The organism is Halococcus morrhuae DSM 1307 (assembly GCF_000336695.1).
GTDB classification, from domain to species: Archaea; Halobacteriota; Halobacteria; order Halobacteriales; family Halococcaceae; genus Halococcus; species Halococcus morrhuae.
This window is the reverse complement of the sequence record NZ_AOMC01000134.1, coordinates 1-48,257: the sequence shown is the minus strand read 5'-3', so window position 1 is coordinate 48,257 and position 48,257 is coordinate 1. Positions and strand designations below refer to the sequence as shown.

Below are 48,257 nucleotides of genomic sequence, written 5' to 3'. Positions count from 1 at the left end.
CCGCCGCCGATGGCGTATAGTTCGGTCGTCGTCCACTGGAACCGGCTGCCGTAGCGCAGGATGCCCGCCGACACCAGCAGGGTGAGCCCGGAGCCGACGAGCGTCGTCACGAAGTCGAACCCGAAGCGTGCGCCGGGATCCGCCATACCATCCACCAGTCATGGATGGGTTTCGGCCTTCGGCCGGCGGCTGCAAGCGTGCGCCAGCCGCCGGCAGAAAAGCTACCCTTCAGACGTCGATGTGGTCGGTCAGGCGTCGGCGGATGATGGTGCCACAGTACAGACAGCGCACGCCGTCGTCGAGCACCTCGAAGCGGGTGGCGACCGGTTCGTCCGCGGTGGTGATGCAGTTGCGGTTCGGACACGAGAGCACGCCCTCGACGGTCGACGGCCGTTCGACGCGATTCTTCTCGATCACGTCGTACTCGCGGATGATGTTGATCGAGGCCGCGGGCGCGACCAACGAGATGACCTCGACTTCGTCCTGACTGAGTTCGCGCCCCTCGATCTTCACCACGTCCTTGTAGCCGAGCCTGTCCGAAGGAACGTTCATTCCGACGCTGACGACCTCGTCGGTGGCGCTGTCGATGCCGAGAATGGCGAGCACGTCCGGCGCGTGCCCGCCCGCGATGTGATCGATGACGGTGCCGTTGCGGATCTTGCTGATCCGGAGTTCGTGTGCCGACTCCTCGCTGCTCTCCCCGTCACCGGTATCCTCACTCTCGTCGCGCTCGTTCATCGGTCGTCCTCCGAGAGCAGCAGATCGAGCAACGCCATCCGTACGGGAACCGCGTTGTGCGCCTGCTCGAAGTAGTGTGCGTGCTGCGTCGCGTCGACGTCGGGGGCGATCTCGTCCACTCGGGGTAGGGGGTGCATCACCACGCACTCCTCGCGCGCGTCCTCAAGTGTTGCGGCGTCGATGCGGTACTCGCCGGCGATCTGTCGGTACTCGTTCTCGTCGGGGAAGCGCTCGCGCTGGATGCGAGTGACGTAGAGGACGTCGAGTTCCTCTATGACGGCGTCGAGATCGGTGTGTTCCTTGAGCCGCGCGCCCGACTCGTGGAGATCGTAGCGGACGCTCCGGGGGAGGCTGAGGCTCTCGGGACTGACGAAATGCTGGCGGGCGTCGAACTTCGTGAGCGCGTAGGCCAGCGAGTGGACGGTTCGCCCGTATTTCAGATCGCCCATGATGCCCACCGTCAGATCGGCGAGATCGCCGGCCGCCTCGCGCATCGTGTAGAGATCGAGCAGCGTCTGGGTCGGATGCTGGCCGGCCCCATCGCCCGCGTTGATCAACGGGATGTCGACGAACTCGCTCGCCATCTGCGCCGCGCCCTCGCTGGGGTGGCGCAGCACGAGCGCGTCGGCGTAGCCCTCGACGACGCGCACGGTGTCGGCGAGGCTCTCACCTTTGGTCGCGCTGGAGGACTCGACCGGCCCCATGTCGAGTGCATCCCCACCCAAGCGCTTGATCGCCGTCTCGAAACTCATGTGCGTGCGCGTGCTCGGCTCGAAAAAACAGAGCGCGAGCAGATCGTCGGCGTGGCGATCCCGGTCCGGCGGAGATCGATCGATCTCGGCCGCGCGATCGAGCACCGTCTCGATGTCCGCCCGTGAGAGGCTCTTGGCGCTGATGACGTGGTCGTGGGTCACTGCATACAGCCGGGCACCGACTCGTCTTGAATCCCCCGACACGCCCCGTCCGCCGGCAAGCTTTATCCAGCCTCATCAGAAAGATAATCCAATGTCAACGCGCCTGCCGACCGGCATCGACGTTCTCGACAACCGACTCGGGGGTGGGGTTCCAGCGGGGAGCATCGTCGCCCTTTCGGCCCCGCCGGCGAGCCAGGCCGAACTCCTGCTCGCCGAGTTCGTGGTGCCGCGCGAAACACTCTATCTCACGTTCGAGCGACCCGCAGCGGTCGTCTCGGCGAATATCGAACGAACGAACGTGGATACCGGCGAACCGACGATCCAGGCGGTCGATTCTGACGAGCCGATCGACGAAGCGCTCACCGTCCTCGACGACCTCCCCGAGCGTTCGACGGTCGTCGTCGACTCACACTCGGCGATCGAGCGCGCCGAGCGCCCGGCGTTTCTGGAGTTCATGGCCGGTCTGCGTCGACGCCTCAACAACACTGGAAGCCTCGCCGTGTTGCACTGCCTCGACGGGCGTGACGTCTCGCCCCTGCGCGACAGTACCGAACACTTGGCGGACGTAATCTTCCGGCTCACGACCGACACGACCGGCGCGACGGTCGAGAACCGCCTCGCGGTGCCGAAGTTCCGCGGCGGGCGTGCACTCACCGAGACGCTCAAACTCACCCTGACCGATCGGGTCGCCGTCGACACCAGTCGCGATATCGCGTAATGAGACGGCGGCTGTCTCCGGCGGAGCGTTTATGCGACGGCCGGCCGACAGCGCCCGCAATGGCAACCGCAGAGCCGGCGTTCGACCTCCGACGCCTCGCCGCCCAGATCGTGCTCGTCGGGCTGGTCGTCACGGTCGCGCTCAGCGACTTCGGCAACCCCGTCTTCGCCGTCGTCGGCTTTCTCAGCGGGCTGTTGCTCGTGCTGGCGGCGGTCGATACGATCCGCGAACATCCGCTCTACCCGGTCGCGTTCGGCGTCGTCATCGTTCTCGCGGGCATCGCGGGGACCGTCATCAATGGATTCGGTTTCGTCGTCGCGCTGCTCGTTCTCGGCGGACTCGTCTACCTCGGCGACTGGGGCTATCGGCAGTACGAGCGCGTTTAAGGTCCGGTGTGGGGTCGTTATTCCTCGTCGAGTTCGTCGGTGATGTCGTCGACGTCCACGTCGGCATCCTCGAGCTCTTCTTCGATGGCATCCAGGTCGGCCTCGCCACCGCCGCCACCCATACCGCCCATCATGCCACCCATGCCGCCCATCATCCCGCCAGTGCCGTCGATGACCTCCTCGACGACCACACGGTCGAGATCGAGCCGGTCGATGAGATCGCCCAGGATCTGCTGTTTGCCCATCATCCACTGCTGGTCAAACTGGAGCTGGGGCGACTGCTCGATGTAGAGCGTCTCCTTCTCGACGATTTCGGTCTCGAACTCGGGTTCGCTCTCCTCGTCGTCTTCGTCCTCGTCGGGCTCGACCATCTGCTCTTCTTCGACCTCGTCGGTCTCGATCCGCATGTCGAAGTCGGCGTCGAAGTACATGCCGAGCATCCCGTCGGCCTGTTCGAGGCGGTCGTCGACCGTGTCGAGCACCTCGTAGTCGTACTCGACGTCCTGGCCGGCGAGCGGGTGGTTGAAGTCCACGCGTGCGCGCCCGCCGATGATCGTCTCGACGTGGCCGTGCTCGCCGTCGATGTCGACGTGGCCGCCCGGATAGCGGTCGTCCTCGGGGATGCGGTCGGCGCTCACGGTCCGAACCTCGTCCTCGTCGTACTCGCCGAAGGCCTCGTCGGCAGGGACGGTCACGGTGCCCGAATCGCCGGCTTCACCGCCGGTGAAATCCTCCTCGACGGTGTCGAAGAGATGGCCCGCGCCGACCGCGATGACGCGCGGCTCGAAGCTCTGTTGCTGGTCGTCGACGCCCTCCTCCTCGGCGACCTCCTCGTCGGTCGTATCGACGAGCTGGTCGTTCTCGACCGACCGGGCAGTGTAGGCGAGACGGACGAAATCACCCTCCTGAATCCCGCTTGCGGCTTCCTCGTCGGCGTCCGATGCGGACTGTTCGCTTGCTTCGTCGCTCATACCTCCCCAACTCCCGTTCGACGTTTAAGAACGTTGCTTCACGTTCGCCTGCAGACGACGGATCGCGCTGCTCATGCCTTACAAGCGAGCGACGCCGTCGCCGTTCGTGCAGGGGACAGGTTTAGGAACCGGAACGTCCTCTGTCGAGTATGGCAGACACGACCGAAGCGAGTCAGTCCCTCTCGCGCGACGAGGCCGCCGAAGCGCTCGAATCGCTCGCGAACGAGCTGCGCGGGGACGCCGAGATGACGGTCCTCGCCGGCAACAAGTCGGTCGCACTCACGCCGCGCGACACCGTCGAGTACGAGATCGAGGTGAGTGAGCGGGAGCCGATGCTCGGTGACAAACGCGAGTCGATCAGCATCGACCTCCACTGGAAAGCCGAAGAGTAGTTTCCGTCCCGGACGAACGGCCCCCGTGTACGAAGTCGAGTGCAAGGTCGCCAGCCCCCACGAACCGGTCCGCGAGCGGCTATCGGCGCTCGATGCCGACGCCGTGGGCACCGTCAAGCAGGTCGATACGTACTACGACGCGCCACATCGGAGCTTTCCCGAGACCGACGAGGCGCTCAGGATTCGCCGCGAGGACGATGGAGCGCAACTCACCTACAAGGGGCCGCTCGTCGATGACCAATCGAAGACCCGTGCCGAACACGAGACGGCGATCGGAAGCGCCGAGGAGATGGCGAACGTCCTCGACGCGCTCGGGTTCACTCCCGCCGCGACCGTCGAGAAGACCCGCGAGAAATTTCGCTGTCGGGACTACACCGTCGCGCTCGATTCGGTGGCGGGGCTCGGCACGTTCGTCGAGGTCGAGGGTGAGGCCGAAACCGAAGACGAGATCGAACGCGTGCGCGATGGCGTGCGCGACCTCTTGGCGGCGCTCGACTGCGATCCGGGAGAGCAGATCCGGACCTCCTATCTCGAACTGCTGTCCGCGGCCGAAACGGACGACCGACCGCCGAACGAATAACTACTGGTTATCTCCGGGCGCGCGAAGGTTTCCGCAAGTTATAGGCCGGGCGGCGGCGAACCCACGGCATGACCGAACGCAACATCCGCGTGGCGGCGCTCGATCGGCCGGCCGCCGAGGACGAACCGGTCGAGATCGTCGAGCGAAAGGGGATCGGCCATCCCGACTCGCTGTGTGACGGCATCGCCGAGAGCGTCTCGCGGGCGCTCGCGGCGGCCTATCTCGATCGCGTCGGACGGATCCTCCACTACAACACCGACGAGACCCAGCTGGTCGCCGGCAGCGCAGCCCCCGCCTTCGGCGGCGGCGAGGTCGTCGAACCGATCTACCTGCTCATCGTCGGGCGCGCGACCAGCGAGTACGAAGGGACGACGATCCCCACCGAACCGATCGCGCTCCGGGCGGCCCGCCAGTATCTCGAAGCGCACGTCCCCGAACTCGACGTCGGCACCGACATCGTGATCGACGTCAAACTCGGCGAGGGCAGCGGCGACCTCCGTGACGTCTTCGGCGAGGGCGGCGTGGCGATGGCAAACGACACGAGCTATGGCGTGGGTCACGCGCCGCTCTCGGAAACCGAGGAGATCGTCCTGAACGCCGAACGACGACTCACCGGCGAGTACGCCGCCGAGCATCCCGAGCTCGGCCCCGACGTGAAGGTGATGGGCAAGCGCGAGGGCGACGCAATCGACATCACCGTGGCGGCCGCGATGGTAGATACGTATATCGGAGACGTCGAGGAGTACGCGGCGGCAGTCGAGGAAGTCCGCGAATACGTCGCCGAGCTCGCGGGCGAGTACACCGATCGGGCGGTCTCGATCGACGTGAACACCGCCGACGACTACGATGCGGGCTCGATCTATCTCACGACCACCGGCACCTCCGCCGAGCAGGGTGACGACGGCTCCGTCGGGCGGGGCAACCGCGCGAACGGGCTCATCACGCCGAACCGCTCGATGAGTATGGAGGCCACCTCGGGCAAGAACCCGGTCAACCACATCGGCAAGATCTACAACCTCCTCTCGACGGAGATCGCCGAGCGCGTCGTCGACGACGTGGCCGGCATCCGCGATCTCCGGGTCAGACTGCTGAGCCAGATCGGCCGCCCCGTCGACCAGCCACACGTCGCCGACATCCACGTGAGCACCGAGGCGGGCATCGCCGTCGGCGACGTCGATGACGAGATCCGCACGATCGTCGACCGCGAACTCGCCGACATCACCGGGCTGACCGAACGCGTCATCGAGGGCGACATCTCGACGTTCTGACGCCGCGTTTCACTCGCTGCGTTGCGGATTCCGAAAGCCGTATAACTGTTAGCTGTGTGTATCGACGTAGTATGAGTGCCGTCAGTAGGAGAATACACACAGGAGGGACGGACCTTCTCGATGGGCCGCAATCGACGAGCAGGCGGTCGCTGCGGAGGAGTGGTGAATGAACCGGGCCGCGCTCGCCGCCGTTCTCGTCGTTCTTCTCACGATCCAGGGTAGCGTCGTCGGCGTCCTCACGGGCGATGTCTTGCCGAACGAGAGCACGAACAACGGATCCAACACGACCGTCGAACAGCCGACGGAAGTCACAACCGTTGAATCGCCAGGGACGGGTTCGACCTCGGTGATGGCGGCCAACAACGAGGGCTCCCACGAGACGTCGGCAACCACGGCGAATTCTTCCGAAGAGTCGACCACGACGACTACCACGGAGAATACGACGACATCGACCAGTACCGAGACAGAAACGTCGACCGAAACGGACACGACAACCTCGGAAAACCCCGAGAGCACGAACGACAACGAAACTTCGGATACGACGGACGAATCGGGCGACTCGGGCGAGAAATCTCCCCCGAAACCCGAATCACCGACGCAGTCCCCAACTGATGAAGAAACTTCATCAGGGGATAACGGCGGCGAAGCGCCGAGTGAGGGCGAATCCCCGTCCAGCGGTGCTGGCGAGGGTGGCGCACCGCAGGGCGATGCCGGAAGCGCCACGCCGCCAGCCAGTGGATCCGGTGGTGCCGGCGGGCCGTCGAGAAGCGGTGGAGCGAGCGCCCCGCCGGCCGGTGCCGGACAGCCTTCCGGTGGTTCGGATGGGGCCGCGGGCCGTCCGGGTGGCGCAGCCGCCGGTGCAGCACCGCCCGGAGCGGGTGCAGCACCGTCCGGTAGCGCGCCGAACGGGGCCGCTGGCGGTGCGCCCCGTGCGGCGGCCGGCGGTGCGGGTGGTTCACCGAGCGGTGCAGCAGCCGGGGGTGCCCCAAGCGGGGCGGCCGGGGCAGCGGGTGCCCCGAGCGCAGCGGGCGCGAACGGTGCGCCAGGCGGTGCAGCGGCCGGCGGTGCTGCGGGCAGCGCCACGGGTGCCTCGCCGGACGCCGAGTTCAACGTCACCGGAGTCTCCGCCGACGTGTCGGTCGGCGGGACGGGCAACGTCTCGGTGACGATCGAGAACACCGGCGAGGATGCGACCGACGCGGTCGTCAGCCTCCAGTCGCAGTCGAGCGATCTGGTCTTCGGCCAGTCGGCGGAGACGAGTCGGTACGTCGGCGACTGGGACGAGGGCGAATCGCGAACGGTCGAGGTGACGGCGCGCGCGATGCAGGGAGCTGACACGGACGACTACCCCGTCCAGGCGACGGTCTCGTACGACGATGACGACGGCAATGCCTCGCAGTCCGCGCCGCTGACCTTCGGCGTCAGCCCCGCCAGCGAACAGGAGTTCACCCTGAGTAGCGTCGACGGCGATCTCGCGGCCGGATCGGAGGGCACGATCTCGGGAACGATCACCAACGATGGGCCCGAACAGGCCACCGACGCGGTGATCACGCTCTCGCCGAACGGGAGTCGCGCCATCATTCCCCGGCAGTCACAGTACGTCATCGGCGGGCTCGATCCCGACGAATCGGAGGCGTTCGAGTATCCGGTGCTCGTCAACAGTACCGCCGAACCCGGCGCGCGCCAGGTCTCGTTCGTCGTCCAGTATTACGACGCGGATGGAAACCCGCTCCAGAGCAAGCCGCTCAACGCACGGGTCGACATCGATGCCGAAAGCGATGACTTCGCGGTGGTCTCCTCCTCGTCCGACGTGCAGGTCGGCGACGAGGGACCCGTGAGCGTCACGCTCGAAAATCAGGGCGAGAACGTCTCCGAGGCGACCGTCTCGCTGCAGTCGCTGACCGGCGATATCCTGTTCGGGCGGACGGCCAACGCCACGCAGTTCATCGGCGAGTGGCCCGCGGGTGCCCAGCGCACGGTCACGGTCAACGCGACCGCGAGCAATCAATCCGAAACCCGAAGCTACCCGCTACAGACGTCGATATCGTACAAGGACAGCGACGGCGATCCGGGGCGGTCGGGACCGTTCACGGTCGGGATCACGCCACAGTCCGAGCAGTCGTTCGCCCTCGGAAACACGTCCAGCACGCTCAGCGTCGGCGACGAGGGCAACGTCACGGGCACCATCACGAACCGCGGCCCGCAGGACGCGGGGAACGCGGTCATCAAGTTGATCTCCCAGAGTCAGAACGTCAAACCGCAGTCGACGGAGGTCGCGCTCGGTAGCCTGCCGGCGAACGGATCGACGTCGTTCTCGGTCCCCGTCGAGGTGACCGATAGCGCTGAACCCGGCGGGCAGCAGTTCTCGTTCGTCGTCGAGTACGACAACCGGAACGGCGACACGCGCCGGAGCGGTACGCTCGACACGCAGGTCGACATCGGGGCACAGAGCGACGCGTTCATCGTCGAGCGGGCGAACGCGAGCCTCGATGTCGGTGGCTCCGACACGGTGACGCTCAACGTGACCAACAACCGTGAGAGCACGGTCAGCAACGTCAATGCGAAGGCGTTCGTCGACGACCCGCTGTCGATCGCGAGCGACGAGGCGTACATCTCTCGGCTGGAACCGAACGAGACCCAGCAGATCGCCTTCGAAGCGAGCGCTGGCGGCGACGCGAACGCCGGCGAATACCCGCTGTCGGTCGACTTCCAGTACGATTCGGGTGGCGAGTCGAAGCTCTCGAACACCTACGAAGTGCCGATCGAACTCGTCGAAGTCGAAGACGGCGGCATCCTCTCGTCGCTGTCGGTGATGTGGGCGCTCGGTGCGCTGCTCGTCGTGTTCGGCATCGGCTGGGTCTGGTCGCGACGGTCGTAGATGGTCGACTACCAGCGCTACATCGACCGAATCGACGAGTGGATCACCGAGCGGCCGCGGACGGTGGTGATCGCGTTCGTCCTGCTCACGATCGTCTTCGCCGGCGGATTGGCGAACATCTCGACGGACGCCGGGACGAGCCAGTTCACCGAGGACAGCCCCGCACAGGCCGCTCTCGACGATATCGATCAGGAGTTCTCGCCGTCCTTTTCAGAGGACAACGGGAGCACGCAGCTCATCCAGTCGGGATCGAACGTGCTCGCGAAGGACGAACTGCTGGCGATGCTCGAAGCCCAGCAGCGCCTCGAAGACCACGAGAGCCAGCGGGTGGTATCGGCGTCGAGCGCCGCGGGCATCGTCGCCCAGACGATCGATCCGAACGCGACGACCGTCGACGCACAGATCCGCACGCTCGAAGACGCGACGCAGTCGGAGATCGAGAGCGCGATCCGGACGGCCGCCGCCGGCCCCGGCTTCACGGGACTTGTGAGCAACGACTTCGACCGGCAGTCGATGTCGGCTTCGGCGACGATCGGCACCGTCCAGCACGACGTTCTGGGCGGGGTGTCGACGTCGTCGGCCGGCACTGGTGGATCGAGCCCGCTGCTCGATATCCAGACGCGTGGACAGGAGATCGTCGACTCCGTCGACAGCGACATCCGTGTGTTCGGGAGCGGTATCATCTCCGACGAGTTCACGAACATCATCTTCGACTCGCTCGTCATCGTCGTCCCTGCGGCGTCGCTGTTGATCCTCGTCTTCCTGGTCTTCGCCTATCGCGACCCGATCGATCTGCTGCTCGGCGTGCTCGCGCTCGTGATGGCGATCATCTGGACGTTCGGGTTCACCGGGCTCGTGGGACTGCCGTTCTCACAGCTACTCATTGCCGTGCCGCCGCTGTTGCTCGCGGTCGGTATCGACTTCGGCATCCACGCGATCAACCGCTATCGCGAGGAGCGCGTCCAGGACGTCGGCATCAGCCAGTCGATGCGGACCGCGACCGACCAGCTGCTGGTGGCCTTCTTCATCGTCACCGGCACGACGGTCGTGGGCTTTGCCGCCAACGGCATCAGCGGTCTCGGGCCGATCCGGCAGTTCGGCCTCATCGCCGCCGTCGGCATCGTCTTCACGTTCCTGATCTTCGGGATCTTCCTGCCGGCGGCGAAGGTCTGGGGCGACCAGCTCCGCATCGAGTACGGGATCCCGGAGTTCGGCCTCTCGCCGCTCGGCGAGGAGGGCTCGATCCTGGGGCGGATACTGATGGTCGGCGTCGGCGCGGCACGGCGTGCGCCCTACGTGATACTTGCACTGACGGTCGTTCTGACGGTCGTCTCGGGGGCGTACGCGACCGGTGTCGACACCTCGTTCTCACAGGACGACTTCCTGCCGCCCGAGGAGCTGCCGGGCTACGTCGAGGACCTGCCCGAACCGTTCGCGCCCGGTACCTACACCGTCACCGATACGACGAACTTCCTGGAGGATCGCTTCTCGACGACGCAGGGGAGTTCGGTGACGATCTACGTCGAGGGACCGTTACGTGACGACTACGCGCTCGAATCCATCCAGCGCGCGAACGACGACCCGCCGGACGCGTTCGTCGCGAGCAACCGGTCGGCCGACGCCGACAGCATCGTCGACGTCATCGGCGACTACGCCGCACAGTCGCCCGAGTTCGCCCAGCTGGTCGCGCGCAACGACGCCGACGACGACGGCGTGCCCGACGACAACCTCGGCGAGATCTACGACGCGCTGCTCGACTCGCCGTTCCGCGCGCAGGCGCTCCAGTACATCACCGAGGATTACCGCAGCGCTCAAGTGGTGTATTCGACCGAGAGCGACGCCTCGAACGACGAGATCACGCGCGATGCGCGGGCGCTCGCCGATCGGTATCGGTTCTCGGCGACCGCCACGGGCCAGACGCTCGTGCTCGAAGCCGTTTCGGGCACCATCCTGACCTCGGCGATCCGGAGTCTCGTCGCCGCGCTGGTCGTCACGGCGATCTTCCTCGTCGCGGTCTACTACGTCATCGAAGGCCGTCCGTCGTTGGGTCTGGTGAACCTCGCGCCGATCGTTGTCTCTGTCGCGCTGCTCGCGGGTTCGATGCGACTGCTCGGTATCCCGTTCAACGCGCTGACGGCGACGATCCTCTCGATCGCCATCGGCCTCGGCGTCGACTACTCGGCGCACTTCGTCCATCGGTTCATCGACGAATATCACGAACTCGACGAGGAGCTGTTCCCCGCACTCGAAGAGACGGTGCGGGGGACCGGTGGCGCGCTCACCGGGAGCATGCTCACGACCACCACGGGCATCGGCGTGCTCGCGCTCGCGATCACGCCGATCCTCGGCCAGTTCGGGCTGGTCGTCGCGCTCTCGATCTTCTTCGCCTATCTCACGGCGATGCTCGTCACGCCGTCGGTGTTCGTCGCATGGGAGGCGCTGACGTGAGCGATCACGACGAGGCGGTCGCGGCGCTCAAGCGGCTCGGACTGTCGAGCTACGAGGCACAGGTGTTCATCGCACTCCAGCGTCTCGACACCGCCACCGTCCGCGAGGTCGATCGGACGACCGAGGTGCCGCGTTCGCAGATCTACGGTGCGGCCGAGGACCTCGCCGAGCGCGGCCTGGTCGATATTCAACAGTCGAACCCGATCCAGTATCGCGCGGTCGATCTCGACGAGGCACGTACGCGCCTCCGCGAGCGCCTCGACAGGGAGGAGGATCGCGCGTTCGACTACCTCGAATCCGCCCGCCGCGAGCGCGCCGACGAGAGCGAGGCCCAAGAGGACATCTGGACGGTCCAGGGAACCGAGACGATCGACGATCGGGTCGTCACGCTCATCGGTGACGCCGACGAGCGCGTCGTCTTCGGCGCGCGCGAGGAAGGGACGTTCGACGACGCCGTCACCGACGCGCTGACGGCCGCAGGCGAGCGTGGCGTCGCGGTGACGGTCGTCGACGGCGACCGAGTACGCGAGCGCTTCGGCGACGACGTCTCGTTCCGTGCGACGACCGATGCGCCCAACGACGAGCGGAGCGGGCGCGTGCTCGTCGTCGATGCCGACACGGTGCTCATCAGCGTCACCGGCGGCGACGGACTGCCGGCCGTCGATCACGAGGCGGCCATCTGGAGCGCCCACACGGGCTTCGCGACGGTGCTCGTCGGCCTGCTCGATGTCTGGTTCGATCAGTATCTCGAAGACGCCTGATCCGAGTCCAGATCCGCACCGTGATCTTCGTCAGTTGGTCCATGCAGCCAGCCCGGCCAACCGCTCTGCGTACTCACCGATCATCGTCGGGCTGAGCGCTCCGTCCTCCGTGACAACGGTGATCACGTCGGCCGGCGTGCGGTCGAACGTCGGGTTCAATACTTCGATGTCGGCGTCACCGTCGTAGACGGCCTCGGGATCACTCGGCTCGAAGCGTGCGTCGCCGTCGGTAGCGATCTTGTCGCCCGCGGCGACGGCGTGGACGGGAACCTCTTCGCGGGCGGCGGCGATGGCGACCGCACGCGTGCCGACCTTGTTCATGACGCTCCCGTCCGGGAGGATCGTGTCGGCCCCGACGAGCACGCTATCGACGGCGTGCTCGGCGAGGACGTGCGCAGCGGCCGCATCCACCGCGAGCGTCACCCGAAAGCCATCGTCACTCGCGAGCGTTTCGGCGACGCCGACACCCTCGCGTGCGGGCCGCGACTCGGCGACGATCACTCGCTCGACGGTCGCCTCACGAAGCGCCTCCAGCACCGTCCCCGATCGCGAGAGCGTCAGGACGGTACCCGAGAGCCGAGCTGCCGCTTCGCTGGCGGCCCGCGAATCGGCATCGAGCGCCCACTGAATTCCCTGGCGCGCCGACTCTTCGACCGCTGTCGGCGTCCGTGCGTTTACCTCCGCCATCGCTCGATCGACGCGATTCTCGATGGCAGTCATGCTCGGCCGGGTCATCCGAAGATCGCGTGCGAGCGCCGCGAGGTCGTCCCAGCCGTCCGCCTCGTCTCCGTCTGTCGTTGCGAGTACGCTGGCGCGATCCCGGAGCACCGCCAGTGCGCGCACCGAGAGCCACGTCGAGCCGTGATCGCCGTCCTCACGTATCGTCTTGATCGTTGGCGCGACGTGATCGTAGGCTTTCCAGAGATCGGGGACTGTCTCGCGATGGTGGATTTCGGCCGGCGAGACCCACGCGAACTCGGCGGTGGTCTCGTCGTTCGTCTCGACAGCCCACGAATCACAGTCGAACAGATATGGATAGATCCGCCAACGTGTTTCCTGACCCACTTCGACGGTGAATGGCTTGCCAGCACGGACGAGCGAGATCGCATCGTCTACTGTCCGTTCACGAATCGCCGCGTGTGCGGCTTCGTCAGGATCGTCGTCAGCGTTGTTGATGAGGCTGCTCAACCGATCGATATTCGGGTCGATTCCGTCGCCATCCCTGATCAAGAGTATCTTGCCACGATCACGGAGGAAACAGGCGACACGAGGTTCGTCCATACCACCAGTAGCTACTCGTGGCGTTTCAAGATAGTGCGGAGAGGAGGAATCCGATTCGATCGCTCGCCAGTATTGGCACGACCCGAAGTACGGAAGTGGCTACCCGGCGATTGCCGTGTATGAACGTCTCACCCGTCACGGATCTCCCCGAAATCAGTGCCGGCGACGATCTCGCCGCGCTCGTCGCCGAGCGGGCCGACGGCGCTCCCGACGTGGTCTGCGTGGCGAGCACCGTCGTCTCGAAGGCCGAGGGCCGGGCGCGCGATCTCGCCGACTTCCCGGCCGGCCCGCGCGCACACGAGATCGCCGACCGACTGGCCGAGCTCTCCGGCGACGAGAAGGACCCACGGTTCGCACAGGCCGTCCTGGAGGAGAGCACCGAGCTCCTGATGGACGAACCGTTCTTGCTCACCGAGACGCGGTTCGGGCACGTCTCGGTGAACGCCGGCATCGACCGCTCGAACGTCCCCGACAACGATATCCTCCTCCTGCCGAAACGGCCGAGCGAGAGCGCGCGCCGGCTCAGCGATGAACTCGGCGTTCCGGTGATCGTCACCGACACCTGCGGGCGACCGTTCCGACACGGCCAACGCGGCGTGGCCATCGGCTGGGCTGGACTGCCGGCGAGTCGCGACTGGCGCGGCGAACACGACCGCGACGGCCGCGAACTCGGTGTCACGGTCGAGTCCGTGGTGGACGAACTCGCGGCGGCGGCGAACCTCGTGCTCGGCGAGGGTGCGGGCGGGAACCCCGTCGCCGTCGTGGACGGGTTCGACATGGACGGGTTCGACGGCAGCGACAACCTCTTTCGCGCCGTCGAGGGTGATTTCGTCCGCCAGGCGCTCCGGGGGTGGTCGTATGCAGGGCATTGAACTCACGCCCGAGCGACCCACGCGGCGCACCGTCGATCTCGGCGAGCGCGCCGCTCAAGCGGGATTCGACACGATCTTCGCGAGCCATCACTACAACAACCGCGATCCCTTCGCAGCGCTCTCGCTGCTCGCCGATCGCACCGACAACGTCCGGCTCGGCCCGGGCGTGACGAACCCCTACGAGACTCATCCGGTGACGCTCGCTTCGCGCGTGGCGACGCTCGACGAGCTCTCGGACGGCCGGGCGGTCTTCGGTGTCGGGCCGGGCGACCCCTCGACGCTCGAGAATCTCGATCTCGGCGAGCACCGCGGGCTCCGGTCCGTCCTCGAATCGTTCAAAGTCGCCCAAGATCTCTGGGGGGGCGAGCGCGTCGATCACGACGGCACGTTCGGCGCACACGACGCCGGCCTGAACTACGAGGTCGGCGAGATCCCGGTCTACGTCGGCGGCGAGGGGCCACACATGTGTCGAATGGCGGCCAAACACGCCGACGGACTGCTGTTCAACGGATCGCATCCCGACGACATCGCGTGGGCGGCCGACCAGGTCGAGCAGGGTCTCGGCGAGCGACCCGACGAGTATGGAGAGTTCGATTTCACGGCGTACGCGAGCGTGAGCATCGCCGAGGACGGCGACGCCGCACGTGAGGCTGCCCGCCCGCCGGTGGCGTTCATCGCCGCCGGTGCGCCACCGCCCGTCGTCGAGCGCCACGGACTCGACGGCGAGCGCGCGGACGCGATCGGCGAGGCGATCTCGGCCGGCGAGTTCGACGCCGCGTTCGAGCGCGTGAGCGAGCCGATGATCGACGCGTTCTGTATGGCCGGCACGCCGGATAGGGTCGAGAAGCGGCTGTCGGGTGTGTTGGAACATGCGGACAGCATCGTGATCGGTTCGCCGCTCGGGCCCGACGTCGAGAGCGCTATCGACCTTGCTGGGGCGGTGTGCGACCGAACCCGTCGGGAGTGAGCCCCGAGAGCAGTCCCCCGATGGCGAGGTAGGCGAACAGCCCGAACGCGACGATCCAGATGAGGGTGCTCGACAGTATCAGTGCTGCCGAGAGCGGGTCGCCGAGCGCGACGTCGGTCACGATGTTCGTCAGCTCGGCGAGATTGCCGAGCAGTTCGAAGACGACGTTTGCCATGTCCACACGTTGCCGACGGGGGTACTTGTGCCTACTGACCCGCCTTCCAGACGAGTCCCTCGAATCGACCGTTCAGTACCGTCTCGCCCGCACGGCGGCAGACGACCGCACAGGCGATATCGTATCTGTCCTCGCGCTCTGCGACGTGCTCGGTCGTCACCTCGCACGTGATCGACTCGCCGGTATAGACCGGTTCGAGGAACTCGAACTCCATCGAGCGCGCGAGCACGCCGAGATCGCCCCCGATCTTGGTCGGGAGCGTCGCCGTGAGCAACCCTTGAACGACGAGTCGGCCCTCCGAATCGGGCTCGGTGTGGATCGCCTGCCGGTCGCCCGACACCTCGCCGAACTGTTCGACGTCCGCGTGCGTGAAGGTACGCTCGAAGACGTGCACGTCGCCGTCCGCGGGCTCGCTCGCCATGATCACTCGTATCGACCCGCGCGCATAACTCCCTCGCCACCCGGAGGCGAGCTATTATACTCTCGCTGCCCGTCGTCGCGGTATGACGTGGGAGACCGTCGATCTCGACCGAAACGAGGGCGTAGCGACCATCACCATCGACCGGCCGGACGCGCTGAACGCGATGAACGTCGAGACGCTCGACGCGCTCTCCGAGGCGCTCGACGAGGCACGCGACGCCCGCGCACTCGTGCTCACCGGTGCCGGTGACGACGCGTTCGTCGCGGGCGCGGACATCGGCTACATGGCGGAACTCTCGGTGGCCGAAGCGCAGGCGTACGCCGAACTCGGCCATCGCGTCACCGACACGATCGAGACGTTTCCCGCCCCGGTGATCGCCGCCGTCAACGGCTACGCCTTCGGCGGCGGCTGCGAACTCGCGCTCGCGGCCGACCTGCGCGTCGCTGCCGAGAGCGCCGTCCTCGGCCAGACCGAGATCGATCTGGGCATCGTCCCCGGCTGGGGCGGTACGCAGCGTCTTTCGCGACTGATCGGCGACGAGAGCGCCCGCCGACTGATCTTCCTCGGCGAGCGCATCGACGCAGCGGAGGCCCGCGAGATCGGTCTCGTCAGCGAGGTCGTCGCCGACGACGCTCTCGACGATCACGTCGCCGACATGGCCGCCGAGCTCGCGGCGAAGCCCGCACACGCCCTCCAGGCAGCCAAGGAGTCGCTGAATCAGGTCCACGAATCCCACCTCTCGGCGGGACTGACCTACGAGCGCCGCCTCTGGAGCGGTCTCTTCGGCACGCACGACCAGCGTGAGGGCATGACGGCGTTCGTCGAGGACCGCGAACCCGACTTCGAATAACCGATCGGGCCGACAGCGGTCGATCCCGACGTTTAACTTCGACCGCACGCCTACCTACCGGGTATGGAGTTCTGCGACGAGTGCGGCTCGATGATGAAGACCGACGACGGCGTGTGGGTCTGCGACAACTGTGGCTACACCAAACCGCGCGACGATGCGAAGGAGGCGGCGATGACGACGACACAAGGTCAAGAGGAGACCGAAATCATCGACGTCAGCGACGCCGAGAACCGGGGGCTTCCCACCACCGAAGTCCACTGCTCGGAATGTGGCAACGACGAAGCCTACTGGTATATGCAACAGATCCGCTCGGCCGACGAATCCGAAACCCGGTTCTTCGTCTGTACGGAGTGCGAACACCGCTGGCGCGAGGACGATCACTAACAACCACTTTTTTGGTCGGGGGCATCGCGCTCGTTGCACTCGCGCTCAACCCCCGACCAAAAACCTGGACTAAAAACCTCTGCTCGTTCGCGCTACGCGCTCACTCGCAGTGAACCGCGCTCACTGCGTTCGCGCGGACGATCTTCAACACAGCACCGCAACAACCGACCGCCGACCGCACAGCACCGCAGAAGCCCTCGGCACGCTCCCTTCGGTCGCGGTGTTCGCTACGCTCACACCATGTGCCTCGCCCTTCATCCGCCAGGGACCGCACCACCGCCGCGCGGCGGCGTCACTCCATGGCGTCGAGCAGCATGCGCGCACCGAGGTCGATCTCGCGCTCAGTGACGTCGAGCGGCGGGAGAATCCTGAGCGTCTTGTTCCCACAGGCGAGCGTGAGCAGTCCGCTCTGGAAGGCGTTTTCGAGGACTGCGTCACGGGTGTCGGTGGTGTCGAACTCGATGGCGAGCATCAGCCCCTTCCCGCGCACGTCGACGACCGATTCGGGGGCGGCGTCGCGCAGATGTTGCTTGAACTGGCGGCCGCGCGCGACGGCGTTGTCCATCAGATCGTACTCCTGGATCGCGTCGATCGTGAGCGCGCCCTGCATCGAGGCGATGATGTCGCCGGCACCCCACGTCGAGGAGATACGACCCTTCTCCTCGGGGAAGACATCCGAGCGCGAGATCGTCGCCCCGACGCGGAGCCCCTTCGCGGCCGTGATGACGTCGGGTTCGATTGGGTAGTGATCGGCACCCCACCATTCACCCGTCCGGCCCATTCCGGCCTGGATCTCGTCGGCGATCAGCGTGATGTCGTACTGCTCGCAGACGTCGGCGATCTCCTGCATGAAAGCGTCGCTCGGGAACCGATAGCCGCCCTCGCCCTGGATCGGTTCCATGACGAGATAGGCGACCTCCTCGGGCGCGACCGATCCCTCGTCACTCAGCATTCGGCGGAGCTGTGATCCCTCGCCGGTGAAAAAGCCACACGAACAGTCCCCGGCCTCACAGGTTCGATCACTGCAGAACGGCACGTCGTGAATGCCCGAAACCTCGGGATATTCCCGACGATAGACCGATTTCGAGCGGTTGAGCGAGAGCGCGCCGAGCGTCCGACCGTGGAACGCGCCCTGGAAGGTGATGCCGTAGGAGCCACCGCCGTCGTAGCAGATCTTGATGGCGTTCTCGATCGCTTCGGCTCCCGAGTTCGAGAGGAACACCTTGTCCATGTCGTACGCGCTCGTCAGGTCGGTGAGTCGCTTCATCAGCCCCGCCGGGCCGGGGAAATCGGGATCGTCGGGTGAACCAGCCCCCACGTAGAAATCGTGACCCGCGGTCTTCAGCGGGTCGACGAGGTCGAACTCGGCCATCGGTTCGGTGATCTTCGGGTTGTTGTAGCCCAGCGGGGCCGCCCCGACGTGACAGGTGAAATCCAGGAAGACGTTGCCGTCGGGATCGGTACAGAACGGTCCCTCGGCGGGTGCGGTCGGATCCCAGACGAATTCGTAGACGTAGGTGCTCGGAGCAGCGACGTCCTGCTGGCGCTCGACCCATTCGCGGGCGCGCGGTCCCGGTAGCTCGCTGACACGGGGTGCTGTGGTATCCCGGTCCATGAACCAAACCGTCGGGCCGGTGTCTTAACTAATTCGTTTCGGTTAGTGCAATATTTTCAGACATCGACGTACTGGTCTTCCCACTCACGACGGGCATCGATCTCGCGCTGGCCGCGGCGAGTGATCTTGTAGTAGTTCGTTCGTCTGTCTATCTGACCTTTCTCGACGAGCCCCTTGTCGACCAGCGTGTCGAGGTTCGGATACAGCCGTCCGTGATGGATTTCGGTCTCGTAGTACTCTTCGAGTTCGTCCTTGATCGCAAGCCCGTGTGGCTCTTCCTTGCCGACAATGGCGTACAGAAGGTCCCGCTGAAATCCTGTCAGGTCGTGCATCGTACTCTCTTACTGGTAAGTGGATGAATCGTATAAGTATATCGAAACTGTCCGCTTGCCGAAACGGTTGCACCGGGACAACGTGGGTGATTTTCGCGCTGCTATCATCTTGCAAACATCCGTTTGATCGCCCGCCGGACGAGCCGGGGCCGCGGCTGTCGATCGTGAATCAAGGAAAGCGCCCGACGCGGGAGAAAAGCCCGCGTTGGGCGCTCGCCGCCCTGAATTGGTCCCCGCTGACGCTTCGGCCCTCCAAGCGAAGCGTCACTCGTATCCTGTGGACTGTGACACTTAACCTTATCGGCCGACCGTCACATGTGCTCCTCTTCGAGCGCCCAACCGAGCGCGCGCCGATAGTAGGTAAACATCTGTCTGACGCCCTCGTGGTTCATCTCCTCGTCGTCCAGCTCGTCGATGAGGAACTCGTACTGCTCGCGGATCTCCGCCTCGTCACGCATACCGGCTCGACGGGGCGCGCCCTCAAGAACTTTCACCCGTCAGGCACGCTCGCGCCCGGCGATCCCGTGCCAGATCGCGTTGACCAGTCGCGTCTCGCCGCTGCCCTCCGCGTCGTCCCACCCGCGGGCGAGCGCGTCCTCCAGCGTATCGAGATCGTGGTTCTCGAAGTTGTTTGCGCCCCGGAATTCGGCGAGCGCCGCGCGTTCGTCCTCGCCGAACCCGCTCGATACTTCCTCGGAAAATCCCGTCTCGACGAGCGCTTCCGTGACCGCTTCAGCGGTGGCCCCGTCCAACTCCCGAAACGTGTCGGGCGGTTCGCGTTCGAGTAGCGTCACGTCGTAGACGCGGAAGACCCGTTCGAGCTCGTCGATCGGGCTCTCGTGATCGTCGACGCGGACGTCGACCCAGCGGTCGTTGGCCCCGTCGTAGCCACCATCGGGTTTCACGATGTAGAGCGCCGCCGACTGCTCGCCGCGGGCGTCCCCGCCGGCCTCGTTGCCCGCCTGCAGCGCGGCGATGAGTCGCTCGGGCAGGCCACCCGCGGTCGACTCGTACGTGTCGGCCATCGCCTCGATCGTCGCGCGGTTTTCGAGGATGTTGCCCTGAACAGTATAATTCTCGCCCTGGATGTCGCCAGCGAACTCGAAACAGTCCGCGCCGGTGAACGCCGCGACCGAGCCGTCTCGCCCGACGACGCCGATCTGGCGCTCGGGGGCCTGATCGTCGCCGTCGGTGAGGGTTTCGACGACCTCGCTTGCCGATTTCCCCTCGCGGAGCAGGTCCAGCCCGTCGGGACCGTAGGCGACGTTCGCGAAGCTCTGGGTGGCGATCGCACCCGCGTCGGCGCTGGCGAAGGGAACCACCGAACCGACGCTGACGAACTTCGACTGGACGGCGACGCCGATCGCGTCCTGCTCCGGGTCGCGCGCGACGATGGAAAACGTGCTCGGACGTGGTGGCATACCTCCGAGTGCACCGCGCCGGCAAAAAGCGTTCCTCGCCCACGTTAAATACCGACCGACGAGAGCCGGGTCCGCCCTCGTCGAGGCACTCCCATCGCCGATACCGTTTCGGTCAGTTCACTCGGCGGCGAAATCATCGAGCGTCGTGTTGATGCCATCCCGAACGTCCGAGACGAGCGCACCGTCGATATCGAGCCCGAGCACCGAGACGGCCGCCGTCCCGACCTGCTCGGTGGCCTCCGCCGGTGCGTAGATCCCGAAACGCCACTGGTCGCGCTGAGTCGTTTTGAGCGCCTCGACGAGCGTCGACTGCCGGCCGAGCGGGCGGATCTCGCCGCTCACGACGACCCGCGAGGAGGATTCGGTCATGCGCGGGCGCGCCGGCACGTCGAGGATCACGCTCTCGGCGGCGACCGAGGCGCGCTCGGCGATCTCGCGTTCGTACTCGCGGATGGCCGTGTGATCGGCGTCGACGAGTTCGTCCGGCGTGTCGCGGAGCTCGGCCCAGACTGCCCGCTTATAGAGATCGCGCCGGCCGAGCCGTTCGGCGTCCGCTTCCGTGCGCTCGTCGTTTCGCAGCGTCACCAGCAGGTCGTGATCGTCCATTTGTCGAAGTGCTGCCCCGCTCAACTCGTCGTCGAGCAGGCGCTCGGTCGCTCGCCGGAGCATCGCCTTGCCGATGCGCGCGACGGGATGGCTGTAGACGACGGGGTTCATCAGCGCGCGGGCGAGCAGCAGCGCCTCGGCCGTCTGGACGTTCCCCTCGGCGAGGACGAGCTCGCCGTCGAGAAAGCGGAGCTCGCGGACGAGCCGGCCGTGGTCGATCGTGCCGTAGGGAACGCCCGTGTGGAGGGCGTCGCGCACCAGGTAGTCCATCCGGTCGACGTCGAGTTCGCCCGAGACCAGTTGGCCGAGACGGCCCTCGCCGGCTACGAGGCCCGCGATGCGTTCCGGATCGAGGTCGTGGGTGGCGAGAACGTTGGCGACCTCACCAGTGGCGAGGAGTTCGCCCACGTCGTCGTGGTAATTGCCCGTCCGACGGTGGATCAATGCTTCCAGGTTGTGGCTGTAGGGCCCGTGCCCGACGTCGTGGAGGATCGCGGCCGCGCGGACGCGTTCGGCTCGCACGCCTTCGATGCCGAGCTGTGAGAGGGCGCGATCGGCGAGGTGATAGACTCCCAGGCTGTGCTCGAACCGGGTGTGGTTGGCCGAGGGATAGACGAGATCGACGGTGCCGAGCTGGCGGACGTGGCGCAGGCGCTGTACGGCCGGGGTGTCGAGCAGGGCCTGCGCGACGCCGGCGATCTCGATGTGGTCGTGGACGCTGTCCTTGATCGTCTTCATTGGTTCCGTCTTCGACGTGTTCGGTGAAAAACTTCGGCCCTGCTCGTATTGATGGCTCTCTCAGCATGGATTTTCCATAGCATCGTCCCGATATTCCCACTGCTACTCCTGACGACAATGAGAGGCCACAACGCTCCGCACAGCCCACATACCTCCCCAACCGATTCGCTCGTTCGTTTCACTCACTCGCTCATCCCTCGCGCAGTGTTTGCGCTCGGTGCTCACTTCGTTCGCACGCGAGCGCAAGCGCGCGCCAACCGCTGCTGGTTTGTTTTTCAACAGATTCCGCCGGCTGCGGTGAGCACAAGCGTTTACTCCGCCCGTCGTGGAGTCGGCGTATGGTGACGTTTCTCTCCGGGGGCACCGGCACGCCGAAACTGCTGGCCGGAGCCAGGGAGGTCTTCGACCCCGCTGATCTCACGGTGATCGCCAACACTGGCGACGATATCGAACTCGGCGGACTGCTGATCTGTCCAGATCTCGATACCGTCCTGTTCGAGCGCGGTGACGTCCTCGACCGCGAGCGCTGGTGGGGCATCGATGGCGACAGCACGACCACCCACGACGAACTCCGCGATCTCTCCGAGCGGGCGGGTTTCGAGGGGGGCCCACGATATCTCGCCGACGAGCGCCAGACCGACGGCCCGCGACTCGCGCGCTGGCGGCGCTTTTCGGGCGTGGGCGAGTTCATGACCATCGGCGATCGCGATAGAGCTGTGCACCTCCTGCGAACGAGTCTCCTCTCCGAGGGCCACTCGCTCACCGAGACCACGAACCGGCTCGCAGACGCCTTCTCGCTCGACGTTTCGCTGCTGCCGATGAGCGACGACCCGGTGGCGACGATGATCCACACACCGGGCGGAGTGATGCACTTCCAGGAGTTCTGGGTCGCCCACGGTGGCGAGCCAGTCGTCGAGGACGTCGAGTTCCGGGGTGCCGAGCGCGCCGACCCGACCGCGAAGGTGCTCGATGCGCTCGCCGAGCCAGTGATCATCGGCCCATCGAACCCCGTGACGAGCATCGGGCCGCTGCTCGCGCTCGACGGCGTGCCCGCAGCGCTCGCCGAGACCACCGTGGTCGCCGTCTCGCCGTTCGTCGGCGACGATCTCTTCTCGGGACCGGCGGCGAAGCTCATGCGAGCGACGGATACCGAGGCGAGCACTGCAGGGATGGCCGAATCGTACCCCTTCGCCGATGCGTTCGTCGTCGACGAGCGCGATCCCACCGAGCTGGGACGCCCGACGGTTACGACCGATATCGGCATCGACGATCGGGAGGATTCGATGCGCGTCGTGGAAGCGGTTGCCGACGCGCTCGCCCTCGTGGAGGCAGCCTGATGTTCGAACCGCGACTCGCGCTGGCGAGCCTGAGCGGCGAGTCCGATGCCGCGTGGGCGCGGAACGTCGAGAGCCACGCCGGCGCGGCGTTTCTCGGCGGTATCGCCATCGACGAATCGTCGCGACGGGCCGCCCGACGGATGACCGAGCGCGATCGCGACGAATTCCTCCCCGACGACCCACTGGCGTTCATCGAGCGTGAACTCGATGCGCTCGACGACGCCCCGCTCCGCGCCGGCGTCAACGTCCGCAGCGGGTCGCGCGCACCGATCCGTGAGGCCGCCGAGCTCTGTCGCGAACACGACGCCATGCTCGAACTCAACGCCCACTGCCGCCAGGACGAACTCTGCGCCGTCGGCTGTGGCGAGACCCTGCTCCGTGACGCCCACCGCCTCTGCGAGCAGGTCGAGACCGCCGCCGACACGGGGGCAACGGTGAGCGTGAAGGTCCGGGCGGAGGTGCCCGGCGTCTCGCTCGCCGACACCGCGCGCTGGATCGACGGTGCCGGAGCGGACGTGATCCACGTCGACGCGATGGACTCCGAGTCCGTGGTTCAGGACGTCACGGACGCGACCGAACTCTTCGTCATCGCCAACAACGGCGTGCGCGATGGTGAGACCGCCCGGAAATATCTCGAATACGGTGCGGACGCGGTGAGCATCGGTCGCCCGAGCGATCGGCCCGCGATCCTCCAGCGCGTGCGCGAAGCGGTCGACGACTGGTTCGAGACGGAGACGGAGCCGGCTGCGGGGGCGGGTCGATGAGGACGCCAGCCGAAAACGCCCAGTTGGCACTACTGCTCGAAGTGACGGCCACGCCGAAACCCGGCAACGTCGACCGCGATCGCGAATACCCCGACCTCCGATTCGAGCACTTCATGACTGGCGCGGTCGGTGCGAGCGAGGGCCTTCGGATGGCCGCTGCAGGCGAGCCGATCGGCGAGTCCTTCGAGCGCGCGGTCGACGGAATGGCCGACCAGCGCGGCGGCAACACGCAGTTCGGCGCGTTACTCCTCCTCGTCCCGCTCGTCCGGGCGAGCGGGACCGGCGAACTGACGCCCGAGTACGCGGCCGAGGTCGTCGGAGAGACGACCGTCGCGGACGCCGCCGGCTTCTATCGCGCCTTCGAGCACGTCGATGTCGGCATCAGCGACCCACCGGACGAGATGAAAGCGCTCGACGTGCGCCGTGGTGCGGACGCGATTCCCGAGCTCGAAGCGCGCGAGTTAACCCTGGAGGACGTGCTCGCCGCGAGCGTCGAGCGCGACGGTGTGGCCCGCGAGTGGGTCTCGCGGTTCTCGCGAAGCTTCGAGATCGCCGAGCGCATCACGAGTGGCGAGGGGAGCGTTCCCGATCGCGCTGCCCGCGCCTTCCTCGAAGCACTCGCGAGCGAACCGGACACCTTCGTCGCAAAGCGCCACGACGAGGCGACCGCCCGCGGAGTCACCGAGGCCGCACGGGCGGCGCTGCGCGGCGACGCCGATCCCGACGCGCTCGCCGAGGAGCTCGTCGACGCTGGAGTGAACCCCGGCACGACGGCCGATCTCGTCGCTGCCGGACTGTTCATCGCGCTCGAAGACGGACTTACAGTATGACCGATTCGCAGGAAGGGGTTGATTGGCCCGTCGAGCTTCGTGGCGTGACCGAATCCCTGGTGGCGACGCTCGGCCCGAACGGGAAGTGGAATCTCGCGGCGCTCGGTCTCCACGCGGGCGAACCGGTCACGGCACGCACCTGGGGTCGCACGCGGACGTGGCGAAACTTCCACGAGGAAGAGGAGGGTGTCGTTCAGTTCCTGCACGATCCGCTGGTGTTCGCCGAGAGCGCGCTCACGATTCAGGAACGTGATTCTCCAATCCATCCAGCGGCGAACGCGTGGGCGCGCGTCGCGGTCGAATCAGTGGACGAGGGCGAATCGGGTGATACGGAGTGGGAGGAATGGGAGCTCACGCCGATCGAGGCCGCTATCGAGGATCGGATCGTGCCGACGACCAATCGTGGCTACGGCGCGGTCATCGAGGCCACCGTCGCGGCGTCGCGACTCGACGTCCCGGCCTACGACACCGACGAACTCCGCGAGCGACTCGATTACTTCGCCGAGGTGGTCGAGACGTGTGGTGGTCCGCGCGAGCGCGCGGCGATGGAGCGGATCGTCGAACACACTGGCTGGGCCCCCGAGGACGGATGAAAGCAAGAGCGCGTCGTTTATAGGCCGGGCGAAGAAGAAATGGTATGGCGATCAAACCGGCCTACATCAAGAAGACGGGCAATCTGCTGCTCGAACAGTATCCGGAAGCGTTCTCGACCGATTTCGAGCACAACAAGGAGAGCGTCACCGCGCTGACGAACGTCGACTCGAAGGGCGTTCGCAACCGCATCGCGGGCTACGTCTCGCGAAAGCAGCAGGGCGCAGTCGCCTGAATCGGACGTTGCGTCGACCAGAACAGTTTTCATCGGCATTGTCCTACGCCGAGCAATGACACACGTTGGCGTTCTCGGTGCGACCGGTGCCGTCGGACAGCGACTGATCCAACTGCTCGATCCCCACCCCGAGTTCGAAATCGCCTGTCTCACGGCGAGCGACGACAGCGCGGGCCGCTCCTACCGCGATGCCGCGAAGTGGCGCATCGAAACCCCGATCCCCGACGACGTCGCCGATCTCGACGTCCGCGAGACCGACCCCGCGGCGATCCCCGACGACATCGACCTGCTGTTCTCGTCGCTGCCCTCGTCGGTCGGCGAGCGCGTCGAACCCGACCTCTGCGAGGCGGGCTACGTCGTCTCGTCGAACTCCTCGAACGCACGGATGGCCGACGACGTACCCCTGACGATCCCCGAGCTCAACCACGATCACCTCGACCTGCTCAAAGTCCAGCGCGACGAGCGTGGCTGGGACGGCGCACTCGTGAAGAACCCGAACTGCTCGACGATCACCGCGGTGCCGACGCTCGCGGCGCTCGACACGTTCGGCCTGGAGACCGCTCACGTCGCCACGCTTCAGGCGGTCTCCGGCGGCGGTTATTCGGGCGTGACCTCGATGGAGATCATCGACAACGTCCTGCCCCACATCGGCGGCGAGGAGGAGAAGATCGAGACCGAATCGCGCAAGCTCCTCGGGAACTTCGACGGCGCGGAGCTCGACCACCACGACGCCGACGTCGCCGCCTCCTGCAATCGCGTACCGACGCTCGACGGCCACCTCGAAAACGTCTGGGCCGAAACCAGCGAGGCGATCACCGCGGAGGACGCCGCAACGGCCATGCGCGAGGCCCCGTCGCTCGATCTGCACAGTTCGCCCGACCAGTTCATCGAGGTCTTCGAGGAGCCGGATCGTCCGCAGCCCCGTCTCGACCGGATGGTCGGCGACGGGATGGGCGTCGCGGCCGGTGGTCTCCGCGAGACCTCCAATGGTGTGCAGTACAACTGTCTCGCCCACAACACCCTGCGCGGGGCGGCCGGTGCGAGCGTTCTGAACGGCGAACTACTCGTCGAACAGGGCTGGGTCTGAGCGACTACGCGACCTGATTTTTCAGGCCATTGTACTCACCGGTGTCGGCAACTCGTCGCAGATTTTCGGCGAGGATGTCCGCGAGTCGCTCGTAGTATTTCGGTGTGTTGCCGGCGTTGTGCGGTGTGATCAGCACGTTCTCGAATCCCCAAAGCGGGTGGTCCTCAGGCAGCGGTTCGGGATCGGTCACGTCGAGGGCTGCCCCGCCGATGTCGTTCGAGCGCACCGCCGAGACGAGTGCCGTGGTGTCGACGACCGGCCCGCGTGCGACGTTGACGATCGTCGCATCGGGTGGCAGCGTCGTGAACTCGGCCTCGCCGATCATCCCCTCGGTCTCGTCGGTCAGCGGCACCGTGAGCACGAGGTGATCGGTGCGGGCGAGCGCCTCGTGGAGGCGATCGGGGCCCACGACCTCGTCGGTCGGACCGCCCTTCTCGGGCGAATGGCGAATGCCGATCGTGTCGACGTCGAACCCCTGCAGCCGTTCGACGACGGCGCTGCCGAGTGCACCGAGTCCCGCGACCGTCACCGTGGAGCCGGCGAACTCGCGGGTCGGGTAGGCACGCCACTCCCGGTTCTGCTGGCGTCGCCAGCCCTCGTGGTGGCGGCGGGTGAGTGTGAGCAGGTGGCCGAGCACGTCCTCGGCGATGTTCGGCCCGTGCACGCCGGAGGCGGTCGTCACGCTCACGCCGTGGCCCTCGATGGCATCCATCGGGAGATGGCCGTAGCCCGCGAACGAACAGGCGAGCAGTTCGAGGTTCTCGGCGCGATCGAGCAGGTCCTCGTCGATGGTCTTGCCGGCGACGACGCGTGCGTACGGAATGAGCTCTCGCTCCTCGGCAGGCGTGCGTGCCAGCCGGACGTCGTACTCGGGGAGGCGTTCGCGCAGCGCCGCTGCGTACTCGCTGGTCGCGATGCCGTGAACCCCCTCTTGGCGCACTACGATGTCCGGTTCGTCGCCGCTCATCGCTCGTCCCTCGTTTGGATCATGGGCGGGGGTTCGACGGCCATTGTCATTAACTTCACCCGTCGAATGTTCGCTCTGTCGGGCGGCGACCGCCGAGCGGGAGACCTTTATTCGCGGCGCTGGCCGGAACCGTATGGAGCGGATTGACGTGGCGGTCGTCGGCGGCGGTCCGGCAGGCACCTCGGCCGGACGGGCGGCGGCCCGACAGGGTGCCGAGACAGTCGTGCTCGAAAAGGGCGTCCCGCGCGAGGACCGCGCGGAGTTGGGACCGGACTCGACCGACGCTGCGGGGATGCTCGACTACTGGGTCGATCTGATGGATCTTCCCGAAGCGATCCCCGACGACGTGATCCTTCGCGAGCTGAACGGAGCGACCTTCGCCGGGCCCACCGAGCGCCTCACGATCCGGGATACGGGTATGGGCAGTTCGTATCCCGATTTCGGCTTCACCTTCCATCGTGCGCGATTCGACGACTGGCTGCGCGAGCGCTGCGAGACCGCTGGCGCGGACTATCGCGTCGGCACGAGTGTCAGGGACGTCGCTATCGACCGCCGCGGAACCCACACGCTCACGCTGCGCGACGGCACCGAGATCGAGACCGACTATCTGATCCTCGCTGACGGGCCACAGCGGACGATCACCCGTGGAGTGCTCGCCGAGTTCGTCGCCGAGCAACGGCTGGGGGAGCTCGCCTCGAACCGTGCGAACCACATCGCCTACCAGGAGTATCGGGAGTTCCCACCCGAACTGTTCGACGACGATCTCCTCACGTTCTGGTGGGGATCGATGCCCGGCCACACGGCCTATCCGTGGGTGTTCCCGAACGACGGCCACGTGGCGCGCGTCGGGCTGACGATGCCCATCGGGCTCGATATCGACGAGGTGCAAAACCCCGAGCGCTATCGCCTGCTCGACCCCGACGACGAGACCGTCCCATCGGGGAAAGAATACGTCGAACGGCTGCTCGCCGCCGAATATCCCGACTACGATCTCGACGACTTTCCGCTGGTCGAGGATCGGGGCAAGAGCGGCGGGACCGAGACCTACCCGATCTCCTCGACGCGCCCGATCGATTCGCCGACCGGCGCGAACATCGCCATCGTCGGCGGCGCGATGGGCGCGACCTCGGCCTTCCACGAGGGCGGCGATCACGTGGCCGTGCGCACCGGCAAGATCGCCGGTTCGCTGGCGGGTGCGGGCGCGCTCGATGCCTACAATCGCGAGTGGAAGCGCGCGGTCGGCGACGAGATCCTCCGAAATGTCTCGATGGCTGACGTCGTCACTGGCTTCGAACCCCACGATTGGGACGATGCCTTCGGATCAGTCGATCGGATGCTCGACGACGGTCGTCTCAGCGCGCTCCGGATGCCGTTTTCCGGTCGCGCCGGGCTTTCGGTGCTCGCACGATACAGCAAAGCGAAGTTCGGTTACCGCAACGGCGGCTACGTCCAGCTCCGCGAATCGGAGTACGCCGTCTGAGTCACGGATGGTTTATACTCGTGGTCCGTATCGCGACCGCACGCCGTAGTCCTCGCCCGAGTACGTCCACACGGACGCGATGACGCGCGGCGAACCCCGGCGTGCGACATGGGTCGTGCGTAGCACGACCGAACGTGGAGCCGGTGTCGACCGGCGACACGGGTTGCGCCATGCGCAACCGACTGCGAGGCCGGCACACGCCGGCCGAGGATGGTCGCCGACGACCCGCCCGGCATAGGGTTTACCGGCCGAGACGGCACACCGCCCGCGATGAGGCCGGCCGTTAGTGTTCCGGGCGACAATTCCACCTTTTTAGACGGAGTCCTCGACTCGCTCACTTCGTTCGCTCGCCTCGAACCCCGTCCAAAAATCTGGACCAAAAACTTCCGCTCACTCGCCTTCGGCTCGTTCGCGGTGAACCGCGCTCACTGCGTTCGCGCGGATGCGACACTTTCCGCAACCGCACAGCACCGCCTCCGCCGAAGCCCTCGCGCCCTTCGGGCGTCTGCTCGCGGGCGTACGAGGCGGATTCGCCGCCTCGAACTTGCGGCGCTACGCGCCGCGCATGGCCCGCTCGCACGGTACAAGGGACCGAAGACCCCTCGCTACTCGCCCTTCATACACCAGGACTGCGACCGCAGACGCCAGGAACCGCTACCGCACCACCACCGACCAGCGGTGGACGTCTTCCAACACGGTGGTCGAAATCTGCCGATCATGCACGATCGCACATTTATATCGAAAGCCACCGTATCGCTGCCCGAATGGATCGCAACGGTTTCGTGAAACTCTCGCTTCTCGCCTTCGGGCTGATCCTGGTGAGCTTCCTGATCCTCGGCTTCTCGCGGCTCGTCCTCCCCTACCGCACGGCGCGCGTTCTCGCTGCGCCGACGACCCTGCTCGGGTTCGCGCTGGTCTGCTATCTCCTCGTGCGGGCGGTACTATCGAAGCTCCGTCTCGTCGAGATCGAGGACTGAGAGACCACAAACCGTTTTCGCACCGGCCCCCGAGTCGCTCGCATGGATGTCAACACCGTTGCGGATCTCCCGCCCGACCGGCGGCGAGCGCTGTTCTATCGTGATGCCGGGATCGACGCAATCGCCGACGATGTCGGTGACATCATCGAGCGCGTGCGCGAGGAGGGCGACGTCGCGCTGCGCGAGTACGCCGAGGAGTTCGACGATACGACCGTCGGCACGATCGACGTGACCGACACTGCCGAGCGTGCCTACGACGAGATCGACGACGATCTCGGAGAGGCGATCGAGACCGCTGCCGACAACATCGAAGACTTTCACGAGCGCCAGCTGCCCGAGGACTGGCGGGCGGAATTCGACGGCCGCGAACTCGGACGGCGCTACCGACCGATCGAGCGCGTCGGCGCGTACGTCCCCGGTGGCGGCGCGGCCTACCCCTCCAGCGCGCTGATGACCGTCATTCCGGCCACCGTCGCCGGCGTCGAGCAGGTGGCGGTCGCGACGCCGCCGGCCGACGAGCTCAGCCCCGCGACGCTCGCGGCGCTGCACGTCGCCGGCGCGGACGCGATCCACCAGGTGGGGGGTGCACAGGCGATCGCCGCGCTCGCCTACGGCACCGAGACGGTCTCACCGGTCGAGAAAATCGTCGGCCCCGGAAACCGATGGGTGACGGCCGCCAAAGCCGCCGTCAGAAACGACTGCGCCATCGACTTCCTCGCGGGACCGAGCGAGATCTGCGTACTCGCCGACGACTCCGCCACGCCGGAGTTCGTCGCGGCCGATCTCGTCGCACAGGCCGAACACGATCCCGCGGCGTCCGTCGTCGCAATCACCGACGACGAGGAACTCGCCGAGAACATCGTCGCGGCCGTCGATCGACAGGTCGAGGGGCGTGAGCGCGAGGAAACCATCCGGGAAGCGCTTGACAACGATGCCAGCGGCGTGTTCGTCGCCCGCTCGATGCCCGAAGCGGTCCTTTTCTGCGAGGAGTACGCCGCCGAGCACCTCTCGATTCAGGCCGACGACGACGAGGCGCTGCTCGACCGGATCAGCAATGCGGGCAGCGTCTTCCTCGGTCCGTACAGTCCGGTGGCGGCGGGTGATTACGCCGCCGGGCCGAACCACGTGCTGCCGACCGGTGGCCACGCGCGCACCACGGGTGGGCTGTCGGTCGAGACGTTCCTGCGATCGACGACGGTCCAGCGGCTCTCGTCGGACGCGCTCGACGCGCTCGGCGATACGGTGACGACGCTCGCCGAGGCCGAGGGGCTGGAGGCCCACGCCGAGAGCGTTCGGGTTCGCGATCGGGCGGAGTACGAGTAACGATCATGTTCGTCGTCGAACGTTCGGCCCGTTCAGAGCGGCTGCCTGCGGCTGAGACCGGTACGGGCGTCGTCCGCTAACGGGCGGGTCTCGAAACCTTCAAACACTATCCCATATGAGGTGGCACAATGGCAGCATTACCGTACGAGACGGCCGCGTTTGCGCTGTTCGCGCTCGTCACTATCGCGGGTGCTTTCGGCGTCGTCCTCATGGAGGACGTCTGGCACTCGGCGCTCATGCTCGGGGTGACGCTGTTGAGCGTCGCCATCCACTACGTGATGATGAGCGCGGAGTTTCTCGCCGCGATGCAGATACTCGTCTACGTCGGCGGAGTGCTCATCCTCATCACCTTCGCCGTCATGCTGACACGGGTTGACGATCCGAAGGAGGCAGTGTCGTGACCACCCGTCCGCGTCTACGGCTCGGCAGTCATCTCCTCCCCGGGCTCATCGCGGTCGCGCTGTTCGTCGTCTTCGCTGCCGTCTTCCTGACGAGCTCGTTCGACGCCCCCGTGGGCTTTCCCGGCAGCGGCTCGGTGACGGCGTCGATCGGCTACGCGCTGTTCAATCTCGACGGCGGCGCGTATCCCAGCGAGGGCTTTCTGATCGCTTTCGAGATCATTGATCTGGCGCTCGTGGCGGCGCTCGCGGCCGCGGTGATGCTCGCGAAGACCGAGGAGAACGGTCATATCGCCGGTGCGCTGCGGTTCGTCTCGCCCGATCGCGACACCGACGACGAATCCGAAACCGATACTGATACCGAGACCGCTGCCAGGGCCGACGGTGGCCGTGACGTCGAGGAGGACGGTCGCTGATGGTCCCCGTCCAGTACTATCTCCTCCTGTCGGCAGGGCTGTTCTGCGTCGGCCTGTTCGGCATTCTCACCCGCCGCAACGCGCTCGTCTTCCTGATGAGCGTCGAGATCATGCTCACCGCCGCCAACATCAACTTCGTTGCCTTTTCGTTCCAGCACGGGAATCTCACCGGACAGGTGTTCAGTTTGTTCACGATCGCACTCGCCGCGGCGGAAGTCGCGGTCGGCATCGGCATCGTCCTCGTCCTCTACCGCAACTTCCGCGGCGTGGACGTGACTGAAGCAGCGACAATGAGGTGGTAACGATGGTGGCATTCGACTACGCGCCGGCGATCGCGCTCCTGCCCTTTGCCTCGTTCGTCATCGCGCTCTTTGCGGGCAAATACATGCCCAAACGCGGCGCGCTCGCGGGCATTCTCGCCACCGGCGGCTCGCTCGTGCTCTCGATCTGGATGGCGTTCACGGTGGCCGGTGGCGAAACCTACAACGAGGAGCTCTACACGTTCGTCTCGCCGGAAGCGTTCGATCTCCATCTCGGCATTCTCGTCGACCCGCTCGCGGCGCTCATGCTCATCATCGTCTCGCTCGTGGCCTTCCTCGTCCACATATTCAGTCTCGGATATATGAACGACGAGGGCGAGACCGGCCTGCCGCGCTACTACGCCGGGCTTGGGCTGTTCACGGCGAGCATGCTCGGCTTCGTTCTGGCCGACAACCTGTTCATGGCGTTCATGTTCTTCGAGATGGTCGGCCTCTGCTCGTGGCTGCTCATCGGTTTCTGGTTCCGCGACGACGCACCGCCGAGCGCCGCGAAGAAGGCCTTCCTGGTGACGCGCTTCGGCGACTACTTCTTCCTCGTCGGTGTCGTCGGGATCTTCGTCACCTTCTCGACGGCGACGTACGCCGGCTCGGAGAGCTTCGTCAGACTCGCCGAAGAGGCGCTCGCCGGCAACGTGGGCGCGGTCAACACCTTCGGCTTTGAGCCCCAGACCTGGTTCGCGATCCTCGGGCTACTCGTGCTCGGCGGCGTCATCGGCAAGTCCGCCCAGTTCCCGCTGCACACGTGGCTACCCGACGCGATGGAGGGTCCGACGCCCGTGTCGGCGCTCATCCACGCTGCGACGATGGTCGCCGCCGGTGTCTACCTCGTTGCGCGGATGTACGGCTTCTACGCGCTGCTCCCGACCGTGCTCGCGATCATCGCGTTCATCGGTGGGTTCACCGCGCTGTTCGCCGCGACGATGGCGGTCGTCAAACGCGAGATCAAGCAGGTGCTCGCCTACTCGACGATCTCCCAATATGGGTACATGATGCTCGGGCTCGGCGTCGGTGGCTACGTCGCCGCGACCTTCCACCTGATGACCCACGCCTTCTTCAAGGCGCTGCTGTTCCTCGGTGCGGGCTCGGTCATCATCGCGATGCATCACAACGAGGACATGTGGGATATGGGCGGGCTGAAGGACAGAATGCCCGTCACCTACTGGACCTTCCTCGCCGGTTCGCTCGCGCTCGCGGGCATCTTCCCGTTCGCCGGCTTCTGGTCGAAGGACGAGGTGCTCTACGAGGCGCTCGTCCACGGCCTCAACGATCCGCTTCTGTTGGGTGCGTACGCGATGGGGCTGCTCGCCGTGCTGTTCACCGGGTTCTACACCTTCCGGATGGTCCTCCTGACCTTCCACGGCGAGCCGCGCAGCGAGACGGCCAAGAACCCCCACGGCGTCGGCTGGAACGTCAAGCTCCCGCTGGCCGTGCTGGGGGCACTCGCGGTCGTCGCCGGCTTCATCAACATGGTGCCGGTGGCCGAGCTCACAGGTGCGAACATCGAGTTCCTCCACAAGTGGCTCGAACACGGTATCACGGGCGTCACCTCCGAACACTACGGCGAACTCCTCTCCGAGTTCGCGGGCTATCAGGCGGCCGAGCTGTCGCCACTGATCCCCGCCGTGGTCTCGCTGGGGCTCGCGCTTGCCGGTGCGGGGCTGGCGTACGTCCTCTATAGCGGTGCCTCCCCGGAGCGACACACCGACCGACTCGGCAGTATCAAAACGCTACTCATGAGCAACTACTACCAAGACGAGTATCAAGTCTGGCTGGCGGACGCGACCACACGGGTCGCGCGTGCGGCCGACACGTTCGACCAAGGAGTCATCGACGGCGTCGTCAACGGCGTTTCGAGCGTGAGCCTGTTCTCGGGCAGTCGCATCAAGCGCGTGCAGACCGGGGTCGTCACCAACTACGCGGCGCTGCTCTCGCTCGGGCTGGTCGCGCTGCTGGTGGTCTTCGGCCTGCTCGGGGGGTGGTTCTGAATGATCATCGAACTGCTGCTCGCGTTCTGTCTCATCGGTGCGGTCGTGGTGTTCGTCCTGCCCGACGAGTACGCGCCGGTCGGCGCGCTCACCGCGAGCCTGTTCCCGCTCGTGACGAGTTTCGTCATGTGGTTTGGCTTCGACGGCTCGGGCAACGCCTTCCTCGAAGGCGGACAGCTGGCCTACGAGACGATGGTCCAGTGGATCTCGCTGGGACCGTACGCGATCAACTGGCACGTCGGCGTCGACGGCATCAGCATGCCGCTGGTCGTTCTCGCCACGGTGCTGACGACGCTCGCCATTCTGACGGCGTGGACGCCGATCGACGAGCGCCGCTCGCAGTTCTACGGGCTCATGCTGCTGCTCGAAGCGGGCCTGCTCGGCGTGTTCGTCGCGCTCGACTTCTTCGCGTGGCTCGTCTTCTGGGAGGTCGTGCTGGTCCCGATGTACATGCTCATCGGCGTCTGGGGCGGTCCTAGAAGAAAGTACGCCGCGGTGAAGTTCTTCGTCTACACCAACCTCGCGACGCTGGTGATGTTCCTCGGGTTCATGGCGCTCGTGTTCGGGCTCGGCGACTCGGTGTCGACCCTCGACATGCCGGCGATCACGCAGGCGATCCGCGCCGGCGAGCTCGGTTCGCTCGCCGGCATCGCGCCGGGGACGATCAAGAGCGTGGCCTTCGTCGCCATGTTCGCCGGCTTCGCGGTCAAGGTGCCGATCGTGCCGGTCCACACGTGGCTGCCCGACGCTCACGTCGAGGCCCCGACGCCCGCCTCGGTGATGCTGGCTGGCGCACTCCTGAAGATGGGCACCTACGCACTGCTGCGATTCAACTTCACGATGCTGCCGGACGTCGCGGCCGATTTCGCCCCGTTCATCGCGCTGTTGGCGGTCGTCTCGGTCATCTACGGCGCGATGTTGGCGCTCGCCCAGCAGGATCTCAAGCGGATCGTCGCCTACTCGTCGATCTCGTCGATGGGCTTCGTCATCCTCGGGCTGGTCGCCTATACCGAGTACGGCCTCGGCGGGGCGACCTTCCAGATGCTCTCGCACGGCCTGCTCTCGGGGCTGCTGTTCGCCTGCGTCGGCGTCATCTACAACACGACGCACACGCGGATGGTCGGCGACATGTCCGGGCTCGCCGATCGCATGCCCGTCACCACTGGGATGTTCGTCGCCGGATCGTTCGGTTACATGGGACTGCCGTTCATGGCCGGCTTCATGGGCGAATACTTCATCTTCCAGGGTTCGTTCGCCGCCGACTTCGCCGGCTCGATGGTGTTCACGGCGGTCGCGATGTTCGGCATCGTCATCGTCGCGGGCTACTTCCTCTACGCGATGCAGCGGACGCTGTTCGGCGAATACCGCCTCGAAACCGACTACACTGTCGGGCGGGCGGCCGTCCACGACATCGTGCCACTGGCGGTGCTGGTCGTGCTCGTCATCGTGCTCGGCACCGCGCCGAACATCTTCTTCGACATGATCACCGATGCGGTCGGGCCGATGCTGGGAGGTGGGCTGTAGATGGCTCCCCTTCCCGATTGGACGGCGGCCGCACCGGCCATCCTGCTCGGTCTGACGGCGATCACACTGCTGATCATCGATAGCATCAGCCCGCGCTCGAAGAACCGGAACCTGCTCGCGGGCACGACGCTCGTGGGGACGCTGGCGGCGCTCGCGGCGGCGGTCGGACTGCTCGTCACCGGGACGGGAACGAACGGCGGCGTCTCCCTCTACGGCGGCCAGATCATCGTCGACGGGATGAGCCTGTTCTTCACGATCATCTTCACGAGCGTTGCGGCGCTCGTTACGCTCGCGAGCTACGACTACCTCGCCGGCGAGACCGAGCAGGCCGAATACTACGCGCTCGTGATGCTCGCGACGACCGGGATGGCGATGATGGCCTCTGCCGGTAGTCTCGCGCTCGTCTTCGTGAGCTTCGAGCTGCTCTCGCTGCCCTCCTACGCGCTCGTCGCGTTCCTGAAAGACAACCGCGGTAGCGTCGAGGCCAGTCTGAAATATCTCCTCATCGGCGCGCTGTCGTCGGCGATCCTGCTCTACGGCATCAGTCTCATCTACGGCGTCACCGGCGGGCTGTTGTTCGAGACGGTCGCCGCGAACATCCAGAACAGCGGTCTCACGGGCATGCTCGGCATCGGCGTGCTGATGGTGCTCGGCGGGTTCGCGTTCAAGACCGCGAGCGTCCCGTTCCACTTCTGGGCACCGGAGGCCTACGAGGGTTCGCCGGGGCCGATCTCGGCGTATCTCTCCTCGGCGTCGAAGGCTGCCGGGTTCGTCGTCGCCTTCCGCGTCTTTACCGTCGCGTTCGGGCTCGACATCGTCTCCAGCGTCGACTGGGTGCTCGCCTTCCAGGTGCTCGCGGTCGTCACGATGACGCTCGGTAACTTCGCCGCCGCGACTCAGGACAACGTCAAGCGGATGCTCGCGTACTCCTCGGTCGGTCAGGCAGGCTACGTGCTCATCGGACTGGCCGCCCTCGGCGGCGGGCAGGATGCGCTCGTACTGGGCATGAGCATGACCCACCTGCTGGTCTACGGGTTCATGAACACCGGGGCCTTCCTGTTCATCGCACTCGCTGAACACTGGGACATCGGCCGGACGTTCGCCGACTACAACGGGCTCGGCTCGCAGGCACCGATCGCCTGCGCTGCGATGTCGGTGTTCATGCTGAGCCTCGCCGGCATCCCGCTCGGCGGCGGGTTCCTCTCGAAGTACTTCCTGTTCGGCGCGGCCGTCGGCGCGGGCTTCTGGTGGCTCGCGGCCATCGCGATCGTCAACAGCGTGCTCTCGCTGTACTACTATCTGCGCGTGGTGCGCGCGATGTGGTTCGAGGAATCGAACGGCGATCGCACGATCGAGGGCTACCCGCTCGGTCTCTACACCGCCGTCATCGCTGCCGCGGTCGTCACGGTGCTGCTGATCCCGGCGTTCAACCTCGTCGCCGATCCGGCGGTCGACGCGGCTGCGGCGCTGTTCTAACTCGCCTGCTGCTTTCGCTTCGTTCGTTTCTCACCCTGCCGCCAGCGGCGGCTGTACGGTGCGGTCCTGGCGTCTCGGCGAGTGAAGCGAGCCGAGGCTCAGGAGAGTGGTTCGAAAGACGCTTCGCGTCTTTCGTCATTGTCGAGCAAAGCTCGACTTGCAGTCAGAACGTATNGGAGAGTGGTTCGAAAGACGCTTCGCGTCTTTCGTCATTGTCGAGCAAAGCTCGACTTGCAGTCAGAACGTATCACGTTCTGACGACATAACGAGAGAGCTTCGCTCTCTCGAACGACTATGCTCTCCTGGTGGATGAAGGGCGAGGCGAACGAGCGGCGAGCGGCGCGAACGGAGTGACGCGCCGCCATGCGAACGGCGAACGTAGTGAGCCGTGAGCGGAGCGAGTGAGCCGAGGGCTTCTGCGGTGCTGTGGCGGTGGTGGTTGCAGTGTGGAGCGATCGTGTCCGCGCGAACGCAGTGAGCGTGGTTCACCGCGAGCGCCGCAGGCGCGAGCGGGAGTTTTTAGTCCAGGTTTTTGCGAGGAGTGGTGGCCGACCACAGGGAGGCGACCCGACGAGTAAAAAAGTGGTTTATGTTCGGAAGGATTCCCCGCAGCCGCATTCGCTGACGACGTTCGGGTTTTCGACGTGGAAACCGGCCCCCTGGAGGCCGCCCTCGAAGTCGAGCTGGCTGCCGCCGATGTAGTTCATGCTCGCGGGGTCGACGAACACGCGGAGCTCGTGGTGTTCGTACACTTCGTCGTCGGGTTCGGGTTCGCCGTCGAAGCGCATCCCGTAGGAGAGACCGGCGCAGCCACCCTGTTGGACGAACAGGCGGAGGCCGGCGATATCGGTGTCCATCCCCTCGCCGTCGAGGAGATCAAGCGCCTGCTCGGCGGCGGTTTCCGAGACCTCGATTTCGGGCGTCGCGTCGGCGGTCTCTGCCGTGCTCATGCGTATGGATTCGTCGCCAGGTGGTTAACGGTGACGGCGACACCGGTGAGTGGCGGTCACGGTGAGTGTGGTAGTTGTGGCGAAGATGGTGATTGCGGTATGTGTGGTGGTGGCGGCTGCAGTGGGGTGGGTTACAGCACGCGCTTGCCGAGCGCGCTCGCGGCGAGTTCGGTGGCGAGCTCGGCGGTCTCGTTGTGCGAATCCAGGATCGGGTTCACTTCGACGACTTCGAGCGAGCGCAGCGCGTCGTCGTGGTCGGCGACCAGTTCCATCGCCGAGTGGGCCTCGCGGTAGGTGACGCCACCTCTGACGGGGGTGCCCACGCCGGGTGCGTGTGAGGGATCGAGCCAGTCCATGTCGAGGCTCACGTGGATCCCGTCGACGCCGTCGGTGGCGACCGCGAGCGCTTCCTCGGTGACGTCGACGACACCGCGTTCGTCGATGTCCGACATCGTGTAGGCGGTCACGTCGCTGTCACGGATGCGCTCGCGCTCGGGATCGTCGACGCTGCGCAGGCCGACGATTGCGACGTTCTCTTCGGAGAGGTTCGGGGCGTTTGCCCACGGTGTATCGGCGAACTCGCCGAGGCCGAGCGCGGCCGCCAGCGGCATGCCGTGGACGTTGCCCGAGGGGGTAGTTGCTGGCGTGTTGATGTCGCTGTGGGCGTCGAACCAGACCGCGCCGATCTCCGCGTCGCGGGCGGCCCCGGCGAGCGTGCCGATCGCGATCGAGTGATCGCCGCCGAGGACGAGCGGGAGCGCGCCGTCGGCGAGTGTGTCGTCGACCTCGTCGGCGAGCCGGGTACAGATCGCCTCGACCTCGGGGAGGTATTTGGCGTTCGTTGCCGCCCGCTCGGGATCGCGCTCCTCGGCGTGTGGCACCGTGAGGTCGCCCCTGTCGACCGTCGAGCGGTCGATATCGTCGAGCGTTGCCGACAGTCCCGCGTAGCGGATCGCCGACGGGCCCATGTCGACGCCGCGCCGGTCGGCACCGAGGTCCATCGGGACGCCGATAGTTCGAATCGTCATGCTGGGGCTGCGAGGGGCCGATATAAAAATCGCTGTATCGGTTACTGATACTGTGCGCAGACGCGCCGGAGCCCCTCCTCGAAGTCGATCGCGGGCTCCCAGCCGGTCGCCTCCGTCATCTTCGAGGTGTCCGCCATCGTGTCGTGGACGTAGGCGTGCTCGGGGATCGGGTTCTCGATGTACTCCGGTTCGATCGCCGAGTCGAGTTCGTCGGTGAGGCGATCGACGAGCGTGTTGATCGTGTGGCTCTCGCCCGTGCCGAGATTGTAGATCCCGGTCAGTCGTTCCTCGGCGGCGCGTTCGAGCCCGCGAACGATGTCGTCGACGTGGGTGAAATCGCGCGTCTGTGTGCCATCGCCGTAGATCACCGGCGAGTCGCCGTTGGCGATGTCGTCGGCGAACTGCGCGATGAGGTTGGCGAACTCGCCTTTGTGCTCTTCGGCCCCGCCGTAGCCCTGGTAGACCGAGAAGAAGCGCAGGCCGGCCATATTCATGTCGTAGTAGTGGGCGAAGTATTCGCCGTAGCGCTCGCGGGCGAGCTTCGAGGCCTCGTAGCCGGTGCGGGCTTTCACGTCCATTGCCTCGGGCGACGGCTCGGTGCGATCGCCGTAGATCGAGGAAGTCGAGGCGTACACCACTTGCTCGCAGCCGTCGCTCCGCGCCTGCTCGACGGTGTTGACGAACCCCTCGACGTTGACCCGTGCGCCCTTCTGGGGGTCGTCCTCGTGCATCGGGCCCGACGAGAGCGCCGCGAGGTGAAAGACGACGTCGACGTCGGTCGGGAGGTCGTCATCGAGCACGCTCGCTTCGACGTACTCGACAGCGGCATCGAGGTTCTCGGGCGTGCCGAGATAGCCGTCGTCGAGGGCGACGACGTCGTTGTCCGCCGCGAGGTGGTTCGCGAGGTTCGAGCCGATGAAGCCCGCCCCGCCGGTGACGAGTACGCGATGTCCATCCATGCGTCAACTGCGTGTGCGGGAGGTCAAGTTTGTATCGGAAGGCGAACGCGCTCCCGCGATGGGGTACGATCGGCTCGTCCGGGCTGGGAAGCGGCAGCCGTCGGGTTTAAGGTGCGCTGTGACGAATAACACGATATGTCATCTATCGAACTCACCGATAGCCAGAAGAAGATCCTGCAGGAACTCGTCGACCTCTATCGCGAGAGCGAGAGCGCGGTCAAGGGCGAGGCCATCGCCGACATGGTCGACCGGAATCCGGGCACCATCCGCAACCAGATGCAGAGTCTGAAAGCGCTCCAGCTCGTCGAGGGCGTCCCGGGGCCGAAGGGTGGCTACAAGCCCACGGCCAACGCCTACAGCGCGCTCGACATCCAGGAGATGGACGAGCCCGAATCCGTCCCGCTCAGCCACAACGGCGATATCGTCGAGACCGCCAACGTACAGGAAATCGAGCTCCACAGCGTCCACCACCCCGAGAAATGCCGCGCGGAGATCCACATCCAGGGCTCCGTCCGGGATTTCCACGAGGGCGATACCGTCACCGTCGGCCCGACACCGAAATCGAGCCTCGCCATCACGGGCAAGGTCGACGGCGTGGTCGATACCGACAACACGATCATCCTCGACACGCGGACGATGGAAGCGCCCGCCGAGGACTGAGCCGACCGCCGAACCGGACACACCGAAATCGATCGGATGACGACCGAGGACGATGCCCGCAGAGCGGTCGATACCGAACTCGGCCGACTGCACGAGCGCTTCGGCGCGTTCGACGTCACCGAGACGACCGTCGAGAACGATCCCGACTTCTACGAGCATGGTCTCGATCACGTCCACCGAACGGGGATGCTCGCCGACGCCGGAGCGCTCGTCCGCGATCGACGGGATCGAACACTGCTCGTTCGCCATCCCGCTGCACCCGAGACGTGGACGATGCCGGGCGGTGGGCACGAAGCAGGAGACGGGTCACTCGTAGCGACGGCGATCCGCGAAGTTCGAGAGGAAACCGTCGTTCGCTGTGCGGTGACGAACATCCGCTCGGCGCGGATCACGACCATCGAACACCGCGACGAGCAGCGGTCCTATCCGATGCTCACGGTGATGTTCGTCGCCCGCGGTGAGGGCTCGGCCTCCGCCGCAGAGGACGAAGAGATTCTCGAAGCACAGTGGTTCGCCGACCCGCCGGATGAATTCGGGAACAACGATTAACTGTTGCTCGTACGACGTGAACCCATGAAGAACCCGCTCGCCACGATCACCGATCACCTTTCCACGGGACGTCGTTCTGACGAGCCGATCGACGACGCCGAGCCGACGATGGTCGACGTGGCCCGCGAGATCCGCGACACCCCACACACCATCGACTGTCGGGACGGGCGAGTGCTCGGCTATGCAGACTGTGGCGACCCGGCCGGCGATCCGGTGGTCGTCTTCCACGGCTTCCCGAACTCGCGGGTGTTCGGCGCGCTGTTCGATCGGATCGGCCGCGAGCGCGGGCTGCGGATCGTCGCGCCCGAACGCCCCGGCATCGGGCTCTCGGATCCACTGCCCGAGCGGACGGTCGCCGACTGGCCCGCCGACGTGGCCGATCTCGCCGACGCCCTCGGACTCGATTCGTTCCCGGTGCTCGGGGTCTCCGGCGGTGCCCCCTACGCGGCCGCCTGCGCCGCGACACTCCCGCGCGTCGATCGCGCAGCCATCGCCTGCGGGCTCGCACCGCTCGGATCGGTCGGTTTCGGCGATCGTCTCCCCTTCCTGCTGGCCGAACACGCCCGACCGCTGGCGACGCTCTCGCTCTGGGCCGACGGTCGGGCGGCGCGACGCGATCCAGAGGGATATCTCGCTGCACAGGCCGAGGAAACCGCCGACGTGGACGGCGAGCGCTGGCGCGGCGAGATGGGACGGGTACTGCTCGAAAGCAGTCTGGAAGCGACGGCGCATCACGGCTCCGGCCTGCTCGTCACCGACCTCGCCGTACCCGCCCGCGAGTGGGGGTTCGATCTCGGAGCGATCGACGTGCCGACCTCACTGTGGTACGGCAAGGCCGACCGGATCGTCCCGCTGTCGATGGGTATCCACTACACCGAAGCGATCCCGACCGCCGAAGCCCACATCTATTCAGGACAGGGCCATCTCTCGACCATCGACGAAAACGAGGAGCGGATCTTCGATACGCTCGCTGGCGATTAGTGTTCGACCAGCTCGACGAGTATACCACCAGTCGACTTCGGATGGAGGAAAGCGACGTCGTGACCCCACGCGCCCGGTCGTGGCTCCTCGTCGATGAGCTCGACGCCCCGTTCGTCCATCCGATCGAGTGCACTCCCGATGTCGCCGGTCGCGAGCGCGAGATGGTGGATGCCCGGCCCGTTCCGGTCGAGATAGCGCGCGATGGTGCCCTCCTCGCGGGGTTCGAGCAGCTCGAAGTAACCGTCGCCGCAGTCGAGAAAGCGAACGTCCATCCCGTCGAAACGTTCCTCGTGGACGACCGGTGTGTCGAACAGGTCGGCGTACAGTTCGGCGAGGTCGTCGGCGTCGTCGGTGGCGATGCCGGCGTGGTCGAAGTTCACAGCGCGGCCCCGCCCTGGTGCTCGCCGAAGACGTCGCGCATCGCGTCGGCGATCTCGCCGGTGGTGGCCTCGGCCTTCACCGCGTCGATGATGTACGGCATCAGGTTGTCGTCGCCCTCGGCCGCGTCGTGCAGCGCCGCGAGCGCGTCCTCAACTGGCCCGTCGTCGCGCTCATCTTTGACGTCCTGGAGGCGCTCGCGCTGGCGGCGCTGGTCCTCCTCGGTGACTTCCTCGATGTCGACTTCCGCCTCCTCGTCGACCTCGTACTCGTTGACGCCGACGATGACGCGCTCGCCCTCGTCGATCTCGCGCTGGCGCTCGAAGGCCACATCTTGAACCTCGCGCTGGACCCACTGGTCCTCGATCGCCTGGAGCATCCCGCCCCGATCGTCGACCGAATCGAGGATGTCGAACGCCTCCTGCTCCAGCTCGTCGGTGAGGTTCTCGACGTAGTAGCTGCCCGCGAGCGGGTCGATCGTGTCGGCCGCGCCCGACTCGTGGGCGAGGATCTGCTGGGTGCGCAGCGCCGTGCGGACGCTCTCCTCGGTGGGAAGGGCGAGCGCTTCGTCCTTTCCGTTCGTGTGGAGGCTCTGGGTGCCGCCGAGAACGCCGGCGAGCGCCTGATAGGCGACACGGACGATGTTGTTATCGATCTGCTGGGCGGTCAGCGTCGAGCCCGCGGTCTGGGTGTGGAACTTGAGCTTCTTCGAGTCCGGATCGTCGGCGTCGAAGCGTTCCTCCATGATCTTGGCCCACATCCGGCGGGCGGCCCGGAACTTGGCGACCTCCTCGAAGATGTTGTTGTACGAGGCGAAGAAAAAGGAGAGCTGCGGGGCGAACTCGTCGACCGCGAGGCCGGCATCGAGCGCGCGCTCGACGTACTCGATGCCGTCGCCGAGCGTGAAGGCGATCTCCTGTGCGGCGGAGGAGCCGGCCTCGCGGATGTGATAGCCCGAGATCGAGATCGTGTTGAAGTTCGGCACCTCCGCCGCACAGAACTCGAAGATGTCGGTGATAATTCGCATGGACGGCTCGGGCGGGTAGATGTAGGTGTTGCGCGCGACGTACTCCTTCAGTACGTCGTTCTGGATCGTTCCCCTGAGCTGCTCGCGATCGACGCCCTGGCGGTCGCCGACGGCGATGTACATCGCCAGCAGGATCGACGCCGGCGCGTTGATCGTCATGCTCGTCGAGACGTCGTCGAGCGAGATGCCGTCGAAGACCGTCTCCATGTCGTGGATCGAATCGATGGCAACGCCCGACTTCCCGACCTCGCCGGCGGCCATCCCGTCGTCCGAATCGTAGCCCATCTGCGTCGGGAGATCGAACGCCATCGAGAGCCCCGTCTGGCCCTCGTCGATGAGATAGCGGTAGCGCTCGTTGGTCTCCTCGGCGGTGCCCATGCCCGCGTACTGGCGCATCGTCCAGAGTCGGCCGCGATACATCGTCGGATAGACACCACGGGTGTAGGGCTCCTCGCCCGGGAAGCCGAACTCGTCATCGTACCCGCGCTCGCCGACGTCGTCGGGTGTGTAGAGACGATCGACTTCGTGGCCGTCGGTGTCGGTAGTGAAGGTCTCCTTGCGTTCGCCGAAGCGATCGAGCGTCGGCCCGAGCGTCTCGTCCTCCCACTCCTCCTTCGCCGAGCGGATGTCGGCGAGATCGTCAGGATCGAACATGACTTCGCTGCGCGTCGAACGCCCTTAACCTTTGACGGCCTACCCGGTGTCGTACTTGTAGGTCGCGTTCTCGCTGTCGATGCCGAAATCCTCGGGCGTCTCCTCGGGTTCGCCGTCGCCCTCCCCCACGGGGCTGGCGTGTTTGAACCGCTCGCGCAGAGCTTCTGGCATCGAGAACTCGTCGGTGGCGAGCGCGAGCGGGACGGCGTCGGGGACGCTGCCGTCGCGTTTCTCGTCGAGTCGCGTTTCGATCTTCGCTGGGAGCTCCTCGCGATCGATCCTGTCGAAGCCGAACCGATCGAGATAGCGTGGCTGATCGGTGAGCGAATAGACCGTCGCGAACCCCTCGTCGCTCGCGCGGTCGACGAGGCGCTCGATGACGTGTGCGCCGACGCCCTGGCCGCGCCAGCCCTCCAGAACGCCGATCCCGGTGAGTTCGCAGACGCGTTCGTCGGCACGATGGATCCGTATCCGACCGAAGCCGACCTTCTCGTTTCCGGACTCGTCGATGGCGATGACGTAATCGCGTGAGCGGAAGGCGGCGGCGTCGAGAGCCATCGCCTCGATATGGTCCAGAAGCCAGACCTCCTCGCGGTTTCTCGCGTTCCGGACGTACATACGAACGATAGCCGCGGTGGCCATAAAAAGGGTCGCTTAGGAGTGGGTCACGACGAGCACGACGGGAGAAACGGGGCGCAAAGATTCTTGTGGAATCCGCAGAAATAGCCACACCACGATGACAGCCGCTCCCGGTACCGACGAGATCGTCCACGAACCGTCCGAGGAGTTCGTCGAATCGACGAACGTCCGGGCGTTCATGCAGGAGTACGACATCGACGACTACGACGAGCTGATCGCACGGACCTGCGGCGCGGTCGACGGCGTCGAGCAGTCGGGCATCGACTGGTTCTGGGACGAACTCGTCGACTACCTCGGCATCGAGTTCGACGAGGGGTACGACCGCGTTCGCGACGATTCCGACGGGCCACAGTTCTCGGAGTGGTATCCCGGCGGGACGATAAACGTCGCCCACAACACGCTCGACCGGTACGCCGAGGGCGATACGCGCGAGAAGACGGCCTGTCTCTGGGAGGGCGAACCGGGCGAAGTTCGGGAGATCAGTTTCGGCGAGCTACACGCCCAGGCGAACCGCGTCGCGAACGCCCTCGAAGAGCGCGGCATCGAGACCGGCGACACCGTCGGGCTGTACATGCCGATGGTGCCCGAGGTGATCTCGATCCTGTACGGCTGTTTCAAGGTCGGCGCGATCGCCGTCCCGATCTTCTCCGGCTTCGGCGTCGACGCGACCGCCACGCGGCTCGCGGACGCCGAACCCACGGTGTTGTTCACCGGCGACGGGTTCTATCGCCGCGGCAGCGAGGTCCATCTGAAGGAGGCGGCCGACGACGCCATCGACACGGCGGGCCACGTCGAGCACACCGTCGTCTTCGATCGACTCGGGCGCACGCCGGCGGGCAGCGGGGAAGCGCCCTGGAACGACGCACGCGACGAGACGTGGGACGAGGCGGTCGCGAGCCAGTCCGCCGAGTACGATACCAAGGAACTCGACGCTTCACAGGAGTCGATACTGCTCTACTCCTCGGGGACGACGGGGACGCCGAAGGGGATCGTCCACACGCACGCGGGCATCCTCATGCAGTGCGCGAAGGAGATCCACTTCGGCTTCGACCAGCAGGACGACGATCGGTTCTTCTGGGTGTCGGATATCGGCTGGATGATGGGGCCGTGGACGCTCATCGGCAACCACGCCTTCGGTGGGACGGTGGTGATGTACGAGGGCGCGCCCGACCACCCCGAACCCGATCGATTCTGGCGGATGATCGACGACCACGACGTCACGCAGTTCGGCATCTCGCCGACGGCCATCCGCGCGCTGCGCAAGCAGGGCGACGACTGGATCGACGGGCACGATCTCTCCAGCCTCAGGCTGCTCGGCTCGACCGGTGAGCCCTGGGATCCCGAGTCCTGGAACTGGTTCCACGAGAACGTCGGCAACGGCGAGACGCCGATCATCAACATCTCCGGCGGCACGGAGATCTGTGGCTGCTTCCTGATGCCGATGCCGATTCAGCCGCTCAAACCCTGTACGCTCGGCGGCCCCGGGCTCGGCATGAACATCGACATCGTGAACGAGGACGGCGAGAGCGTCGCCGACGAGAACGAACGCGGCTATCTCGTCGCCCGCGATTCGTGTCCCTCGATGACGAAATCGCTCTGGAGCGGCGACGACCGCTATCTCGACGAATACTGGTCGACCTTTGAAGACCCACCGCTCTGGAACCACGGCGACTGGGCCCAGAAGGACGAGGACGGGCTCTGGTTCCTCCACGGCCGCGCCGACGACGCGCTCAACGTCGCCGGCCGGAAGGTCGGTCCCGCCGAGGTCGAGGCCGCCGTCATCGAACACGACGACGCCAATCAGGCCGCCGCGGTCGGCGTCCCCGACGACACGACGGGCACGGCGGTGGTCGCCTACGTCGTTCTCGAAGATCATGCGGAGCCATCGGACGCGCTGCGCGAGGAGCTCCGCGAGCAGGTCGGCGCGGAGCTCGGCAAGCCGTTCAAACCCCGCGAGGTGCTGTTCGTCGACGAGTTCCCGAAGACCCAGTCGGGGAAGATCATCCGCCGGGCCATCGCCTCAGTCTACCGGGGTGAGGAACTCGGCGACATGGACTCCATCGAGAACCCCGCCGCGCTCGACGCCGTCGAGCGGGCACGGTAGCACTCCCTCGCGACACCGCCGTGGCGCGGAAAGCCTGATACCACCGCCCGCGCAATCACACTCATGAGCACGCGTGCATGGCAGGATCGCATCGTCGGCGACCGGATGACCGTCGATCAGGAGTTCACCGATACAGTCGAGAGCTCGCAGTTCAGCCGCCAGCAGTGGGGGCTCATCATGACGGCCGTCGAGTTCGACATCGAGAACCCCGAAAGTGAATCGGCCGCACTCGTCGCCGACACGGAGAAACTCCCGCACGTGATGGACGAACTCGACGACATCGATGCGCGGACCCCGATGGCCGCAAGCGACGATTCGGGCGGTGGCATTCTCGACTCGATCAGTGGACTGTTCGGCGGCGGTGGCGACGATCACGACGAACAGCTCGCGGCGGCCGAGCGTCTTGCCGACCGCTACGCCGAGCAGTTACAGACCCATCTCGAAGAACAGGGCAAATGGGACGAGATCCGTGCTGCCGCGCGCAACTAGGGGCTACCGCCGCGAAAGAGCGTCCGTTCTTCGGTCTCGTAGATGTTGATGAGTTCGGACACGACCTCGTCGTAGGATTCCTCGTCGACGCGGAGTCGGTCGAGGCGCTCGATCGTCTCCTCGTCGAGTGCTATCTCGGGCATGGGTTCGTCGTGCGAGCGCGAACGGTTTAACCTCGGTGGTCAGAGCCGTGCTAGCAGTGCACTTTCGATCTCCTCAGTGGTCGCTTCGCCACCGAGATCCGGCGTGTGCGGGCCGTCGGCGAGAACCTCCATCACCGCCGTCCGGATCCGCTCTGCCTCGTCAGCTCTCTCCAAGAACTCACAGCACATCGCGGCGCTCAGCACCGTCGCGATCGGGTTGGCGATCCCCTTGCCGGCGATGTCCGGCGCGCTGCCGTGGACCTGTCTCTT

52 protein-coding genes are annotated in these 48,257 nt (G+C 66.0%); 32 read left to right on the top strand and 20 right to left on the bottom strand.

Annotation, left to right across the window (positions count from 1 at the left end):
• Window positions 1-228 precede the first annotated feature (228 nt).
• Both pyrI and pyrB read right to left on the bottom strand, forming a co-directional pair.
• A complete protein-coding gene (gene pyrI / locus C448_RS11085; protein WP_004054839.1) occupies window positions 229-738 on the bottom strand; it encodes an aspartate carbamoyltransferase regulatory subunit in 510 nt (169 codons plus the stop codon).
• A complete protein-coding gene (pyrB, locus tag C448_RS11080; protein ID WP_004054837.1) occupies window positions 735-1,652 on the bottom strand; it encodes an aspartate carbamoyltransferase in 918 nt (305 codons plus the stop codon). The genes pyrI and pyrB overlap by 4 nt, the downstream gene beginning before the upstream one ends.
• Before the next feature lie 91 nt (window positions 1,653-1,743).
• Between pyrB and C448_RS11075 the strand changes: the two genes are divergently transcribed.
• Window positions 1,744-2,370 (top strand): RAD55 family ATPase, encoded by a 627-nt coding sequence (locus C448_RS11075; protein WP_004054835.1) that lies wholly within the window; start codon window positions 1,744-1,746, stop codon window positions 2,368-2,370.
• Window positions 2,371-2,429: 59 nt separating this feature from the next.
• Window positions 2,430-2,756: a hypothetical protein gene (locus tag C448_RS11070; protein ID WP_004054833.1), complete on the top strand. Its 327-nt coding sequence runs from the start codon at window positions 2,430-2,432 to the stop codon at window positions 2,754-2,756.
• Window positions 2,757-2,773: 17 nt separating this feature from the next.
• Here C448_RS11070 and C448_RS11065 read toward each other — a convergent pair whose 3' ends face one another.
• Window positions 2,774-3,727, bottom strand: a complete 954-nt coding sequence (locus C448_RS11065) for an FKBP-type peptidyl-prolyl cis-trans isomerase (protein ID WP_004054831.1) — start codon at window positions 3,725-3,727, stop codon at window positions 2,774-2,776.
• A gap of 149 nt (window positions 3,728-3,876) precedes the next feature.
• On the opposite strand from C448_RS11065, the gene C448_RS11060 reads away from it, so the two are divergent.
• The 6 genes from C448_RS11060 (at window position 3,877) to C448_RS11035 (ending at window position 12,054) form a co-directional block, all read left to right on the top strand.
• A complete protein-coding gene (locus tag C448_RS11060) occupies window positions 3,877-4,119 on the top strand; it encodes an amphi-Trp domain-containing protein (RefSeq protein ID WP_004054829.1) in 243 nt (80 codons plus the stop codon).
• Between the two features lie 25 nt (window positions 4,120-4,144).
• A complete protein-coding gene (cyaB, locus tag C448_RS11055; RefSeq protein WP_004054827.1) occupies window positions 4,145-4,699 on the top strand; it encodes a class IV adenylate cyclase in 555 nt (184 codons plus the stop codon).
• A 68-nt stretch (window positions 4,700-4,767) separates the two neighbouring features.
• Window positions 4,768-5,967, top strand: coding sequence for a methionine adenosyltransferase (locus C448_RS11050; protein ID WP_004054826.1), 1,200 nt, complete (start codon window positions 4,768-4,770; stop codon window positions 5,965-5,967).
• 166 nt (window positions 5,968-6,133) lie between these two features.
• Window positions 6,134-8,845: a hypothetical protein gene (locus C448_RS11045; RefSeq protein ID WP_004054824.1), complete on the top strand. Its 2,712-nt coding sequence runs from the start codon at window positions 6,134-6,136 to the stop codon at window positions 8,843-8,845.
• On the top strand, window positions 8,846-11,293 hold the full coding sequence (locus C448_RS11040; RefSeq protein ID WP_004054822.1) for an efflux RND transporter permease subunit: 2,448 nt from the start codon (window positions 8,846-8,848) through the stop codon (window positions 11,291-11,293). It abuts the gene before it with no gap.
• Window positions 11,290-12,054, top strand: coding sequence for a TrmB family transcriptional regulator (locus C448_RS11035; RefSeq protein WP_193363134.1), 765 nt, complete (start codon window positions 11,290-11,292; stop codon window positions 12,052-12,054). Before C448_RS11040 ends, C448_RS11035 begins: the two co-directional genes overlap by 4 nt.
• Window positions 12,055-12,084: 30 nt before the next feature.
• Here the strand turns inward: C448_RS11035 and C448_RS11030 are convergent, their stop codons facing one another.
• A complete protein-coding gene (locus C448_RS11030; protein WP_004054817.1) occupies window positions 12,085-13,335 on the bottom strand; it encodes an initiation factor 2B related protein in 1,251 nt (416 codons plus the stop codon).
• Window positions 13,336-13,454: 119 nt separating this feature from the next.
• On the opposite strand from C448_RS11030, the gene C448_RS11025 reads away from it, so the two are divergent.
• The gene (locus C448_RS11025; RefSeq protein WP_004054815.1) at window positions 13,455-14,207 is read left to right on the top strand and encodes a coenzyme F420-0:L-glutamate ligase; all 753 of its coding nucleotides are present in this window, start codon (window positions 13,455-13,457) and stop codon (window positions 14,205-14,207) included.
• Window positions 14,194-15,174 (top strand): 5,10-methylenetetrahydromethanopterin reductase, encoded by a 981-nt coding sequence (locus tag C448_RS11020; protein ID WP_004054813.1) that lies wholly within the window; start codon window positions 14,194-14,196, stop codon window positions 15,172-15,174. Before C448_RS11025 ends, C448_RS11020 begins: the two co-directional genes overlap by 14 nt.
• On the opposite strand, the gene C448_RS11015 is transcribed toward C448_RS11020, so the two are convergent.
• Together C448_RS11015 and C448_RS11010 are read right to left on the bottom strand one after the other, a co-directional pair.
• Entirely contained in the window at window positions 15,128-15,349 is a 222-nt protein-coding gene (locus C448_RS11015; RefSeq protein WP_004054811.1) for a hypothetical protein, read from the bottom strand. The two genes, C448_RS11020 and C448_RS11015, sit on opposite strands and share 47 nt — an antisense overlap.
• Window positions 15,350-15,380: 31 nt before the next feature.
• Window positions 15,381-15,770, bottom strand: a complete 390-nt coding sequence (locus C448_RS11010) for a MaoC/PaaZ C-terminal domain-containing protein (protein WP_004054810.1) — start codon at window positions 15,768-15,770, stop codon at window positions 15,381-15,383.
• Window positions 15,771-15,852: 82 nt separating this feature from the next.
• On the opposite strand from C448_RS11010, the gene C448_RS11005 reads away from it, so the two are divergent.
• On the top strand, window positions 15,853-16,620 hold the full coding sequence (locus C448_RS11005; RefSeq protein ID WP_004054808.1) for an enoyl-CoA hydratase/isomerase family protein: 768 nt from the start codon (window positions 15,853-15,855) through the stop codon (window positions 16,618-16,620).
• 63 nt (window positions 16,621-16,683) lie between these two features.
• Window positions 16,684-17,004, top strand: a complete 321-nt coding sequence (locus C448_RS11000; protein ID WP_004054806.1) for a transcription factor S — start codon at window positions 16,684-16,686, stop codon at window positions 17,002-17,004.
• Between the two features lie 292 nt (window positions 17,005-17,296).
• On the opposite strand, the gene C448_RS10995 is transcribed toward C448_RS11000, so the two are convergent.
• The 5 genes from C448_RS10995 to C448_RS10980 all read right to left on the bottom strand — a co-directional run bounded on the left by C448_RS10995 (window position 17,297) and on the right by C448_RS10980 (window position 21,716).
• Window positions 17,297-18,619 (bottom strand): aminotransferase class III-fold pyridoxal phosphate-dependent enzyme, encoded by a 1,323-nt coding sequence (locus tag C448_RS10995; RefSeq protein ID WP_004054804.1) that lies wholly within the window; start codon window positions 18,617-18,619, stop codon window positions 17,297-17,299.
• A gap of 56 nt (window positions 18,620-18,675) precedes the next feature.
• Window positions 18,676-18,951 carry a PadR family transcriptional regulator gene (locus tag C448_RS10990; protein ID WP_004054801.1) on the bottom strand — a complete coding sequence of 92 codons (276 nt, stop codon included), beginning with the start codon at window positions 18,949-18,951 and terminating at the stop codon, window positions 18,676-18,678.
• A gap of 311 nt (window positions 18,952-19,262) precedes the next feature.
• Window positions 19,263-19,409, bottom strand: a complete 147-nt coding sequence (locus C448_RS16335; protein ID WP_004054799.1) for a hypothetical protein — start codon at window positions 19,407-19,409, stop codon at window positions 19,263-19,265.
• Window positions 19,410-19,448: 39 nt separating this feature from the next.
• The gene (locus C448_RS10985; RefSeq protein WP_004054797.1) at window positions 19,449-20,372 is read right to left on the bottom strand and encodes a DUF1028 domain-containing protein; all 924 of its coding nucleotides are present in this window, start codon (window positions 20,370-20,372) and stop codon (window positions 19,449-19,451) included.
• A gap of 117 nt (window positions 20,373-20,489) precedes the next feature.
• Window positions 20,490-21,716 carry an HD domain-containing protein gene (locus C448_RS10980; RefSeq protein ID WP_004054795.1) on the bottom strand — a complete coding sequence of 409 codons (1,227 nt, stop codon included), beginning with the start codon at window positions 21,714-21,716 and terminating at the stop codon, window positions 20,490-20,492.
• A gap of 338 nt (window positions 21,717-22,054) precedes the next feature.
• Here C448_RS10980 and cofD point away from each other — a divergent pair, with 338 nt between their 5' ends.
• From cofD to asd, 6 genes are read left to right on the top strand one after another with little or no spacing between them, the layout of a single operon-like run.
• Window positions 22,055-23,053: a 2-phospho-L-lactate transferase gene (cofD, locus tag C448_RS10975; protein ID WP_004054794.1), complete on the top strand. Its 999-nt coding sequence runs from the start codon at window positions 22,055-22,057 to the stop codon at window positions 23,051-23,053.
• Window positions 23,053-23,817: a tRNA-dihydrouridine synthase gene (locus tag C448_RS10970; RefSeq protein ID WP_004054792.1), complete on the top strand. Its 765-nt coding sequence runs from the start codon at window positions 23,053-23,055 to the stop codon at window positions 23,815-23,817. Before cofD ends, C448_RS10970 begins: the two co-directional genes overlap by 1 nt.
• Entirely contained in the window at window positions 23,814-24,647 is an 834-nt protein-coding gene (locus C448_RS10965) for a triphosphoribosyl-dephospho-CoA synthase (protein ID WP_004054789.1), read from the top strand. Before C448_RS10970 ends, C448_RS10965 begins: the two co-directional genes overlap by 4 nt.
• Window positions 24,644-25,240, top strand: coding sequence for a DUF447 domain-containing protein (locus C448_RS10960; protein ID WP_004054787.1), 597 nt, complete (start codon window positions 24,644-24,646; stop codon window positions 25,238-25,240). The genes C448_RS10965 and C448_RS10960 overlap by 4 nt, the downstream gene beginning before the upstream one ends.
• 44 nt (window positions 25,241-25,284) lie before the next feature.
• Window positions 25,285-25,473, top strand: a complete 189-nt coding sequence (locus C448_RS10955) for a 30S ribosomal protein S17e (RefSeq protein WP_004054784.1) — start codon at window positions 25,285-25,287, stop codon at window positions 25,471-25,473.
• A gap of 55 nt (window positions 25,474-25,528) precedes the next feature.
• Window positions 25,529-26,560 carry an aspartate-semialdehyde dehydrogenase gene (gene asd, locus C448_RS10950; RefSeq protein ID WP_004054783.1) on the top strand — a complete coding sequence of 344 codons (1,032 nt, stop codon included), beginning with the start codon at window positions 25,529-25,531 and terminating at the stop codon, window positions 26,558-26,560.
• 4 nt (window positions 26,561-26,564) lie between these two features.
• Here asd and C448_RS10945 read toward each other — a convergent pair whose 3' ends face one another.
• Complete coding sequence (locus tag C448_RS10945; RefSeq protein ID WP_004054780.1) at window positions 26,565-27,527, bottom strand: D-2-hydroxyacid dehydrogenase; 963 nt, start codon at window positions 27,525-27,527, stop codon at window positions 26,565-26,567.
• Window positions 27,528-27,660: 133 nt separating this feature from the next.
• Here C448_RS10945 and C448_RS10940 point away from each other — a divergent pair, with 133 nt between their 5' ends.
• From C448_RS10940 to C448_RS10900, 9 genes are all read left to right on the top strand, one after another.
• Window positions 27,661-29,007, top strand: a complete 1,347-nt coding sequence (locus tag C448_RS10940; protein ID WP_004054779.1) for an NAD(P)/FAD-dependent oxidoreductase — start codon at window positions 27,661-27,663, stop codon at window positions 29,005-29,007.
• Window positions 29,008-29,771: 764 nt separating this feature from the next.
• Window positions 29,772-29,984 carry a hypothetical protein gene (locus C448_RS10935; protein ID WP_004054777.1) on the top strand — a complete coding sequence of 71 codons (213 nt, stop codon included), beginning with the start codon at window positions 29,772-29,774 and terminating at the stop codon, window positions 29,982-29,984.
• 42 nt (window positions 29,985-30,026) lie between these two features.
• Window positions 30,027-31,307, top strand: coding sequence for a histidinol dehydrogenase (hisD, locus tag C448_RS10930; RefSeq protein ID WP_004054775.1), 1,281 nt, complete (start codon window positions 30,027-30,029; stop codon window positions 31,305-31,307).
• A 128-nt stretch (window positions 31,308-31,435) separates the two neighbouring features.
• The gene (locus C448_RS10925) at window positions 31,436-31,708 is read left to right on the top strand and encodes an NADH-quinone oxidoreductase subunit J (protein WP_004054773.1); all 273 of its coding nucleotides are present in this window, start codon (window positions 31,436-31,438) and stop codon (window positions 31,706-31,708) included.
• Window positions 31,705-32,121 carry a hypothetical protein gene (locus tag C448_RS10920; protein ID WP_004054772.1) on the top strand — a complete coding sequence of 139 codons (417 nt, stop codon included), beginning with the start codon at window positions 31,705-31,707 and terminating at the stop codon, window positions 32,119-32,121. Before C448_RS10925 ends, C448_RS10920 begins: the two co-directional genes overlap by 4 nt.
• Window positions 32,121-32,423, top strand: coding sequence for an NADH-quinone oxidoreductase subunit NuoK (gene nuoK, locus C448_RS10915; protein WP_004054770.1), 303 nt, complete (start codon window positions 32,121-32,123; stop codon window positions 32,421-32,423). The genes C448_RS10920 and nuoK overlap by 1 nt, the downstream gene beginning before the upstream one ends.
• A 2-nt stretch (window positions 32,424-32,425) precedes the next feature.
• Window positions 32,426-34,426, top strand: a complete 2,001-nt coding sequence (gene nuoL, locus C448_RS10910; protein WP_004054767.1) for an NADH-quinone oxidoreductase subunit L — start codon at window positions 32,426-32,428, stop codon at window positions 34,424-34,426.
• On the top strand, window positions 34,427-35,950 hold the full coding sequence (locus C448_RS10905; protein ID WP_004054765.1) for a complex I subunit 4 family protein: 1,524 nt from the start codon (window positions 34,427-34,429) through the stop codon (window positions 35,948-35,950).
• Window positions 35,951-37,426: an NADH-quinone oxidoreductase subunit N gene (locus C448_RS10900; protein WP_004054763.1), complete on the top strand. Its 1,476-nt coding sequence runs from the start codon at window positions 35,951-35,953 to the stop codon at window positions 37,424-37,426. It begins immediately after the preceding gene.
• Window positions 37,427-38,013: 587 nt separating this feature from the next.
• Here C448_RS10900 and C448_RS10895 read toward each other — a convergent pair.
• The 3 genes from C448_RS10895 to C448_RS10885 form a co-directional block, all read right to left on the bottom strand.
• Window positions 38,014-38,376 carry a HesB/IscA family protein gene (locus C448_RS10895; protein ID WP_004054761.1) on the bottom strand — a complete coding sequence of 121 codons (363 nt, stop codon included), beginning with the start codon at window positions 38,374-38,376 and terminating at the stop codon, window positions 38,014-38,016.
• A gap of 131 nt (window positions 38,377-38,507) precedes the next feature.
• Window positions 38,508-39,404: an arginase gene (gene rocF / locus C448_RS10890; protein WP_004054759.1), complete on the bottom strand. Its 897-nt coding sequence runs from the start codon at window positions 39,402-39,404 to the stop codon at window positions 38,508-38,510.
• A 41-nt stretch (window positions 39,405-39,445) separates the two neighbouring features.
• Window positions 39,446-40,363 (bottom strand): NAD-dependent epimerase/dehydratase family protein, encoded by a 918-nt coding sequence (locus C448_RS10885; protein ID WP_004054757.1) that lies wholly within the window; start codon window positions 40,361-40,363, stop codon window positions 39,446-39,448.
• Between the two features lie 135 nt (window positions 40,364-40,498).
• Between C448_RS10885 and C448_RS10880 the strand changes: the two genes are divergently transcribed.
• From C448_RS10880 to C448_RS10870, 3 genes are read left to right on the top strand one after another with little or no spacing between them, the layout of a single operon-like run.
• Complete coding sequence (locus C448_RS10880; RefSeq protein ID WP_004054755.1) at window positions 40,499-41,023, top strand: Rrf2 family transcriptional regulator; 525 nt, start codon at window positions 40,499-40,501, stop codon at window positions 41,021-41,023.
• A 36-nt stretch (window positions 41,024-41,059) separates the two neighbouring features.
• Window positions 41,060-41,572 carry an NUDIX hydrolase gene (locus C448_RS10875; protein ID WP_004054753.1) on the top strand — a complete coding sequence of 171 codons (513 nt, stop codon included), beginning with the start codon at window positions 41,060-41,062 and terminating at the stop codon, window positions 41,570-41,572.
• Between the two features lie 24 nt (window positions 41,573-41,596).
• On the top strand, window positions 41,597-42,553 hold the full coding sequence (locus C448_RS10870) for an alpha/beta fold hydrolase (protein ID WP_004054751.1): 957 nt from the start codon (window positions 41,597-41,599) through the stop codon (window positions 42,551-42,553).
• On the opposite strand, the gene mce is transcribed toward C448_RS10870, so the two are convergent.
• Genes mce through C448_RS10855 form a run of 3 tightly spaced genes read right to left on the bottom strand, consistent with a single transcriptional unit; the run spans window position 42,550 to window position 45,230 of the window.
• Complete coding sequence (mce, locus tag C448_RS10865; RefSeq protein ID WP_004054749.1) at window positions 42,550-42,933, bottom strand: methylmalonyl-CoA epimerase; 384 nt, start codon at window positions 42,931-42,933, stop codon at window positions 42,550-42,552. The two genes, C448_RS10870 and mce, sit on opposite strands and share 4 nt — an antisense overlap.
• On the bottom strand, window positions 42,930-44,612 hold the full coding sequence (locus C448_RS10860) for an acyl-CoA mutase large subunit family protein (RefSeq protein WP_004054747.1): 1,683 nt from the start codon (window positions 44,610-44,612) through the stop codon (window positions 42,930-42,932). Before C448_RS10860 ends, mce begins: the two co-directional genes overlap by 4 nt.
• Before the next feature lie 39 nt (window positions 44,613-44,651).
• Window positions 44,652-45,230 carry a GNAT family N-acetyltransferase gene (locus C448_RS10855; RefSeq protein ID WP_004054745.1) on the bottom strand — a complete coding sequence of 193 codons (579 nt, stop codon included), beginning with the start codon at window positions 45,228-45,230 and terminating at the stop codon, window positions 44,652-44,654.
• Between the two features lie 118 nt (window positions 45,231-45,348).
• Between C448_RS10855 and C448_RS10850 the strand changes: the two genes are divergently transcribed.
• Both C448_RS10850 and C448_RS10845 read left to right on the top strand, forming a co-directional pair.
• Entirely contained in the window at window positions 45,349-47,355 is a 2,007-nt protein-coding gene (locus tag C448_RS10850; RefSeq protein ID WP_004054743.1) for an AMP-binding protein, read from the top strand.
• A gap of 63 nt (window positions 47,356-47,418) precedes the next feature.
• Window positions 47,419-47,844: a DUF5799 family protein gene (locus tag C448_RS10845; RefSeq protein WP_004054742.1), complete on the top strand. Its 426-nt coding sequence runs from the start codon at window positions 47,419-47,421 to the stop codon at window positions 47,842-47,844.
• Here C448_RS10845 and C448_RS16330 read toward each other — a convergent pair.
• The gene (locus tag C448_RS16330) at window positions 47,841-47,987 is read right to left on the bottom strand and encodes a DUF7557 family protein (RefSeq protein ID WP_004054739.1); all 147 of its coding nucleotides are present in this window, start codon (window positions 47,985-47,987) and stop codon (window positions 47,841-47,843) included. The two genes, C448_RS10845 and C448_RS16330, sit on opposite strands and share 4 nt — an antisense overlap.
• Window positions 47,988-48,026: 39 nt before the next feature.
• The coding region (locus tag C448_RS10840; protein ID WP_004054737.1) for an isocitrate/isopropylmalate family dehydrogenase at window positions 48,027-48,257 on the bottom strand (231 nt) is incomplete at its 5' end.

Bases quoted from the DNA above. Each gene is read 5' to 3' on its own strand.
- pyrI (WP_004054839.1), bottom strand. From the start codon at position 738: ATGAACGAGCGCGACGAGAGTGAGGATACCGGTGACGGGGAGAGCAGC.
- C448_RS11075 (WP_004054835.1), top strand. From the start codon at position 1,744: ATGTCAACGCGCCTGCCGACCGGCATCGACGTTCTCGACAACCGACTC.
- C448_RS11070 (WP_004054833.1), top strand. From the start codon at position 2,430: ATGGCAACCGCAGAGCCGGCGTTCGACCTCCGACGCCTCGCCGCCCAG.
- C448_RS11065 (WP_004054831.1), bottom strand. From the start codon at position 3,727: ATGAGCGACGAAGCAAGCGAACAGTCCGCATCGGACGCCGACGAGGAA.
- C448_RS11060 (WP_004054829.1), top strand. From the start codon at position 3,877: ATGGCAGACACGACCGAAGCGAGTCAGTCCCTCTCGCGCGACGAGGCC.
- C448_RS11050 (WP_004054826.1), top strand. From the start codon at position 4,768: ATGACCGAACGCAACATCCGCGTGGCGGCGCTCGATCGGCCGGCCGCC.
- C448_RS11045 (WP_004054824.1), top strand. From the start codon at position 6,134: ATGAACCGGGCCGCGCTCGCCGCCGTTCTCGTCGTTCTTCTCACGATC.
- C448_RS11040 (WP_004054822.1), top strand. From the start codon at position 8,846: ATGGTCGACTACCAGCGCTACATCGACCGAATCGACGAGTGGATCACC.
- C448_RS11030 (WP_004054817.1), bottom strand. From the start codon at position 13,335: ATGGACGAACCTCGTGTCGCCTGTTTCCTCCGTGATCGTGGCAAGATA.
- C448_RS11025 (WP_004054815.1), top strand. From the start codon at position 13,455: ATGAACGTCTCACCCGTCACGGATCTCCCCGAAATCAGTGCCGGCGAC.
- C448_RS11020 (WP_004054813.1), top strand. From the start codon at position 14,194: ATGCAGGGCATTGAACTCACGCCCGAGCGACCCACGCGGCGCACCGTC.
- C448_RS11015 (WP_004054811.1), bottom strand. From the start codon at position 15,349: ATGGCAAACGTCGTCTTCGAACTGCTCGGCAATCTCGCCGAGCTGACG.
- C448_RS11010 (WP_004054810.1), bottom strand. From the start codon at position 15,770: ATGGCGAGCGAGCCCGCGGACGGCGACGTGCACGTCTTCGAGCGTACC.
- C448_RS11005 (WP_004054808.1), top strand. From the start codon at position 15,853: ATGACGTGGGAGACCGTCGATCTCGACCGAAACGAGGGCGTAGCGACC.
- C448_RS11000 (WP_004054806.1), top strand. From the start codon at position 16,684: ATGGAGTTCTGCGACGAGTGCGGCTCGATGATGAAGACCGACGACGGC.
- C448_RS10995 (WP_004054804.1), bottom strand. From the start codon at position 18,619: ATGGACCGGGATACCACAGCACCCCGTGTCAGCGAGCTACCGGGACCG.
- C448_RS10990 (WP_004054801.1), bottom strand. From the start codon at position 18,951: ATGCACGACCTGACAGGATTTCAGCGGGACCTTCTGTACGCCATTGTC.
- C448_RS16335 (WP_004054799.1), bottom strand. From the start codon at position 19,409: ATGCGTGACGAGGCGGAGATCCGCGAGCAGTACGAGTTCCTCATCGAC.
- C448_RS10985 (WP_004054797.1), bottom strand. From the start codon at position 20,372: ATGCCACCACGTCCGAGCACGTTTTCCATCGTCGCGCGCGACCCGGAG.
- C448_RS10980 (WP_004054795.1), bottom strand. From the start codon at position 21,716: ATGAAGACGATCAAGGACAGCGTCCACGACCACATCGAGATCGCCGGC.
- cofD (WP_004054794.1), top strand. From the start codon at position 22,055: ATGGTGACGTTTCTCTCCGGGGGCACCGGCACGCCGAAACTGCTGGCC.
- C448_RS10970 (WP_004054792.1), top strand. From the start codon at position 23,053: ATGTTCGAACCGCGACTCGCGCTGGCGAGCCTGAGCGGCGAGTCCGAT.
- C448_RS10965 (WP_004054789.1), top strand. From the start codon at position 23,814: ATGAGGACGCCAGCCGAAAACGCCCAGTTGGCACTACTGCTCGAAGTG.
- C448_RS10960 (WP_004054787.1), top strand. From the start codon at position 24,644: ATGACCGATTCGCAGGAAGGGGTTGATTGGCCCGTCGAGCTTCGTGGC.
- C448_RS10955 (WP_004054784.1), top strand. From the start codon at position 25,285: ATGGCGATCAAACCGGCCTACATCAAGAAGACGGGCAATCTGCTGCTC.
- asd (WP_004054783.1), top strand. From the start codon at position 25,529: ATGACACACGTTGGCGTTCTCGGTGCGACCGGTGCCGTCGGACAGCGA.
- C448_RS10945 (WP_004054780.1), bottom strand. From the start codon at position 27,527: ATGAGCGGCGACGAACCGGACATCGTAGTGCGCCAAGAGGGGGTTCAC.
- C448_RS10940 (WP_004054779.1), top strand. From the start codon at position 27,661: ATGGAGCGGATTGACGTGGCGGTCGTCGGCGGCGGTCCGGCAGGCACC.
- C448_RS10935 (WP_004054777.1), top strand. From the start codon at position 29,772: ATGGATCGCAACGGTTTCGTGAAACTCTCGCTTCTCGCCTTCGGGCTG.
- hisD (WP_004054775.1), top strand. From the start codon at position 30,027: ATGGATGTCAACACCGTTGCGGATCTCCCGCCCGACCGGCGGCGAGCG.
- C448_RS10925 (WP_004054773.1), top strand. From the start codon at position 31,436: ATGGCAGCATTACCGTACGAGACGGCCGCGTTTGCGCTGTTCGCGCTC.
- nuoK (WP_004054770.1), top strand. From the start codon at position 32,121: ATGGTCCCCGTCCAGTACTATCTCCTCCTGTCGGCAGGGCTGTTCTGC.
- nuoL (WP_004054767.1), top strand. From the start codon at position 32,426: ATGGTGGCATTCGACTACGCGCCGGCGATCGCGCTCCTGCCCTTTGCC.
- C448_RS10905 (WP_004054765.1), top strand. From the start codon at position 34,427: ATGATCATCGAACTGCTGCTCGCGTTCTGTCTCATCGGTGCGGTCGTG.
- C448_RS10900 (WP_004054763.1), top strand. From the start codon at position 35,951: ATGGCTCCCCTTCCCGATTGGACGGCGGCCGCACCGGCCATCCTGCTC.
- C448_RS10895 (WP_004054761.1), bottom strand. From the start codon at position 38,376: ATGAGCACGGCAGAGACCGCCGACGCGACGCCCGAAATCGAGGTCTCG.
- rocF (WP_004054759.1), bottom strand. From the start codon at position 39,404: ATGACGATTCGAACTATCGGCGTCCCGATGGACCTCGGTGCCGACCGG.
- C448_RS10885 (WP_004054757.1), bottom strand. From the start codon at position 40,363: ATGGATGGACATCGCGTACTCGTCACCGGCGGGGCGGGCTTCATCGGC.
- C448_RS10880 (WP_004054755.1), top strand. From the start codon at position 40,499: ATGTCATCTATCGAACTCACCGATAGCCAGAAGAAGATCCTGCAGGAA.
- C448_RS10875 (WP_004054753.1), top strand. From the start codon at position 41,060: ATGACGACCGAGGACGATGCCCGCAGAGCGGTCGATACCGAACTCGGC.
- C448_RS10870 (WP_004054751.1), top strand. From the start codon at position 41,597: ATGAAGAACCCGCTCGCCACGATCACCGATCACCTTTCCACGGGACGT.
- C448_RS10860 (WP_004054747.1), bottom strand. From the start codon at position 44,612: ATGTTCGATCCTGACGATCTCGCCGACATCCGCTCGGCGAAGGAGGAG.
- C448_RS10855 (WP_004054745.1), bottom strand. From the start codon at position 45,230: ATGTACGTCCGGAACGCGAGAAACCGCGAGGAGGTCTGGCTTCTGGAC.
- C448_RS10850 (WP_004054743.1), top strand. From the start codon at position 45,349: ATGACAGCCGCTCCCGGTACCGACGAGATCGTCCACGAACCGTCCGAG.
- C448_RS10845 (WP_004054742.1), top strand. From the start codon at position 47,419: ATGAGCACGCGTGCATGGCAGGATCGCATCGTCGGCGACCGGATGACC.
- C448_RS16330 (WP_004054739.1), bottom strand. From the start codon at position 47,987: ATGCCCGAGATAGCACTCGACGAGGAGACGATCGAGCGCCTCGACCGA.